Here is a 55,283-nt window from a genome sequence, read left to right on the forward strand (position 1 = left end):
CCTGCGAGGCAATGGGCAAGCCACACGGCAGCCGGGCCACGACATGACGGCAGTGTCCCAGTGCCTGCGGGTCAGGGAGCGTCGGGCCGGTAGGAGAACCCCTGGCGGTCCTATGAGGCTCCCGCCCTCCGGGGCAGGGTGACCCTCGAGCGTAGAGCAGGGTAGCTCCGCGACGAAGTGATGACAGGTCGGTACCCAACCCACGAATACCAGAGAGATCCACCGTCGCTGATAGCCCCTCGCTTCCTGACCCGTAGGCATTGAGGACAACCGCATGCACTGAAGAGACAACCGAGCCCTTGACAGGTCAATCCATACCAGGACCTCCTCTTCGGCTTGTCCCCAGCGCCCCCTTGATTCCAGCAACTGCGCGGATGGCCGCGTTGTGAGGCGCGCCGGCCATCCCGTATAGTGTTCGTACACGTTTTCAGGCCCACCCTTGTCCGATGCTACAACCCCGCGTTCAGATCCGTCCTCGCCGCCGCCCACCGCTGCATTTCCTGCCGCTGGGGGGCTGTGGCGAGATCGGCATGAATCTCAGCCTCTATGGCTTCGGTGAGAGGTCAGATGGCGAGAGGGGCGGCAAAAGAGGCGGCGAGGACGATTGGATCGCCGTGGACTGCGGCATGATGATCCGCCAGGACCTGCCGGACAATCCGCTTCAGGTCCCCGACCTCTCCACCCTCGAGCGGCTGTCGATCCGGCCCCGGGCGCTGATCATCACCCACGGCCACGAGGACCATATCGGCGCCGCCGCCTGGCTATGGCCGAAATGGGGCTGCCCGATCCACGCCACGCCGCTGGCGGCGGGCCTGCTGCGGGCCAAGTTCGTCGAGCGCGGGCTCGCCACCGACGCCATCCAGGTGATCGAACCCGGCGAGGCGCTGGAGACCGGTCCCTTCACCCTGCGTTTCCTGCCGCTGACTCACTCGATTCCGGAGAGCTGCGCGCTGCTGATCGCCGCGGGCGAACACCGGGTGCTGCACACCGGCGACTGGAAGCTCGACCCCGAGCCGTTGATCGGCCCGCCGATCTCGGCCGCCACCTTCCGCGCCATCGCCCCGGCGGACCTGGTGGTGGGCGACTCCACCAACGCCCCGCTGCCCGGCCATTCGCGAAGCGAAGGCGAGGTCGCCGAGGCCCTGACCCGAACCATTACTCGCTGCGAGGGCCGCGTGGTGGTCAGCTGTTTCGCCAGCAACCTGGCCCGGGTGCTGGCCATCGGCCGCGCGGCTCGGCGCTGCGGGCGTCGCGTCAGCCTGATGGGACGCTCCATGGAGCGCATGGTCGGGGTGGCCCGCCAACTGGGCTACATGGATGACCTGCCGCCACTGGTCCCGGTCGCCGATCTCGGCTACCTGCCCCCCGAGGAGGTGCTGGTGATCGCCACCGGCAGTCAGGGCGAGCCCCGGGCAGCGCTTTCCCGCCTCTCGCGGGGGCGCCATCCCCACTTCGAGCTGATGACCGGTGACACCGTGATCTTCTCGGCCAAGGCGATTCCCGGCAACGAGCGGCTGATCGAGCGACTGAAGGCCGGGCTCCGCCACTTCGGCGTCAGCCTCTTCGACGAGGAAAATCATCCCGAACTGCACGCCTCGGGCCACCCGGCTCAGGAGGAGCTACGCACCTTCTACGGCTGGATGAAGCCGCGCCACCTGCTGCCGGTACACGGCGAGGCTCGCCACCAGCAGGCCCACCAGTCACTGGCGGCCTCGCTCGGCATTCAGGCCCCGCTGATACCGACCAACGGCGACCTGATTCGCCTGGATGCCAACGGCCTCTCCCTCACGGCGCGCCATCCGCAGCAGCCGCATATCATCAGCCAGGATGCGGTCGCCGCCCTGCCGGGCCTCGGCGGCGGCGACGGGGGGCATCGCTCGCGCCATGGCAGCCTGTATCTCGCCCTCTCGGTGGCCGCCACCGACTCGGGCTGGACGCGGATCGGCCGTCTGATGCTCGACTCGAGCCAGGCAAGCCCCATGGACGAGACCGATTTCGCCGACTGGCTGGACGACTGCCTGGACGGAATCGAGGTGGATTCCCTGGCGGAATTGCGTCTGGCGCTGCAGCCCCGCCTGCTCGGCTGGCTGGCCGATCATCTGCATCGCGTCCCCGAGGTCCACCTGCAGATCCTCGCCGTGGAGGCGGAGATGCCGGGAGAGTAAGGCCGGTTTATTGTGGGAGCGGTCGGTTGGAAACGCGTAGAAAGTCACCACCGCGCCTGGAGAAAAAGGCGCGGCGTAACAGGGCTTACGACTTGCTGCCGTTCTTCGGCGGACGACCGCGCTTGCGGGTGGGCTGTTCGGTCACCAGATCATCCAGGGAAAGGCCGGCCTCGTTGATCTGCTCGCGAATCTCGGCGAGCTTCCTGGCCTTTTCGGCTTCCTCTTCCTGGCGCTGAACTTCCTCGTCCTTCTTCTGCTCGATGACCTCTCCGATGACCTCGGCCAGCTTGTGCAGCTGCTCCATGCTGAGCTGGCGTGCCGCGGCACGAGCCACGTTCTTGTTGCGGGCGATACGCTCCAGGGTTTCGCTGGACATTGGCGGTCTCCATGCCGAATGTTGGAAAATGGCAACCATTAATGACACGTCAAAAGTATATGCACTGATACCACATTGGCAAGAAGTGTTGGAGCAAAGGCGAGGATCTAGCGGCGCGAAATGATCGTCAAACGACTCCCTCGGACGACCGAAAATCCCGAGGACGCACGGCCATTAACGGACGCAAAAAGCAGCGGGCGACACCGAAGTGTCGCCCGAAAATTCCCGTAGGCATCGCCCGACTGCACCCCAGGGCGCGTCAGCCGCCGGTCATGTTCATGAAGCGCACCACCTGAACGTCACCATCGGTGGTGAAGTGATGACGCTCGGGCTTCAATGGCATGGCCGCGACGATCGCCGACTTCACGGCCTCGATATCCCCCGGATAGCGACGCAGGACGGCGCGCAAATCCACGGAGTGTTCGTTGCCGAGGCACAGCAGCAGACGCCCCTCCACCGTGACGCGCACCCGATTGCAGGTATCGCAGAAGTTGTGGCTGTGGGGCGAGATGAAGCCGACCCGCGATTCGCTGTCGGGCATCATGAAGTAGCGGGACGGCCCGAGCGTCGATTCGGTAGTGGGAATCAGCTCATGGCGCGTCTGGATACGTTCCTGGACCTCATCGCTCGAGCAGAAGGTTTCTGCCCGGGAGTGGTCGGAAACATCGCCCAGCGGCATTTCCTCGATGAAGCTGATATCGAGCCCCTCGGCACGCGCGAAGTCGACCAGGTCGATCACTTCGTCGTCGTTGCGTCCCTTGAGGATCACCGCGTTGAGCTTGATACGCTCGAAACCGGCCTCTCGGGCGGCACGAATACCCGCGATGACCTTGTGCAGATCGCCGGTACGGGTCAGCCGACGGAAGCGCTCGGGGTCGAGCGAATCGAGGCTGATATTGAGTCGCTTCAGCCCCCCGTCGCGCAGGCGTCCGGCGAATTTCGGCAGGCTCGCGCCATTGGTGGTCATGGCGAAATCCTTGAGGCCGGGCAGCGCGCCGATATCATCGACCAGACGATCGATGTCGCGACGCACCAGGGGCTCGCCCCCGGTCAGGCGGATCTTCTCCACGCCCATCTCGGTGAAGGCGCGTGCCACCGTCGCCAACTCCTCGAGGGTCAGCACCTGAGCCCGGGGGAGAAAGGTCATTTCCTCGCTCATGCAGTAGACGCAGCGAAAGTCACAGCGATCGGTGACCGAGATGCGCACGTAGCTCACCCGCCTGCCGAAATCGTCGATCAGCTCATCGGTCATTAAGAGTACTCCCAGCGACGGGCATCGTCATGATCACCGTCGCGTTCTGACACCCAGTAGTCCCCGCTGGCCGTGTGCTCCTTCTTCCAGAAGGGAGCGCGGGTCTTGAGATAGTCCATGATGAAGTCGCAGGCCTCGAAGGCGGCGCGTCGATGGGCGCTGGCGACCACTACCAACACGATAGGGTCCGCGGGGGCCAGGCGTCCAATCCGGTGAATCACGCTCACCCCATGAAGCGACCAGCGACCCTCGGCTTCCTGCACGATCGCCTCGAGGGCGGCCTCGGTCATCCCCGGATAGTGTTCCAGGGTCAGCGCCTGCACCTCGGGGCGCTCGTTGAAGTCGCGCACCAGCCCCGTGAAGCTGACTACCGCTCCGATGTCGCTGCGACCGTCGAGGATGGCACGCTGCTCGGCGCCGACATCGAAGCTCTCCTGCTGCACGCGTATCATCGCTCAGCCTCCGGTGACCGGGGGAAAGAAGGCGACCTCGTCGTTCTCGGTCAACGGCGTGGCATCGCCGGCCATCACCTGATTGACGGCGCACAGCACGCGCCCCTGATCGAGTCCCTCGAAGCACGGATCCTGCGACTTGAGCGCCGCCTTGAGACCCGCCACATCGGCACTTGGCAGGTCATGGAAGGGCACCGAGACGTCGCCGACCCCGAGGCGCTCGCGCAGCTCGGCCAGGCACTTGACCCGAATGCAGGGGGTGGCGATATCGCAGCGCACGCCCACCGAAACCTCGCCGGCGGCGCCCTCTCCGGTGACGATGGGCGCCGTGGCGGCCTCGATGACGGAGGCCGCGGTCGCCGGGGCCTCATCGCGCCGATAGTCGCCGGACTTGCCGCCGGTCTTGGCCTCCAGGTGGATGGCGCCGATCTCCATGTCCTTGTCCACGGCCTTGCACATGTCGTAGAGCGTCAGGCAGGCCACGGAGACCGCGGTCAGGGCCTCCATCTCCACGCCGGTGCGGCCATTGAGGCGGCAGGTCGCGGTGACGTGGACGCAGGCGTTCGGCTCATCGAGCTCGAAATCGATGGCGACCTTGGACAGCGCCAGGGAGTGACAGAGGGGAATCAGCTCGTGGGTGCGCTTGGCGGCCTGGATGCCGGCGATGCGCGCCGTGGCCAGCACGTCGCCCTTGGGCAGCCCGCCCTCGGCGAGCAGCGCCAGGGTCGCGGGCCGCATGCGGATGAGTCCGGAGGCCGAGGCTTCCCGGCGACTCTCCGGCTTGTCGGCGACATCGACCATGTGGGCCTCGCCGCGGGCGTTGAGATGAGTCAGGGACGGGTTGGTCATGGGCTGGTCGGTCATGGACATGGGGAGTCGGCGCCTCAAGGCAATCGGTGAAGGGGTTGGATGCTCACCGCCTCGCCGGGGGCCGCGCCCTCCCGGTCGTCGGCGAGCTCGATCAGGCAGTTGGCCGCCACCATCGAGGAGAGGATGCCGGAGCCCTGGGCGCCGGTACTGCGCACGTGCAGGCGACCATCGTCGGCGGTGTGAAAGATGCCACGCAGGAAGTCGGTGCGGCCGAGGCGGCTCTTCAGGGCCTCGTCGGCAACGGCGGTGAGCCTAAGGGGGCCAACGGCCCCTCGCCCCTGCATCCGGGCCAGCAGCGGGGCCACGAACTGCAGGAAGGTGACCATCACCGCCACGGGATTGCCCGGCAGCCCCAGGAAGGGCACGCCGCGCTCGCCCAGCAGACCGCAGGCCATGGGCCGCCCGGGGCGGATGGCGATACGCCAGAACGCCAGGCGCCCGACCGTCTCCAGCGCCGCCCGGGTGAAGTCGGCATGACCCACCGAGACGCCGCCGCTGGTGATCACCATGTCGGCGTTTTCGGCGGCCTCGCCAAGCGCGGCCTCCATGGCCTCACGATCGTCGGGCAGGATGCCGAGGTCTACCGGCTCGGCGCCCTGCTCAAGCAGCAGCCCCGCCAGGGTATGGCGATTGGCATCATAGATACCGGCGGGCGGCAGCGTCGCACCCGGGGCGGTGACCTCGTCACCGGTGGAGAATACGGCAACCCGCGGCCGACGCTGGACCCAGGCCTCGGCCAGGCCCAGCGAGGCCAGCAGCCCCAGCTCGGCGGCGCCCAGCCGCGTGCCGGCGGCAAGCGCCCGCTGGCCAGAGGATATATCCTCCCCGGCCTGTCGCACGTGTTGGCCACGGCGGACGCGCTCGGGACGGTCGATTTCCACCCGCTCGTTTTGCTCTTCGTTGAACGGCTGAACATCGAGCGCCTCAATGAGCTGCTCACGCATGATCACGGTATCGGCCCCCGGCGGCAGCGGGGCGCCGGTGGTGATGCGCACGCACTCGCCGGCCGCCAGCGACTCGCCGCGCTGCCCGCCGGCGAGCACCTCGCCGACCAGGCGCCACTCGCCGGGCCACGCGGGCTCACTGGGCCAGGCCAGGGCGATGCCGTCCATGGCGGCGTTGGTATTCTGCGGCACGTCGATGGGCGAGACGGCGTCCTCGGCCAGCACACGGCCGTGAAGATCGGATAGCTCGACCCGCTCGGCGGGCAGCGGCGCCTCGATCAGGGTCGCCAGGCGCTCGCCCGCCTCCGCCACCGTCAGCATCCGCTCGCCGAGATCGAAACAGGAGAGCGTCATGACAGCACCTCCTCGCGCGGACACTGGCAGGCCGGCCAGCGGGCGGGCCAGGCGGCGATCCAGTCGGCGAGCGCCTCGAGGTCGTTGAGGTCCAGCGCCTCGACGCCCTCGGGCAGCGCGAGCGCCGCATCGCTCGCCACGGCCCGCACCCAAGGATCCTCGGCGACCCGCAGCGGCTTGCCCACCTCGGGCCGATAGAGTTCCAACTTGGGCAGCGGCCAGGCCTTGAAGCCCTCCACCAGCACCAGATCGGGACGCTGGGGGCGCACCATCTCGATGAGCGCGGCCAGGTCGGCCTCCTCGCGATCCGGGGTCTCCATCATCAGCGCCACCCGCGCCCGGGAGGCGACGACCATGGGCGAGGCACCGGCCTGGCGCAGGCGATGGCTATCCTTGCCGGGCTGGTCGACGTCGAAGGCGTGATGGGCATGCTTGATCACCGCCACGCCGAGACCGCGGCGCCGCAAGGCGGGCAGCAGCTGCTCCAGCAGGGTGGTCTTGCCGGTGCCGCTCCAGGCGGCAATGCCGAGCACCGGGAGATCGTCGTTAAAGGGCAGGCGTTCCGGCACGCGCTCGCTCATGGGTTCACTCTCGTCAACGGTCGCATCGCCCGGGCCGCGTCGCCGAGGGCGCGCTCCAGGCGCTGTTTCTCGTCATCGGTATTGAGGTTGGCGAAGGCATCGGGGCAGTCGCTGACGTCCACCCGACACCAGGCGTGGCGCGCGTACCAGCGGTCGATCTTGCGCTCGCCGTCGGCCAGGGCCGCGGCCAGATCATCGGCCAGCGAGGTGCGCATCAGCGCCACCACCGGGTGCAGGCGCTCGCCATCGAAGGCCACGGCGATATCGTGCTCGCCCTCGTTCTCACCAATGCCGGCGACCAGGCGCGCGACCAGATCACCGGGCAGCGCCGGGGTGTCACAGGGCACCACCACCAGCCAGGGGGTGGTCGCGGCACGCAGGCCCGTGTAGATGCCCATCAGCGGGCCCTGATAGCCACCCTCGGCGTCGGTCACCACGCGATCGGCCAGCGGCCGATAGCGCTCGACATTGCGGTTGGCGTTGATCAGCACCTCGGCGACGTGCCCTGCCAGTCGCTCGTGGACATGGGCCACCAGCGGCCGCTCGGCGAAGGGCTCGAGCCCCTTGTCACGACCGCCCATTCGGCGACCCTGGCCGCCGGCCAGGATCATGCCGGTGAGCGCTTCTCGGGTGATCATGGGCTCTCCTGGCGAATCGATGGTATCAGTCTCCATGATGCCTTAGCCCGCTCACGGGTGCCATGCCGGGCAAGTCAGCAGGGCCGGTACCCTGATACGGGTCAAGTGCCCTCATCCGGGCCCCGACGGGGCGGCATGCCGTGTTGAAACGTTTCCTCGAACGCGGCGGCAAGCGCCCTGATGATCACGCCATGGGCCTATCTCAGAGAGATCACTCCTCCTCGGCGCGGGGCAGCACCCAGTTCAGCACGATGCCGACCAGCGCGGCGAGGCTGACGCCCTGCAGGGTGAACTGGCCGTTGCCGAACTGCATGCCGCCGATGCCGAAGACCAGCACCAGGGACACCACCACCAGATTACGCGGCGCGGTGAGCGGCTTGCCGGCCCGTACCAGGGTGTTCATGCCCACCACGGCGATGGAGCCGAACAGCAGCGTCATGATGCCGCCCATCACCGGCCCCGGGATGGTCTGCAGCAGCGCGCCAAGCTTGCCGACGAAGGCCAGCACGATGGCGATGCAGGCGGTGGTCACCATGATCCAGGGGTTGAAGGCACGGGTCAGGGTCACCGCACCGGTGACCTCGGAATAGGTGGTGTTGGGCGGCCCGCCGAAGATCGCCGCGGCGGCGGTGGCCAGGCCATCGCCCAGCAGGGTGCGATGCAGGCCGGGCTTCTCCAGGTAGTTCTTGCGGGTCACCGAGCCGATGGCGACCATGTCGCCGATGTGCTCCACCGCCGGGGCGATGGCCACCGGAATCATGAACAGGATCGCCGCCCAGTGAAAGCTCGGCGCGGTAAACGACGGCAGCGCCAGCCAGGCCGCCTCATGCACCGGCGTGAAGTCCACCACGCCCATCAGCGTCGCCAGCGCGTAGCCGGTGAGGATGCCGCCCATGATCGGGATCAGCCGAATCAGGCCGCGCCCGAACACCGCCAGCACCAGCGTGACCAGAAGGCTCGCCATGGAGAGGAAGATGGCGGTGCCGTAACCGATGGCCTCACTGGTCTCGCCGGTGGCCATGTTCACCGCCACCGGCGCCAGCGCCAGGCCGATCACCATGATCACCGGCCCCACCACCACCGGCGGCAGCAGGCGATGCAGCCAGGCGGTGCCCTTGAGGCGCACGAACTGGGAGATCACCACGTAGACCAGGCCCGCGACCATCAGCCCGCCGAGGGTGGCGGGAATGCCGTAGTTGGCCACCGAACTCTGGATGGGCGCGATGAAGGCGAACGACGAGGCCAAAAAGACTGGCACGCTGACCCGCGTGACACCGTGGAAGATCAGGGTGCCGATGCCCGCGGTGAACAGCGCCACGTTGGGATCGAGGCCGGTGAGCAGCGGCACCAGCACCAGGGCGCCGAAGGCGACGAAGAGCATCTGCGCCCCGGTCAGCAGGGTGCGAAGCGGGCTTTCGGTCGGCAGGGGCGAGGCCGCCGTCTGGTCATTCATGGTCGTGGACTCCATCAAATCCGGGGAGGGGCAGTCGAGCTGCGCGGCATTTTACCAGCCTCTCCACGGCTTGGGACCCCGCCTACCCTTGCCCCTGACCCTACTCCCGCCCCTCACGCTCGAGCCCCGCGGACTCCGGCGAGGCGGTCGCCAGATACTCCTGGAGTCGCGCCTCGGCCTGATCGTCGAAGAGGATATCGCAGGCCTCGCGCAGGCCCGGGGAGCGCCGGATGGTGTGTTCCGGGACGACCAGCGAGATCTTCGAGCGGCGCCTCAGGAAGTCTTCGAGCCTGGTCACCATCTCGCGGCGCCTGGCCAGCTTGAGCTCGCAGCGCAGGTACTCGGTGTGCTCGATGAGCACCTCGGCCTGGCGGGGGTCCTGGCGGATGTCTTCCAGCAGCTCGAGCGCCTGGGCGCCGTAGCGGCGCCACAGGCGGGTGCTCAGCGGCTCCGAAGCGCCCTCCCCGGTCATGGCATCCAGGTCCATCAGCCGCGCCTGGTGCATGAAGGCCTCGCGCACCGAGGCATCCGGCTCGCCGTACCAGCGAACGTCCGGATAGGGGATCTCGACGCCGAGGCGTTGAACCTCCGCCACGACCTCCTCGCCGACGTTGAGACAGTCGGTGAGCTTGCCGCCGAAGATGCTCAGGTGACCCATCTCGGCATCGATATCGATGGCGTGCTTGCGTGACAGGTTGAGGAAGTCCCGGTCGTCGCCGCCGCTGGGCTTCACCGCCAGCGGCCGCACGCCGCAGCGGGTGGCGATGATGTCCGCCTTGCGGAGCGGCTTGTCCAGGGCGAGGCGGGTGTTGATGTTGTCGAGCACGAAGCGAATATCGTCCTCGGTGGCCCCGACCTCGGGCTTCTCGACCCGGGTATCGGTGGTGCCGATGCAGGTGCGCGGCCCCATGGGGATCACGAAGAACAGCCGGCCATCGTCGGCGAAGAAGGCCAGCACCCGCTTGCTGTCGGTCAGCCGCGGCACGATCAGATGGATGCCCTTGGAGAAGACATGCCGATGGTCGGTCTGCTGCCCCGAGAGGCTGTTGTGCTGATCGACCCAGGGCCCGGCGGCATTGATCAGCACCTTCGAGCGCACCTCGAAGGTGTGGCCGTCCATGCGATCACGCATCTGGGTGACCCATAGATCGCCCTCGCGCCGTGCGCCCATCGACTCGACGTAGTTGGCCGCCACGGTGCCGAAATCCAGCGCCCCGCGCACAAAGTTGAAGACGAAGCGGGCATCGTTGTCGTGCAGGTAGGCATCGGAATATTCGAAGCCGCCCTGCGCCTGCTTGGTGTCGATGATCGGCTCCCGCGCCTTGATGCCGCCGGGTCGCAGGAAGTTCGGCCGCCGGGTGAAGGCGCTGCCCATCAGCCAGTAGAGCCAGGTGCCGGCCCAGGGGTAGAGGGGATGATGGCGAAAGCCCTTGTTGATCGTGGTCAGGAAGCGAATCTCCTGCACCGTGGAGGGGTAGCTCTCGATCAGGTGGTTGCGGCTCTTGCAGAGCTTGCGCACCAGCGCGAAGTCGCCGCTCTCCATGTACTTGATGCCCCCCCATACCAGGTTGGAGGAGTGCATGCTGGTGCTGCCGGCGAAGTCGCCGCGGTCGATCAGCGCCACCCGAGCGCCCTTGCCGCTAAGCGCGGCGGCGGCGGCGGCGCCGTTGATGCCGGCGCCGACGATCAGCGCATCGAAGACCCGCTCGGGAAGCTGGCGAAGGTTGTTCTCTCTGAGTTGCATGTCTGGCCCTTTTTTCGAAGCACCGGGTGTCGAAACACCTCGTATCGAAGCGAAAGGCCCCGCTCGGCGCGCACCGAGCGGGGCCTCAGGTCCCGTTCAGGCAACCGGTCACACGTTCTGACTCGGCGCCGGGTGAGCCCGGCGCCAGGCTGAGCGGGTCAGGCGACCCGCATGCCGATCATTCGCGCGAGCCGGCGGCCATCCACTCCTCCATCATCTGGTCGTAGGGCACGGTGGTGCCTTGGGGCATCTCGTTGTCCAGCTCGGCCTTGGGCGATCCGGGCTGGGAGAGCCAGTACTCGGGATCGCGCTCCTCGTTGAGGTTGGGGGAATAGGTCGCGAAGACCTTGGCCCGCGCCAGGCGCGCCATGATGCTGTCGAGGTCCGCGGCCAGGTTGTCGAGGCCCTCCTGGGGCGAGATGTCGCCGCTGACCGCCGGCGCCAGGTTCTGCCACCACAGCGGCGCCATGCGCGGATAGTCCGGCACGTTGGTGGAGGACGGCGTCCAGTTCGACTCGTTGGGGCTGCGATAGAACTCGACCAGGCCACCGAGTTTGGGTGCCATCTCGGTCATCTGCTCGGAGAAGATGTCGGATTCGCGGATCGGCGTGAGGCCCGCCATCAGCTTCTCGAGCGACACCGTCTTGGCGGTGGTGAACTGGGCGAACAGCCAGGCCGCGGTGCGGCGATCCTCGGGGGTGGAGTCGAAGAAGGTCCAGGAGCCCACGTCCTGATAGCCGACCTTCGAGCCCTCCTCCCAATAGGGGCCGGTGGGTGACGGCGCCATGCGCCACTTGGGATTGCCCTCCTCGTCGGTGACCGGCAGGGCAGGATCGGTCATGTCCGCAGTGAAGGCGGTGTACCAGAACATCTGCTGGGCGATCTGGCCCTGGGCCGGCACCGGCCCCGCCTCGCCGAAGGTCATGCCGCTGGCCTCGGGCGGCGCGTACTGCTCGAGCCAGTCGACCATCTTGGTCACGGCAAAGACCGAGGCCGGGGAGTTGGTGGCCCCGCCGCGGCTGACGCTCGCCCCCACCGGCTCGCTCTGCTCATTGACGCGGATGCCCCAGTCGTCGACCGGGTTGCCGAACGGCACGCCGGTACTTCCCATGCCGGCCATGGAGAGCCAGGAGTCGTGGAAGCGCCAGCCCAGCGACGGATCGCGGCGACCGTAATCCATGTGGCCATAGACCTTGGTGCCGTCGATCTCGCCGACGTGCTCGGTGAAGAACTCGGCGATGTCCTGGTAGGCCGTCCAGTTGGTCGGCACGCCCAGGTCGTAGCCATAAAGCTCGCGGAACTGGTCCTGCAGGTCCTCGCGCTGGAACCAGTCATAGCGGAACCAGTAGAGGTTGGCGAACTGCTGGTCGGGCAGCTGGTAAAGGCTGCCATCGGGCCCGGTGCCGTACTGCAGGCCGATGAAGTCGTCGAGATCCAGGGTCGGCAACGTATAGTCGGCCCACTCGTTCTCCATGGCGTTGGAGAGGTTGACGGTGGTGCCGTAACGGATATGGGTACCGATGGCGTCGGAGTCGTTGACGTAGCCATCGTAGATGTTGCGACCCGACTGCATCTGGGTCTGCATGTTGTTGACCACATCCCCCTCACCGATGATGTTGTGGGTCACCTCGATGCCGGTGAGCTCGCTGAAGGCCTCGGCCAGCACATCACGCTCGTAGATGTGCGTGGTCAGGCCCTCCGCCACGGTGTTGATCTCCATGCCGCGGAAGGGCTCGGCCGCCTTGGCGAACCACAGGAGTTCCTCGATCTGCTGATCGCGAGACAGCGTCGAATCCTGAAAATGCTCATCGATCAGCCGTTCGGCGATCGCCCGGGCATCGTGGTTGTCGGCGTGCAGGGAGGCGCTGGCCAGCATGATGCTGGCCGCCACCAGTGAGCGTCGTATTGTTATTGCTGTCATGTTGACCTCGTCGGTTATATACAGGGTGTTACAGCGTACCGAGGGCTTTTCCGTCGACAGGCCTTCGAGGGGGCGCTGTGAACCCCTCCCTGGGCGCTACCGACGCCATCCATGGCGTAGGACCCCCTCTTCGCCCTGTCCCCGGCGCCCATCGACCAGCGATTGCACTGCCCCGGGTAGTGACGGTCGTTCATCCGTGAACATTCTCCTCCTTGCGAGTCATCAGCCCCAGCGCATCAGGATCAGTAGCCAGATCACCGACGCCCCCAGGGCCAGCCAGATGCTGAGCGGGGTGAAGCCCACGACCAGCAGATGGATGTAGGCGGCAGTGAGCAGCCCGATGAAGAGGCGATCGCCGCGGGTGGTGGCGATCGGCAGGAAGCCCTTGCGCTCGACCGTCGGCGAGGCCACTTCCCAGGCCGTCATGCCGACCAGCATGGCGGCGATGACCGCGAAGAAGACGGTGGTAGGCGTGGTCCAGACCATCCATTCCATGTCGCGCCCTCCTCAGGTCCGGCCCAGGGCGAAGCCCTTGGCGATGTGATTGCGCACGAAGTAGACCACCACGATGCCGGGCAGGATGGTCAGGGTGCCGGCCGCGGCCAGCGTGCCCCAGTCGATGCCCGAGGCCCCCTTGGTCTGGGTCATCACCGAGGCGATGGGCTGGGCGCCGGTGGAGGTCAGGGTGCTGGCGAGCAGCAGCTCGACCCAGGAGAACATGAACAGGAAGAACAGCGTCACGCCGATCCCCGAGCTGATCATCGGAATGAAGATCTTCACGAAGAAGCGCGGGAAGCTATAGCCGTCGATGAAGGCGGTCTCGTCGATCTCCTTGGGCACGCCGCTCATGAAGCCCTCGAGGATCCACACCGCCAGCGGGATATTGAACAGGCAGTGGGCCAGGGCCACGGCGATATGAGTATCGAAGAGCCCCACCGTGTAATAGAGCTGGAAGTACGGCAGCAGGAAGACCGCTGGCGGCGCCATCAGGTTGGTCAGCAGCCAGAAGAACAGGTGCTTGTCGCCGATGAACTGGTAGCGGCTGAAGGCGTAGGCCGCGGGCAGCGCCACCGCGATGCTGATCAGCATGTTCATCAGCACGTAGGTGATCGAGTTCACGTAGCCCATGTACCAGCTGGGCTCTGTGAAGATCTTGGCGTAGTGTTCCATGGTGAAGTCCTCGGGCCACAGGGTCAGCCCGCCGAGAATCTCGGTGTTGGACTGGAAGGACATGTTGAGCAGCCAGTAGATCGGCAGCAGCACGAAGACGATGTAGGCCGTCATCAGGCCCCGACGGCGCCATTGACGGGAGGCCGGGCGCGCCCGGCGGCGACGACGGTTGTCGGCCGCGGCGGCACGCTTGCGCACGGCATCCGGGGTCGTGGGCAAGGAATCACTCATCGCGGGCCTCCTGTTGGTGGCTGTCTTTCTGCATGTTCATGATCGCGGTGTAGAAGACCCAGGTGACCAGCAGGATGATCAGGAAGTAGATCAGCGAGAAGGCGGCCGAGGGCCCCAGGTCCTGCTGGCCGATCGCCATGGTGGTCAGCGACTGGCTCAGGAAGGTGGTGGAGCTGCCGGGCCCGCCGCCGGTGAGCACGAAGGGTTCGGCGTAGATCATGAAGGAGTGCATGAAGCGCAGCAGCACGCCGATCACCAGCACGTTGGTGAGCTTGGGCAGCTGGATGAAGCGGAACACCGCCCACTTCGAGGCGCGATCGATGCGCGCGGCCTGGTAGTAGGCATCGGGAATCGAGCGCAGGCCGCTATAGCAGAGCAGCGCGATCAGCGGCGTCCAGTGCCAGACGTCCATCAGCACGATGGTCGCCCAGGCATCCACCGGACTCGCCGTGATGTTGTAGCCGTAGCCCAGCTCGCGCAGGCTCCAGCCCATCAGGCCGATGTCGCCGCGGGTGAAGATCTGCCAGATGCTGCCCACCACGTTCCAGGGGATCAGCAGCGGCATGGTCACCAGTATAAGCACGGCGGAGGCCTGCCAGCCCTTCTTGGGCATGATCAGGGCGATGCCGATGCCCAGCGGCACCTCGATGGCCAGCACCGTCAGCGAGAAGGCGAACTGGCGCAGCACGGCCGCCTGCAGGGCCGGGTCGTTGAGCATCTCCTTGAACCACTCGGTGCCGGTGAAGAAGCGCGTGTTGGCATCGAAAACGTCCTGCACCGAGTAGTTCACCACGGTCATCAGCGGGATCACCGCCGAGAAGGCCACCAGCGCCAGCATGGGCAGGATCAGCCACCAGGCCCGGTTGTTGTAGACTTTATTCATGGTCGAACTCCACGCGGAACTCGTCGACGTACAGGCCGAGGCGATCGTCGGGGAAGCGCAGCCAGGCGCGGCCGCTCGGGGTCGTCTGGCCCTCCTCGATGCGCGCCTTGAGGGGCGTGCCGCCCAGCGTCAGGTAGACGATCGAGTAGGTGCCGAGATCCTGGGCGTGCTGCACCCGGGCCTCCATGGCGCCGACGACGGGCTGTTCGTGGACCTCGATGAATTCCGGGCGAATGCCGAGCTTGACGTTGTCCGAGCGCGCCCCGGCCACGGCATCATGGACCCCCTTACCCACCTCGAGCAGTGTCTCGCCAGCCATCACCCGCCCCTGGTGGGTCGTGACTGTCAGGAAATTCATGCCGGGGCTGCCGATGAAATAGCCGACGAAGGTGTGATTGGGAGTCTCGAAGAGCTCACGAGGCGTGCCGAACTGCACCACCTGGCCCTCGTACATCACGGCGATCTTGTCGGCGAAGGTGGAGGCCTCGAGCTGATCGTGGGTCACGTAGACCATGGTGATCTCGAAGCGCTGGTGGATCTCCTTGAGCTTGCGGCGCAGCTTCCACTTGAGCTGCGGGTCGATGACGGTCAGCGGCTCGTCGAAGAGGATGGCCGAGACGTCTTCGCGAACCAGCCCCCGACCCATGGAGACCTTCTGTTTCTCGTCGGCGGAGAGATTCTTCGCCTTGCGCTTGAGCTGACCGGTCAGCTCGAGCACCTCGGCGACCTCCATCACTCGCTCGTGGACCCTGGCCTCTGGCGTCTTCACGTTACGCAGCGGGAAGGCCAGGTTGTCGTAGACGGTCATGGTGTCGTAGATGACGGGAAACTGGAAAACCTGGGCGATATTGCGCGCCTCGGGCGGCAGGGCGTTGACCACCTCCCCATCGAAGAGCACCTCGCCGCTGGAGGGTTCCAGCAGGCCGGAGATGATGTTGAGCAGGGTCGACTTGCCGCAGCCGGAAGGCCCGAGCAGCGCGTAGGCGCCCCCCTGATGCCAGACGTGATCCATCTCGCGGATGGCATAGTCCTCGGGCGACGAAGGGTTCGGCAGATAGGTGTGGGCCAGCGACTTCAGGGTGATCTCGGCCATGTCACACGCCCCCCAGGTGCGTCGGGATATGCACCACGTCGCCGTGGCGATCGAAGGCATAGACCTTGTGGGTCGGGAAGTAGAGCGTCACGGGAGCATCGACGTCGAACTCGTGAACGCCCCCCAGGTGAACGGTCATGTGAAAGCGGTCGTTATGCACATGCAGGAAGGTCTCGGAGCCGCTGATCTCGGCCAGGTCGACGATCATCTGCACCTCGATGTCGTCCTTGGCCCGGGGCGCGAGCGAGATGTGCGAGGCACGCACGCCGAAGCGGTACTCCCCGGGGGGCAGCGAGCGCAGGTCGTCGTTGAGGGGGAAGTGCGTGCGCTCGTCGAAGGTCACCTCATCGCCGGAGATGAGGCCGTGCACGATGTTGATCGGCGGCTCGGAGAACATCTCGGCGGCGAGGATATCCCGCGGGCGGTGGTAAACGTCCTCGGTGCGCCCGTATTGCAGCAGGCGGCCCTCGTGGAGCACGGCGGTGTTTCCGCCGAGCGCCAGCGCCTCGGCGGGTTCGGTGGTCGCATAGACGGCGATGCAGTTGCGTTCGCTGAACACGCTGCGCAGCTCGTCGCGAAACTCCTCGCGAAGCTTGTAATCCAGGTTGACCAGCGGCTCGTCGAAGAGCACCACGTCGGCATCCTTGACCAGCGCCCGCCCCATGGCGGTGCGCTGCTGCTGGCCGCCGGAGAGTTCCAGCGGCAGGCGGTCGAGAAGATGTTCGATGTGCAGCATCTCGGCCACCTCGCGCACCCTGCGATCGATCTCGGCCCGCGGCACCCGGGCTAGCTTCAGGGGCGAGGCGATATTGTCGAAGACGGAGAGGGCCGGATAGTTGATGAACTGCTGATAGACCATGGAGACGTTGCGCTTGCGCACCGAGCGGCCAGTAACGTCTTCACCGTTCATCAGGATGCGGCCCTTGCTGGGCACGTCCAGCCCGGCCATCAGCCGCATCAGGGTGGTCTTGCCCGACAGGGTACGTCCCAGCAGGACGTTGAAGGAGCCGGGCCCGAGCTCCAGGTTCACGCCCGCGATATGTAAGGAGCCACCGACCACATGATCGATGTTGTCTAGGATCAGGGACATACGGATCTCGAGGTGTCGTTGTTATGTGGCGAGTGCGAGGACTCGTCCAGTCAACGTAGTCGAGATTCACTTTCAAACACAAATGTCGCCAAGCGAAAATATTGGCGCCCTGCCCCTCAGCGGCGAGCTTCCGCACGCAACCAACTGAAAGTTTTAGCCTTTATGCGATATTGAACTTTTGTCTAATAAACAGCCGGGATTACGGGTCACGAGTGCCGGCGGGAGCGCATGATCGAAAACGAACATAATGACAACAGACCACACCCATTCGACTCAGGAAAGTCGTTGGCAAACAGACACGACAACAGCAGATGGAGCAACCTGGCGAGACGATAGCGACGGGAAACGCGCGTCGTCAGGGCGTCGCGTGAAGGCGTCGCGTGAAGGGGTTGCGATGGAGATGTGGCGGGAAAGGAGATGTGGCGGGAAAGGAGATGTGTAGCGGGTATCTCCCCACCCGCAGGCAAGGCCCTGCGGGTGGGGGAGCATAATGCGGACGACTCACCGAGTGCCGAAGATCTTGTCGCCGGCGTCGCCCAGGCCCGGGACGATGTAGCCGTTCTCGTCGAGATGGTCGTCGACCGAGGCGGTGTAGAGCTCGATGTCCGGATAGCTCTCCTGGACGCGCTTGATGCCCTCCGGCGCCGCCACCAGCACGATCACCTTCATGTGCTTGCAGCCGCGCTCGCGCAGCATGTCCAGCGTCGCCACCATGGTGCCGCCGGTGGCCAGCATCGGATCGATGACGATCGCCATGCGCTCGTCCATGTCATTGGCGAACTTGGCGAAATACGGCACCGGCTCGAGGGTCTCCTCGTCGCGGTAGAGGCCGACCACGCTGATTCGCGCGCTGGGGATCAGGTCGGTGACGCCGTCGAGCATGCCTAGGCCCGCCCGCAGGATCGGCACGATGGTGACCTTCTTGCCCTTGAGCAGCTGCACCGGAATCGGCTCACCGCTCCAGCCGTCGATGTCCTGAGTCTCGAGCTCGAGGTCGCTGGTCGCCTCGTAGGTGAGCAGCTTGGCCAGCTCGCCGGCCAGTTCGCGGAAACTCTTGGTGCTGATGCCGGCTTCGCGCATCAGGCCAAGCTTGTGCTGGACCAGGGGATGCTGGATGGCGTGGACGCTCATGGGGATGACCTCTTCGACGGCGGCGGGAAGACGGCGACCATCGTCGGATGGACGACGGCAACAAATTGCGCGCCATTCTAAACGCATCCGCCGCCGAGGTTAAGGCTCCTCGGGCAACTGCCAGTCGATGGGCTCGCGGCCCTGCTCGACGAGGAAGGCGTTGGCCCGTGAGAAGTGGTGGTTGCCGAAGAAACCGCGATGCGCCGAGAGCGGCGAGGGATGCGGCGACTCCAGCACCAGGTGACGCCGGGTGTCGATCAGCGAGCGTTTCTGTCGGGCATGACCGCCCCACAGCAGGAACACCGACGGCGCGGCGTGCTCGCTGACCGTTTCGATGGCGCGATCGGTGAAGGTCTCCCACCCCTTTCCGCGGTGAGAGCCGGCACTGCCCTGCTCCACCGTCAGCGAGGTATTGAGCAGCAGCACCCCCTGGCGCGCCCAGGCCTCCAGGTTACCGTGGGCCACCGGCTGGGTGCCGAGGTCCGCCGCCAGCTCCTTGTAGACGTTGACGAGCGAGGGCGGCACGCGCACCCCGGGACGCACCGAGAAACACAGGCCGTGCGCCTGATCCGGCCCGTGGTAGGGGTCCTGGCCGAGGATCACCACCTTGACCTCATCGAGCGGGGTCAGCTCGAAGGCGCGAAACCAGTCGGATGAGTGCGGGTAGATCACCTTCTTGGCCGCCTTCTCGGCGGCCAGGAAATCGCGCAGCGACTGCATGTAGGGCGCATCGAACTCCTGGCCCAGCCACCGCCGCCAGCTGTCGGGAAGGGGGCATGTCATGGCTCAGCGCTTCTCCTGATCGACCAGCGGTTCGACATAGGCCACGCCCATGTCCCAGGGAAACTGTATCCAGCAGTCCTGGGCCACCTCGGTAAGGTACTGATCCACCAGCGGCTTGCCCTCGGGCTTGGCGTAGACGGTCACGAAGTGCGCCTTGGGCAGCATCTCGCGCACCGCCCGGGCGGTGCGACCTGTATCGACTAGGTCGTCGACCAGCAGCCAGCCTTCGCCGTCGTGGTCGACGCCCTTCAGCACCGCCAGGCCGCCCTGCTCCATGCGCTCGTAGCTCTTGATGCAGACGGTATCGATGAGGCGCACGTCGAGTTCGCGGGCGATCAGCGCGGCGGGAATCAGCCCGCCGCGGGTGATCGCGACGATGCCCTTGACATCGCGCCCGATCAACTCACGGCAGAGCTCGCGCACGTCGCGATGCAGCTGGTCCCAGGAGATGATCAGGCGCTGGTGATAGCGTGAGGCGCTCATGGCGTCATTCGTCCTCGGTGAAGGAGCAGACCGCGAACACGCTGAAGCCCGCCTCGCGGATGCGCTGCGCGCCGCCCAGGTCCGGTAGATCGACGATGGTAGCGGTCTCCACCACCTGCCCGCCGCTGCGAGTGATCAGCTTGGCGGCGGCCAGCATGGTGCCACCGGTGGCGATCAGGTCGTCGACCACAAGGATGCGATCCCCCTCGCGGAAGGCATCGGAGTGCAGCTCCACCTCGGCCTCGCCGTACTCCAGGGTGTAGGTCTCGCTGATGGTGCGAAACGGCAGCTTGCCCTTCTTGCGCACCGGCACGAAGCTGCAGCCGAGCTCGTAGGCCAGCGGCGCGCCGACGATGAAGCCTCGCGCATCGATGGCGGCGATGGCGTCGATCTCCATCTCCTGATAGCGATGCACGAAGCTGTCGATCAGCTTGCGGAAGGCGGCGCTGTTCTGCAGCAGCGGCGTGATATCACGGAAGTTGACTCCCGGCTGCGGCCAGTCGGGAACGGTGCGGATCACGGACTTGATGTAGTCGCCGTAGATGCTCATCGGATGCAGCCTCGGTCAGTGAATGCAATCAGCCAGGATCAGCTGAGAAACAGGAACTTGCCAGCGAACAGCAGCGCCAGCACGATCACCGCCGGATTCAGGTCCTTGAACCGCCCGGAGAGTGTCTTGATGGCGGCGAAGCTGATGAAGCCCAGCGCAATGCCCTCGGCGATGGAGAAGGTCAGCGGCATCGCCAGGGCGGCGATCAGTACAGGGGCGGCCTCGGTCGGATCGTCCCAGTTGGCGTGGGCCAGGCTACCGGCCATCAGCACCGCCACGTAGAGCAGCGCCCCGGCGGTAGCGTAGGACGGGATGGAACCCGCCAGGGGGGCGAAGAACAGGCTGATCAGAAACAGCGCCGCCACCACCACGGCGGTGAGGCCGGTGCGCCCGCCGGACACGATACCCGCCGTGGACTCGACGTAGCTGGTGGTGGTGGAGGTGCCGAGCACCGCGCCGGCCATGGAGGCGCCACTGTCGGCCATCATGGCGCGGCCGATGCGCGGCAGCTTGCCATTCTCGTCGAGCAGACCGCCCTTGTGCGCCACGCCCACCAGGGTGCCGGAGGTGTCGAACAGGTCGACGAACAGGAAGGCGAAGATCACGCTCAGCATCGCCACGTCGAACGCGCCGGCGAGGTCGAGCGCCATGAAGGTCGGCGCGACGGAGGGCGGCATCGACATCAGCCCACCGAACTCGTTGTGGCCCAGCACCATCGCCAGCGCGGTCACCCCGAGGATACCGATCATCACCGCCCCGGTGACCCGCAGATAGGCCATGGCCGTGATCACGAAGAAGCCCAGCAGCGCATAGAGGGCCGACGGCTCGGTAAGATCGCCAAGCGACACATAGGTCGCCTCGTTGGCCACCACGATGCCGGCGTTCTTGAGCGCGATCATCGCCAGGAAAAGGCCGATGCCCGCGGCAATGCCCAGGCGCAGGGACATCGGGATCGAATTGATGATCCACTCGCGGATCCGGAAGACGCTGAGCAGGAAGAAGATGAAGCCGGAGAAGAAGACCGCGCCGAGCGCCGCCTCCCAGGTATAGCCCATCCCCAGCACCACACCGTAGGTGAAGAAGGCGTTCAGGCCCATGCCGGGCGCCTGGGCGATGGGATAGTTGGCCCACAGCCCCATGATCAGACAGCCCACGGCCGCGGCCACGCAGGTAGCGACGAACACCGCCCCGTAATCCATCCCGGTCTGGGAGAGGATGCTCGGGTTGACGAAGATGATGTAGGCCATGGTCAGGAAGGTGGTGATCCCGGCGATGACCTCGGTCTTGACGTTGGTATGGTGCTCGGTGAGCTTGAAATGGTTCTCGATGAGGCGTTTCAACATGGGTGTCCTTCCTGCGCGCGGATGACGTCTGGGCGTCCGGATGTCATGAACCGTTTATGGTCCGGGACACCGGAGGGTGGCGAGAAAAGCGGCCTATGGTACCCAAAGCCTCTGCGCGTTGCGAGGCGTCCGGGCGGCACGCTCCCCCACAGTTAAGCAACCGCCGGGCCATTCGCCACCCCGCCTGCCAACGCAGGGACGCGCAGCGCCGGATCTACCCCGCTCGATCAGACCCCGCGCGACTCGAGCACCCGCTCCACCGTCTCGACGATGGCCTGTGTCTGGGGATCGATCTCGATATTGACGACATCGCCGGGCGCGCGATCGACCAGAATGGTCCTGGCCAGCGTCTCGGGAATCAGATCGACGCAGAAGCGCGGGCCGTGCTCGGCGCTGGCACGGCGCGTCGCCCCGATGGTCAGGCTGATGCCGTCGACGCCGATATAGCCTTTGTCGAAGAGAAAGCGTCCCAGCGCGGCGGGCACTTCGAACCACAGCCGGCGATTGTTGGGCGCCTCGTCGAGCTCGACCAGTTCCGCCATGCCCATGATGTGACCGGACATGGCGTGCCCGCCGATCTCGTCGCCAAAGCGGGCCGCGCGCTCGATATTGACGCGACCGCCTTCCTTCAGCGCACCGAGATTGGTCACGCGCAGGGTCTCGCGCATCAGATCGAAGCTGACCCTCTCACCGTCGATGGCCGTCACCGTGAGGCAGACGCCGTTGTGAGCCACCGAGGCGCCCAGCGACAGCCCCTCGTTCAGCGGGGCCGGCAGCGCCAGCACGTGAGTACGGAAGGCCTCGGCCTCCTGGATGGCTACCACCTCGGCGGTGCCCTGTACGATGCCTGTGAACATGGATGCTCCTCGTGCGCGTCGACCCCCGGCGGGCCGCCAAAGCGGCCAGTCTAGGAAACCGGGGAAAGCGCGTCCATCACGTCAACCTCATCACCGCAGGCCCTCGGCAATCGCCGTTGGCATTTCCGCTCGGGGCTGATCCGGCGAAAGGCCTGCGAGCGGGGCCGGCCCTCCGGGGGCGCTATGAACCCCTCCCTGGGCGCTACCGACGCCATCCATGGCGTAGGACCCCCTCTTCGGCCTGTCCCCGGCGCTCCTCGTCAGATCCAGCTGCGATTGCCCTACCTTGTAAACCAGGTCCGCCACCAACCGCCGCCACGCACAAGGATCACCAGTGCTGGCGGGCAACGCAGCAAATATCACCAACTCGAAGCCCTCTTAATGGCCGCATGGCCTGTACGGCTTGACGATCGGGCGTTTGAAACATAGACTTTCGCGCTACATTTTGAAGGCGCCGATTTGTACCCGGATTGCGGGCGCCGACGTCGCGGAGCGCCTCTCGGGGCAAACCGCGGCGTGAAGTGCAGCTAAAAGGGTGTGTCCAGCGTTGATGGCCACCCGTCAGGGTGGCCTTTTTTTATGCCTGACCCGACCGCTGCCACGCCCGCCCGGCCGGCGCCCCACCGGCGGCTGCGATGATTCGACTACACGACGTTTCCAAGACCTATTACCCCAAGGGGCGCAGCGACGGCACCAGCGCCGTGACGGCGCTCAAACACGCCAACTTGCACGTCCCCAAGGGCGAGATCCACGGCGTGATCGGCCTCTCCGGCGCGGGCAAATCCACGCTGATTCGCTGCGTCAACCTGCTCGAACGCCCGACCACGGGCAGCGTCACGGTGGACGACCAGGAACTCACCGCCCTCTCCGGGGCGGCGCTCAACCAGGCCCGCCACCGCATCGGCATGATCTTTCAGCACTTCAACCTGCTGACCTCGCGCACCGTCTTCGCCAACGTGGCCCTGCCGCTGGAGCTGATGGGCATGAAGCGCGCCGAGATCAGTGAGCGCGTCATGCCGCTGCTCGACCTGGTTGGCCTCACCGACAAGGCCCGCCAGTATCCGGCCCAGCTCTCCGGCGGCCAGAAGCAGCGCGTGGCCATCGCGCGGGCGCTGGCCAGCCGACCCAAGGTACTGCTGTGTGACGAGGCCACCTCGGCGCTGGACCCGCACACCACCGGCTCGATCCTGGAGCTGCTGCGCGACATCAATCGTCAGCTCGGCCTGACCATCCTGCTGATCACCCACGAGATGGAAGTGGTCAAGTCGATCTGCCACCGAGTCAGTCTGATCTCCGACGGCGAACTGGTCGAGGAGGCCGAGGTCGGCGATTTCTTCACCGCGCCCGGCACCCAGCTCGGCCGCGACTTCCTCAACGACTTCCTGGAGCTCGAGCCACCCCAGGCGCTCATCGAGCGACTCGAAAAGTCGCCCGGCCCCACCAGCCACCCGGTGGTGCGCCTGGCCTTCTCCGGCGATGCCGTCTCGACCCCGCTGATCTCACGCCTCGCCCGCGAGTGCGGCGTCGACGTCAGCATCCTCCAGGCCAAGGTGGAATCGATCCAGGAGCGCACCCTGGGCCTGATGATCGCCGAACTGATGGGGCCGGCGGAGAAGACCCGCGAAGCCCTGGACTATCTCGAATCCCACGACCTGCAGGTGGAGGTGCTCGGCCATGTCCAGCGCGATGATTGAACTGATTCTCGAGGCCACCCTCGATACCCTCTACATGGTGGCGGTGTCGGGCGTGATCTCGGCCCTCGTCGGCATCCCTCTGGGGGTGCTGCTCTACGTCACCCGGCCTCGGCAGATACTCGCCGAGCCGATACTCAACCGGGTGCTGGGCGCGATCACCAACATCGGTCGCTCCATCCCCTTCATCATCCTGATGGTCGCCATCATCCCCCTCACGCGGATGCTGGTGGGCTCGTCAATCGGCACCAACGCCGCCGCCGTGCCGCTGACCATCGCCGCGATTCCCTTCGTGGCGCGCCTGGTCGAGGGCACGCTCAACGAGATCCCGCCGGGGCTGGTCGAAGCCGCCCAGTCCATGGGCGCCACGCCCTGGCAGATCATCACCAAGGTGCTGGTGCCCGAGGCGCGCGGCGGTATCTTCACCGCCCTGACGGTGACCGCCGTCACCCTGGTCAGCTACTCGGCCATGGCCGGCGCCGTGGGCGGCGGCGGGCTCGGCGACCTGGGCATCCGCTACGGCTACAACCGCTTCAACCCGACCATCATGCTGATCACCGTGGTGATCCTGGTGGTGATGGTGCAGGGCTTCCAGAGCCTGGGGGATTATCTGGTGCGCAAGAGCGACCATAAGTGACGCGCCCTCTAAAATAACCAGAATGCATTATAATTTTCCTGCTTATTCCGTTAGTATCGAGTTCGACTCAACTTTCACAAGGAGCATCGCGACATGCGCAAGACACTGATCGGTACCCTGACCGCCTCTGCCCTGACTCTCGCCGCCGGCGCCGCCGTGGCCGACGAACACGCCATCAAGGTCGGCACCGTGGCCGGCCCCGAGACCGACGTCATGAAGGTCGCCGCCGAGATCGCCGAGCGCGAATATGGCCTCGAGGTCGAGATCATCGAGTTCACCGACTACGTGACGCCCAATGCCGCCCTGGCCGACGGCAGCCTCGACGCCAACGCCTACCAGCACGAGCCCTACATGCGCTCCATGGTCGAGGACCGCGGCTACGACTTCGCCATCGCCGGCTACACCTTCGTCTACCCGATCGGCGCCTACTCCGCGAAGTACGACAGCATCGATGAGCTGCCGGAGGGTGCCACCATCGCCCTGCCCAACGACCCCTCCAATGAGGGCCGGTCACTGATCCTGATGCACAACGGAGGGCTGCTCACGCTACAGGACCCGACCTTCCTGGAAGCCACGCCGCTGGACATCGCCGAGAACCCGCACGATTTCGACTTCCGCGAGATCGAGGCCGCCCAGCTGCCCCGCGTGCTGCCCGACGTGGACATGGCCTTCATCAACAACACCTTCGCCCAGCCGGCCGGCCTGAGCCTGGATGACGCCCTGATCAAGGAGGGCGCCGAGTCCCCCTACGTCAACCTGATCGCGGTACGCGGCGGCGACGAGGAGCGCGAGGCCATCCAGCAGCTGGTCGAGGCCTACCAGACCGAGGAAGTCGAGGCCAAGGCGAGCGAGCTGTTCGGGCCGCAGGCAGTTCCCGGCTGGAAGTAAGAGTCTCCCGCCAGACAACGGTTACGACGAAGCAACAAGGCCGGCCGCTGCGCCGGCCTTTCCTGTTCAAGGAGCCGACATGACACCGGATCACCCCCAACCCGACTATCCCCTGCTCGCCCGCCAGCTCGGCGCGCTGCTCGACACCCGCGACTGGCTGACCAACAGCGCCCAGACCTGCGCCTTCATCATGCAGGAGATCCCCGAATTGAACTGGGCCGGCTTCTACCTGCAGCGCGAGCCCGAGCTGCTCTGCCTGGGCCCCTTCCAGGGCAAGCCTGCCTGCCATCCCATACCCTTCACCAAGGGCGTGTGCGGCGCGGCGGCGCGCAGCCGCGAGACCCAGCGCGTCGACGACGTGCACGCCGTCGCCGACCACATCGCCTGCGACGCGGACTCCCGCGCCGAGCTGGTGGTCCCGATCGTGGTGGCGGATCGCCTGTGGGGCGTACTGGATCTCGACAGCCCGATCCAGGGCCGCTTCAGCGACGCCGACCGCGCGGGCATCGAGGCGCTGGTCGAGGTCTTCGTCGCACAGAGCGACCTGGTGTGACGCCTGCCCGGCGGGGCGATCGACCTCGCCGGGCATCCCGTCATACAGTGCATCTCTCGAGACGACGCGCTCGCACCAAAAGCCGCGCAGCATGAAAAACGCCCCGCAGCCGATGGCTGCGGGGCGTTCTCGAATCTGGTAGGACCAGGCGGATTTGAACCGCCGACCTCCACGATGTCAACGTGGCGCTCTAACCAACTGAGCTATGGTCCTGCAAGGCGTGCCAGAAAGCGTTTGGTAGGACCAGGCGGATTTGAACCGCCGACCTCCACGATGTCAACGTGGCGCTCTAACCAACTGAGCTATGGTCCTGCATGCTGTGTTCGGCATGAACTTCGCCGTGGCAACGGATGCATATTCTACGCATCCGCGCGGGGAATGCAAGCCCGAATCGCACCTTCTCGCCCGGCGAATCAGCGGGTTGGCCTCTCCACGGCGCTGTCGGCTACTGGGTGCGGACGCGCTCGACGGCTTCCTTCCAGCCAGTGTAGAGGCGCTCGCGTTCGGCCTGGTCCATCAGGGGAGTAAAGCTTCGCTCGCAGCGCCACATCGTCGCGATCTCGTCGAGATCGCGATACCAGCCGAGACGCAGCCCCGCCAGGTAGGCGGCCCCCAGAGCCGTGGTCTCCAGCACCGTGGGGCGATCCACCTGCACGCCGAGCATGTCGGCCAAAAACTGCATCACCCAGTTGTTGGCCACCATGCCGCCATCGACCCGCAGGATGCCCGGCGACGCCGCCATATCGTCGTCCATGCAGACCTGCAGGTCGCGGGTCTGGTAGCAGACCGCCTGCAGGCCGGCGGCGACGATCTCGGCGATCCCCGTATCCCGGGTCAGCCCGAGGATGGCCCCGCGAGCCTTGGGGTCCCAGTGGGGCGCGCCCAGGCCGGTGAAGGCCGGCACCAGGTAGACGCTGTGCCCGCTGCGGGTCTGGCAGGCCAGCGCTTCCGTTTCAGCGGCATCGGCGAACAGCTGCAGGCCGTCGCGCAGCCACTGTACCGTAGCCCCGGCGACGAAGATGCTGCCCTCCATCGCATAGGTCGGTTTACCGTTGAGGCGATAGGCCACCGTGGTCAGCAGCCGGTTGCGCGATACCTCGGCCACCTCCCCGGTGTTCACGATCATGAAGCAGCCGGTGCCGTAGGTGCTCTTGCCCATGCCGGGGGCGAAGCAGGCCTGCCCCACCAGGGCCGCCTGCTGGTCGCCGGCCACCCCGGCGATGGGCAGCTCGCCGCCCAGCCACTGGGCATCGACGAGACCGAAATCGTCGCTGGAGTCCTTGACCTCGGGCAGCAGGCTCGCCGGAATATCGAACAGCTCGAGCAGCGCCTCGTCCCAGCGCTGCTCATGGATGTTGAAGAGCGCGGTGCGCGAGGCGTTGGTCGCGTCGGTAGCATGAACCCGCCCCCCGGTGAGCCGCCAGATCAGGAAGCTGTCCACCGTGCCGAAGGCCAGTTCGCCGCGCTCGGCCCGCGCCCGGGCGCCGGGCACCTCGTCGAGCAGCCAGGCGAGCTTGGTCGCCGAGAAGTAGGGATCGATCAACAGGCCGGTGCGCGCCTGGACATCCTCCAGGTGGCCTGCCTCGCGCAGCCGCCGGCAGGTCTCGTCGGTGCGGCGGTCCTGCCAGACGATGGCATGGTGCAGCGCCTCACCGGACTCGCGATCCCACAGCACGGTGGTCTCGCGCTGATTGGTGATGCCGACGCCGGCGATCTCGGCAAGCCCGACCTTGGTGCTCTCGATCACCTCGCGACAGGTGGCGAGCACGGTGTCCCAGATATCCTCGGGGTCATGCTCGATCCAGCCATCCTTGGGAAAGTGCTGGGGAAACTCTCGTTGAGCCGTGGCGACGCTGCGCCCCTCGCGGTCGAACAGAATCGCGCGGGAGCTGGTGGTGCCCTGGTCGATGGCCAGAAGATAAGAAGCCATAGCAAGCATCCTGTTGTGGTTGTCGTGGCGTGCCAATTTCGCTTTTTAACGCTAATGTTCGCTTATGATCATAAAGCCTACTCCAGCCCGACGCCGCGCTCAAATGGGGCCAAACGACGCCTCAGGCCGGCACAGGGACGACACGAGCCGCCTGGCCTGCTGAATGGCCGACCGGGCGCCTGCATCCGCGTTCACGATGGCATAGAATCGGGGCAGCCAAGGAGACACCATGAACCAGCAGCAACGCCAGGACGCCATCATCGAGCTGGTCCGCCGCCAGGGCTATGCCAGTATCGAGCAGCTCACAGAGCACTTCACGGTTACCCCGCAGACCATTCGCCGCGACCTCAACACGCTCTCCACCGAGGGTCGCATCCGACGCGTGCACGGCGGCGCCGGCCTGGAATCGAGCACCGTCAACACGGCCTATTCGACCCGCAAGACCCTCAACCTGGAAGCCAAGCAGCGCATCGCGACCCTGCTCGCTCGTCACGTGCCCGATCACTCGTCACTGTTCATCAACATCGGCACCAGCAACGAGGTGATCGCCGAGGCGCTGCTCGACCACCAGGGGCTCGAGGTCATCACCAACAACCTCAACGTGGCGGCGATCCTCCAGCATAAGGAGGACTTCAACGTGATCATCGCCGGCGGCCAGGTGCGTTCGCGGGACGGCGGCATCATCGGCGAGGCCACCATCGACTTCATCAACCAGTTCAAGGTCGACTACGGCATCATCGGCATCAGCGGCATCGACGAGGACGGCTCGCTGCTGGAGTTTGACTATCAGGAGGTGCGGGTGGCCCAGGCCATCCTGCGCAACTCCCGGCAGGTGTTCCTGGCCACCGACCACTCCAAGTTCCGGCGCAACCCGGTGGTCCGCCAGGGCAACCTGGCCCAGCTCGATGCCCTGTTCACCGATCGCGAGCCCCCCGAGGCGATCATGCGCCTGCTGAAGCAGCACGACGTCGCCCTGCATCTGGCCTGAGGACCGCCCGGCTCTCCCGAACAAGTTCCGCCCGGCCCTTTCGCCCCTCACTCCTGCTGCCAGGCCCCATTCAAGCCCACCCTCCTTGCGTTTATCTCCTTTCCTCCTCCCTCACGTCAGGGGCGAGCACGGCTCGCGCCTTGATGTTCGCTTTGAATTCATCTATTTTCGATTTCGAACATCACTGCATTTCATCGCCAGATGTCCGAGTCCGGACGGGAGACCCCATGAGCGACAGGCCAGACGAGGTACTCGACCTCTTCGTGATCGGCGGCGGCATTAACGGCGCCGGCATCGCCAACGATGCCGCCGGCCGGGGGCTCTCCGTGGGACTCTGCGAGCAGGGGGATCTGGCCGGCGCCACCTCCTCCGCCAGCAGCAAGCTGATCCACGGCGGCCTGCGCTATCTGGAGCATCACGAATACCGGCTGGTGCGCGAGGCCCTGCGAGAACGCGAGGTATTGATGGCCAAGGCGCCCCACATCATCTGGCCGCTGCGCTTCATCCTGCCTCACCGCCCCCACCTGCGCCCGGCCTGGATGCTGCGCGCCGGGCTGTTCCTCTACGACCACCTGGGCAAGCGCAAGCGGCTGCCGGGCTCCCGAAGCATCCGGCTGGATCACCGGCAGGGCCTCGCCCCCGACATCACTCACGGTTTCGAGTACTCGGACTGCTGGGTAGACGACGCCCGCCTGGTGACCCTCAACGCCATCCAGGCCCGAAACCACGGCGCCGAGATCCTGGTGCGAACCCGCTGCATCGATGCTCAAGAACGCGACGGGCTCTGGGAGCTCACCCTGGAGGAGACCGAGGGCGGAGCGCGCCTGACGCGCCGCTGCAAAACGCTGGTCAATGCCGCCGGTCCCTGGGTGGAGAGCGTCGTGCGCGGCCAGGCCCATCGCCACTCCCGCTACGGCGTGCGCCTGATCCAGGGCAGCCACCTGATCGTGCCGCGCCTGAATCACGACGAGCGGGCCTATATTCTCCAGAACACCGACAAACGCATCGTCTTCGTATTGCCCTATGAGGAGGACTTCAGCCTGATCGGCACCACCGATCGGCGCTATGAGGGAGATCCCTCAGGGATCGAGGCCTCCCAGGAGGAGATCGACTATCTGCTCACGGCGGTCAATGCGCACTTTCGCACTCAGCTGTCACGCGAATCCGTGATCCGCACCTTCTCCGGCGTCAGGCCGCTGTGCGATGACGAGTCGGCCGATCCTTCCGCCATGACCCGCGACTACACACTCGACCTGGACACCCACGGCGCGCCGCTGCTGTCGGTCTTCGGCGGCAAGATCACTACCTATCGCAAGCTGGCCGAGGCGGCACTCGAGGCGCTCTCGCCGCATCTGCCCAAGATGCGGCCTGACTGGACCGCCGAGGCGCTGCTGCCGGGGGGAGAGATCGGCGACCAGGCCGCCTTCGAGACCAGACTGCTCGCCGACTATCCCTACCTGGACACCGGCCAGGCACGGCGATTCGCCCGGACCTACGGCACCCTGTGCCGGGAGTTCCTCGACGGCCGGGACTCCCAGGCGGCGCTGGGCGAGGCCTTCGGGGCCGGCCTGACCGCCGCCGAGGTCGACTACCTGGTCGAGCGGGAGTGGGCGCGCAGCGCCGAGGACATCCTGTGGCGGCGCACCAAGCTGGCTCTGCGCCTCACCGCCAGTGAACAACAGCGGCTGGCCGACTATCTCGAAGCCGCGACGGCAAACGGAACGACTCGCCCTTCGCCGACGGGAGCGAGCCCTCGCCGCACACCGCCTGAACGGGCGGCGAGCGGCTCATCGCGAGGCTCATAGCGGGACTTATAGCGAGGTGATACTGGCCGGCGCCAGGGGTTCACGCTCCCGGTGAAGGCTCAGTTCGCGCCCCTCCAGGGCAGTCAGCAGGATCTGCAGCGGGTCGCCATGGCTGACCAGCATAATCGTCTCGTCGTGATAATGACGCTCCAGCTCGTCGATCACCGCGCGCATGCGTGCCGCGACCTCGGAGACGGCCTCGACACCGCCCTGGCGATGGGTCGGGTCCTTTGCATCGCGTGCCCAGACCTTGGCATAGCGATCATCACTCTGCCCCTCGAACTCGCCGAAATGGCGCTCCCTCAGGCGCGGTTCGAGAGTGCGCGTCAGGTCGAAATGCGCGGCGACGCGCTCGGCGGTCTCGGCGGTGCGCAGGAAGTCTGAATGCAGGATGCGCTGGGGCCTTGCCCAGCGCCAGTCGGCCAGCAGGGTGTCGAGCTGGGCGCACCCTCGGGGGGAGAGGCCGAAGCCCGTCAGACCGAGCGCCGGCGAGCTGATGATCCGCCCCTCCTGGTTGGCTTGACTGTGGCCGTGGCGCATCAGGAGGTAGTGATTGCGCCAGGTGCCGTCGACGGGGGGGAAAGTGTTTGACATGGTTTTGTGACAAACCCTAGATTGAAGGAGGTTATTCGGAATCAATCATCGTAAGCTCATAGATGTCGATATCCGAACATGCAGTACAACACATGCTTTAGAACAATAATCGTGAGGCACGCCATGATCTACCCCTCCGCTCGACCCGGAAAACTCCCGCTCGTCCCCCTCGCCCTCTCCACGCTGCTGCCGCTGGCCATGCTGGCGAGCCAGGCGCAGGCCCAGGAGGCGTGCGAGCGCGGTGCCCTGGCCGACATCTACTGCGACGAGAACGGTGATATGGTCGCCGATCGGCCCGCAGACGAGTCCGAATGGGCCAACCCCGACACGCTGATCTTCGCCTACACCCCGGTCGAGGATCCGGCCATTTACTCCGATATCTGGCAGCCGTTCATCGAGCACCTCGAAGAGGTCACCGATCGCGACGTGCGCTTCTTCGCCGTGCAGTCCAACTCGGCTCAGGTCGAGGCCATGCGCAGCGGCCGCCTGCACATCGCCGGCTTCTCCACCGGCCCTACGCCCTTCGCCGTCAACCTGGCGGGCGCCGTGCCCTTCGCGCTGATGGGCTCGGACGACGGACGCTTCGGCTACACCCTGCAGCTCTATACCCACGTCGATTCCGGCATCGACGAGATGGAGGACCTCGAGGGCAAACGCGTCGCCCACACCTCGCCGACCTCCAACTCCGGCAACCAGGCCCCCAGGGCGCTCTTCCCGGAGATGGGCATCGTGCCCGGCGAGGACTACGAGGTGGTCTACTCCGGCAGCCACGACCAGTCCATGCTCGGCGTGGTGGCCCAGGACTACGACGCCGCTCCGGTGGCCTCGGAGGTGGTCGATCGCATGGCCGCCCGCGGCCTCTATGACCCGGAAGACGTCAAGATCATCTACGAGTCCGACAGCTTCCCGACCACCTCCTACAACTACGCCTACAACCTGCATCCGGACCTGGTCGAGAAGATCGAGGAGGCCTTCTTCAGCTTCGACTTCGCGGGCACCGAGCTCGGTGAGGAGTTCGAGGGCGTCGAGAAATTCATCCCCATCAACTACCAGGACAACTGGAAGGTCATCCGCACCATCCAGAGTGCCAACGGCGTCGAGTACACGCCCGACAACCTCCAGTAACCTTCGCGAGTCAGCGGCGCCGGCCTTCTCGGAAGGCCGGCGCCGTCGTCTTGGTGACCCTTTCTCGACGGACCCCCCATGCTAGAGATATCCAACCTGATCAAGCGCTACGGTCGTGACGAACCGGTACTCAAGGGGCTCGACCTGACCGTCGACGGCAATAGCGTCGTCTCCATCGTGGGCGCCTCAGGCGCCGGCAAGAGCACCATGCTGCGCTGCATAAACCGCTTGGTGGAACCCACCTCGGGCTCGATCAAGCTCAACGGTACCGAACTGGTCACGCTGCGCCATGGCGAGCTGCGGCGCGCTCGACGCAAGATCGGCATGGTCTTCCAGGGCTTCAACCTGATCGACCGCCTCACCGTGATGGAGAACGTGCTGGCCGGACGGCTCGGCTACGTCAACCTGTTCCAGGCCATCACACGCCGCTACCCGGCGTCTGACATCGAGCGCGCCTTCGTGCTGATGGAGCGCGTGGGCATCGCCCACTATGCCAACAAGCGCGCCGACGAGCTCTCCGGCGGCGAGCGCCAGCGCGTCGGCGTGGTGCGGGCGCTGATGCAGGAGCCCGAGGTGCTGCTCGCCGACGAGCCGACCGCCTCGCTGGATCCGCGCACCTCCGAGCAGATCATGGTGCTGCTGCAGAGCCTGGCGAGCGAGCTGTCGCTGCCGGTGCTGATCAACATCCACAACGTGGCGCAGGCCAGGACCTACACCGACCGCATCGTCGGGCTGCGCCACGGCACGATGATCTTCGACGGGGCCCCTTCTGACTTCGACAAGGACGCCCTGGAAGCCATCTACGGCGGCATCGAGGCGCCCGAGGACGAGGCGGCTCCACCGCCCGAGGAGGTGCGCGATGGCCAGGCCTGATAACGAGGAGATCCCCGGCACGCCGCGCACCTGGCGCAAGCCGCCCTTCATCGCCAACCCGCTGGTGCGCTATGGGCTACTGGTGGTACTGGCGGCCTACCTGGTCTGGGCCTTCGGCAGCCTGCCGTTCAACTGGGAGCGGATCAGCGAGGGGTTGCCGCGGGCGGCGCGCATCTTCGGCGGCGGCTTCCCCCCCACCCTGTCGCGCTTCGACCTGCTGCTCACCGGCTTCACCGAGAGCCTGCAGATCGCCATCCTGGCCACCCTGCTCGGCGTACTGCTGTCGGTGCCCTTCGCGGTGATGGCGGCGCGCAACATCGCGCCGCTGCCGATCTACCTGCTGGGGCGCGCGGTGATCATCATCTCGCGCAGCTTCCACCCGGTGATCGTCGCCATCCTGTTCGTGGCGGCGGTCGGCTTCGGCCCGCTGGCGGGGATCCTGACGCTGACCCTCTACTCCATCGGCTTCGTCGGCAAGCTGCTCGCCGAGGAGATCGAGGAGATCGACTGGGGGCAGGTGGAGGCCATGCGCTCCACCGGGGCCGGCTATCTGGCGACGCTGTACTACGCCGTCTTTCCGCAGATCCTGCCCCGCCAGGTGGGGCTCTCCATGTATCAGCTCGACAGCAACCTGCGGGCCTCCGCGGTAGTGGGCATCGTGGGGGCCGGCGGCATCGGCAGCACCCTGATGAATGCCTTCGGGCGCTACGACTATGACTTTGCCTTCGCCATCCTGCTGGTGATCATCGCGGTGATCCTGGCCAGCGAGGGCGTGAGCGGCTGGGTGAGGAAGAAGATATGGTAGATGATGCCGACCTGTTGGCCGATCGCATCTGGCGACGGCACAACCCGAAAGAGCAGCTGATCCGCTATGGCGTGATGCTGCTGACCCTGATGGTGGTCGTCTGGGCGGTGCGCGACATCGACATCTTCTGGCCCTGGGTGTGGGACGCGCCCAACCAGATCTCGAGCCTGGGGGCACGCATGTGGCCGCCCGACCCGAGCCGGCTCGGCGAGATCGTCGATGCCATGATCGAGACGGTGCATATCGCCACCCTGGCGACGATGCTGACCATCTTCATCGCCCTGCCGGTCTCCTACATCGCCGCCCAGAACACCACCCCTAACCGCGCCTGCCTGTGGCTGGGGCGCTTCATCCTGGTCTCCAGCCGCTCGGTGAACACCATCATCTGGGCGCTGCTGTTCGTGGCGATCTTCGGCCCCGGCGTGCTGGCGGGCATACTCGCCATCATGTTTCGCTCGGTGGGCTTCATCGGCAAGCTGATGGGCGAGGCGATTGAGGAGATCGACCGTCGCCCGGTGGAGGCCATGGAGGCCACCGGTGCGTCCAAGGCCAAGGTGATCGCCTACGCGGTGGTGCCCCAGGTGATGCCGGCGTTCTTCGCCATCGTCATCCTGCGCTGGGACATCAACATCCGCGAGTCCACGGTGCTGGGGCTGGTGGGCGCCGGCGGCATCGGGGTGATCCTGCAGGGCTCCATCGACACCTTCGCCTGGCCCACCGTGGCGACGATCCTGATCGCCATCATCGCGCTGGTACTGGTCGGCGAGGCGGTGACCGGCCTCTTGCGCCGCAAGGCGCTCTAGAAATTCATCACCAGCCATTCACGGCCGCTGACCTCCGGCGTAGGCTCGTCTCAGGACGTTACCGAGACCACAAGGAGGTCATGCCGTGCTCTCGATTCTGCTTGCCGTGGTCGCCATCGCGTTGTTGGCGACTACCCTCCTGCCCCGCCTGCCGCTGACCTGGTGGGTCGTGCGCATCTGCGAGTTCCCGCGACTGCAGTTCGCCGCGCTGGCGACCCTGGTCGCGGGCCTCGCTCCGCTGACCGCGCCGCCGTGGTCATGGTGGAGTCTCGGTGCGAGCCTCGCCACCCTCGGCCTTCAGGCGAGTCGCATCCTGCCCTGGACGCCGCTCTGGCCCCGCCAGGTGAAGCGTACCGAGCCCGGTCAGGAGCCACGCTGCCTGACGCTGCTGATCGCCAACGTGCTCACCAGCAACCGCCACGCCGAGACGCTCATCGGCCTAATCCATGAACATCGGCCCGACCTGGTGCTCACCCTGGAGTCCGACGCCTGGTGGCAGGCGCAGCTAGACGAGGCCTTGAATGAGGACTGGCCCCATGCGGTGCGGGTGCCGCTGGACAATCTCTACGGCATGCACCTCTATTCGAGGCGACGGCTGGTCGACCCCGACGTCCAGTGGTTGATCCAGCCCGATATCCCCTCGATCCATACCGGCGTCACGCTTGAGAGCGGGGATGTCATCCGCCTGCATGCCCTGCACCCTCGCCCGCCGGCGCCCGGTGAGAGCGAGGAGTCGCTATGGCGCGATGCGGAGCTGCTGCTGGTGGGCAAGGCGATTCACGAACATCCCGAACCTACCCTGGTGGCCGGCGACCTCAACGACGTGGCCTGGTCACGCACCACGCGACTCTTCTGCCGGGTCAGCGGCATGCTCGACCCGCGGCGCGGGCGCGGCATGTTCAGCACCTTCCATGCCCGCTATCCGCTGCTGCGCTGGCCGCTGGACCATGTCTTCGTGAGCGAACATTTCACCCTGAAGGCCATGCGCCGCCTTCCCCACATCGGCTCCGACCACTTCCCGATGCTGGCGACCCTCTGCTATCGCCCCGCTCGCGCCGACGAACACGAGACTCCCGAGGCCGATGGTAAAGAGCATCAGGACGCCCGGGAAACCATTCACGAAGGCAGAGAAAGAGAGCAGAAGCCGTAAGCCAATACACGACCACCGGCCACGCCAATGGCAGCGGTCTTTCTTGTAGCTTACGGCTTCGTGCGCGGTCCGGGCCTATTCGGGTATTCCGCCCCGCGTCAGCGCGGCGGGGTCGAGCAGGCGCTCGAGCTCCCCTCGCGACAGCTCGGTCTGCTCTTCGGCCACCTCGATGATCGGACGCCCCGCCTGATAGGCCTGCTTGGCGATGGCCGCCGCCGCGTCGTAGCCGATCACCGCATTGAGCGCCGTCACCAGGATGGGGTTGCGCGCCAGGGGCCCCTCGAGGTGATCGTGACGCACCGTGAAGGTGGCGATGGCCCGGTCGGCGAGCAGTCGGCTGGTGTGGGTCATCAGGGTGATCGAGGTCAGCAGGTTGCTGGCCACCAGCGGCAGCATGACGTTGAGCTGGAAGTTGCCGCTCTGGCCGGCCACCGTGATTGCCGTGTCGAGCCCGATCACCTGGGCGGCCGCCTGGGCGGCGGACTCGGGAATCACCGGGTTGACCTTGCCCGGCATGATCGAGCTGCCAGGCTGCAGGGCCTCGAGCTCGATCTCGCCGAGCCCGGCCAGCGGGCCGGAGTTCATCCAGCGCAGGTCGTTGGCAATCTTCATGATCACGCAGGCCAGCCCCTTGAGCTGCCCCGAGAGCTCCACGGCGGCGTCCTGGGAGCCAAGACTCGCGAAGAAACTGTCGTTGGGCGAGAAGGCAAGCCCCGTCTGCTCGCTCAGCTCACGTGCCATGCGCGGGGCGAACTCCGCATGGGCGTTGATGCCGGTACCCACCGCCGTGCCTCCCTGGGCGAGGCGACAGAGCCGGATCAGGGCGCTGTCGAGGCGCTCGATGGCCTGGCCTACCTGGCTCGACCAGCCCCCCAGCTCCTGACTCATGCGCAGCGGCATGGCGTCCATCAGGTGCGTACGGCCGGTCTTGACCACATCGTCGAGCTCGGCGGACCGCGTATCGATGGTCGCGCGCAGGTGCTCGAGGGCCGGGCGCAGCTCGCCGGTCACCGCCAGCGCCGCCGAGAGGTGAATCGCCGTAGGAATCACGTCGTTGCTCGACTGTCCCATGTTGACGTGGTCGTTGGCACCGACCTCCGTCCCGTCGCGACTGGCGTACCGAGCGATCACCTCATTGACGTTCATGTTGCTCGAGGTGCCAGAACCGGTCTGGAAGACGTCCACCGGGAAATGGTCGTCGAGGTGCCCGGCGAGCACCGCCTCGGCGGCGGCGACGATCTGGCGTGACCGAGCATCGTCCAGCTGTCCCAGCTCGCGGTTGACCCGCGCCGCCGCCAGCTTGATGCGGGCGATGGCATGGATGAAGGCCGTCGGCATGGGCTGGCCGGAGACGGGGAAGTTGTTGATCGCCCGCTGGGTCTGGGCCCCGTAGAGAGCCTCCCTGGGCACCTCCAGCTCGCCCATGCTATCGCGCTCGATACGATGATCGTTCATGTCCGGTTCCTCCTCTGTCGGGCTCGCGGCCCTGCGCTGAACGGCCTTTTTCATCTGTCCTCTCACCATGGTGGCGCTATCGGCAGGGTGCAAGGTCCCTGCCTCCCCTGGCCGCACCTGATAGACGCGCGGATCACGGCACCCGGCATGGAGCGTCGACGATTCGGCACAGGCAAGTAAGTTGACGTCTCGCATGTTGCAGCGCACAAACCTCTCTGCTATTGTGCGTTGCAACAGAGATGGTAATTGCCAAAGCGAGAAGGCATCGGCACCCCGCCACGGCCTTCGAAAATATCCGAAATCCCTGGGAGGGAATCACGATGCAAAACTTCGACACCAAGCAGTTCACCGAACAGTTCGAATCCATGTTCTTCGGCCCGGCCCGCGCCTACGCCGCCCTGTCCGTGGACTACACCGAGAAGCTGGTCAACGCCCAGCTCGACGCCGGCAAGGCCTACACCGATACCGGCGTGGCCCAGCTGCGCAGCCTAATGAACGTCAAGGATGCCGAGGGCCTGAAGTCCTACATGGAAGGCCAGCAGAAGGTCGCCAAGGACCTGACCGAGCGCCTGAAAGGCGACGCCGAGAAGGTGGTGTCCCTGCAGCAGGACTTCGTCCAGCAGAGCCAGAAGCTGACCGAAGAGAACGTCAAGCAGGCAACCGACACGGCGACCAAGGCCGCCAAGTAAGCCTGACGGCGTCGGCCCAGCCGACGCCTGCTTGACTCGCCCTGCGGGTCAACGAGAACGGGCCGCCGATCGATGATCGGCGGCCCGTTTGCGTTATGCTCTCTCCTCACGGCATCCCATCCACCGCTTGCGGAGAGTGAACATGACACGCTGGATCCTTCTCATCCTGGTGGGGCTTGCGCTTTCCGGGTGTCAGATCATCGAGCCACGCTATCCCGGCGGGCCCAGCGGGCAGAGCGAGCGCGTCGAGGTGATCGAGCGTGGCACGAGGGCCCCGGACGAGCGCGCCGCTCGTCCCTCAGCCGACGGGCGCGTCGCCCGCCAGGTGGCCTTCCCGGCCGACGAGTACGCCACCCTCTCGAAGCGCGGCAGTGCCGCGATCAGCGGCCGCCTGACGATCGGCGGCCGCCCGATGGCCGACCGCTCGGTGTCGGTGGCACCCATCACCACCTACTCCGCCGAGGCCGCAGAACAGGCGCTGGCCGGCCGCGCCGTAGAGCCCGCCGACCCTCGGGCGAGGGCCTACACCCACACCACGCGAACCGACGCCGATGGCCGCTTCCGACTGAACGGCCTGCCGGCCGGCGAGTTCTACGTCTCGAGCAGCGCCCGGGATCCCGTCAGCGGCCAGACGCGGGTGATCATCCAGCAGGTCAGCCTGGGCAACGGGCAGAGTCGACGCATCGAACTCAGCCGCTAGTCGAGGCGGGCCGGCTACCAGCCAAGCGACTGCTTGACGAAGGGAATGGTCAGCTTGCGCTGGGCGGAGAGCGAGGCGCGATCCAGCACCGCCAGGGTCTCGAACAGGGCATCCAGGCGCCGTGGACCGCGGTGCAGGATATAGCGGGCCACCTCATCGGGCAGCTGCATGCCACGCCCCTTGGCCCTCAGCTGCAATGCGGCCAGGCGGCCAGGGTCGTCGAGCCCCTGCAGGTGGAAGGTCATGCCCCAGGTAAGGCGCGAGGCGAGGTCCGGTAGCTTCACCGGCAGCTGCCGGGGCGGCGCCTCGGCGGCGATCACCAGTCGCTTGCCGGCGTCACGCAGGCGGTTGAAGGCGTGGAACAGCGCCTCTTCCCAACGCTTGCGCCCGACGACTCGCTCGAGGTCATCGATCGCCACCAGGTCCAGCCGCTCGATCTCCTCGAGCATCAGTGGCGGGAAGTGGCCGAGCTCCGCCAGCGGCAGATAGAGCGCCCGACCGTCGCGATCGGAGGCGGCATGGCAGGCGGCCTGCAGCAGGTGGCTGCGCCCCGTGCCCGCCGCACCCCACACGTAGAGGAAGGGCTCACCGTCATCGTCGAGCTGGTGCACGAGCCGGTCGACCAGGGTCGCGTTGGGCCCGGGGTGGAAGTTGGCGAAGGTGGCGTCGTCGCGAAGCCCCACGCCCAGTGGCAACTGCGCGGGTGCTCGACTCATGGCGACTCCTCGTCGTGGATTCGTGAACGACCGGCATCATACAAGGTGCTGTTTTTATAGTGATCGTGGAGATAACGCAACACCACCATCAGCATGGCGGCCACCGGCAGCGCCAACAGCACGCCGGTGAAGCCGAACAGCTGGCCGCCCGCCAGCACGGCGAAGATCACCGCCACCGGGTGCAGGCCGATCTTGTCGCCCAAGAGCTTGGGCTGTAGTACCACGCTCTCGACCAGCTGGCCGAAGCCGAATACCGCGCCCACGCCGAGCAGGATCAGGAGGTCGCCAAACTGGAAGAAGGCCACCACCCCGGCCACCGAGATGCCGACGATCACGCCGAGATAGGGCACGATGCTGGCCAGTCCGGCGAGCAGCCCGATCAGCAGGCCGAAGCGCACGCCGAGCAGCGTCAGCCCCACCGCATAGATCACCCCCAGGCAGAGCATGACGATCAGCTGACCGCGCAGGAAGGCGGAGAGCACCTCGTCACACTCGCCGGCCAGGCGCACCGCGGCAGGCTCCCAGCGCCGCGGCAGCGAGGCCCGCACCTTGCCGACCAGGACGTCCCAGTCGAGCAGCAGGTAGAAGGTCACCACCGGGATCAGCGCCAGGTTGGCGATCCAGGCCGCCACCGCGAGGCCCGAGCGCGACACCTGGGCCAGCAGGCTGGCGGCGAAGGTGCCGGTCTCCTTCCAGTTGTCGACGAAGGCCTGGCGCATCTGGTCGATGTCGGTGGAGAGATCCAGGCCGGTCAACGCCTGCACGCGCGGCACCACGCTCTGCTGCACCCAGTTGAGCACCGCCGGCAGGGAGTCGATGACCTGACCGAGCTGCCGCCCGAAGATCGGCACCACCACCAGCAGGACGAGCACGATGACAAGGCTCAACAGCAGGAACACCAGCGAGACCGCCAGCCGCCGGGAAAGCCCCCAGGTTTCCAACCGGTCGGTCAGAGGGTCGCCCAGGTAGGCCAGGATCATGCTGACGAAGAACGGCATCAGCACCGGCTCGATACTGATCAAGAACCATAGCGCCAGCGCTGTACACGCCGCCACCACCCACCACTGTCTGCGCATCGTCTCCTCCCTGTATCGACACGGCCGTCAGGCTGCCAGCCGCGCGTCGTGATGCTACAATTCCTTCCCCGAACCCGACCGTCGCGCCGCGCCCGGCGACAGGCCTCGCGACCGCCATTCTCATACAGGAAGCGTCATGACCGATTCCACCAACCGCCCGACCGGGACCTCGCTCAGCTACAAGGACGCCGGCGTCGATATCGATGCCGGTAACGCCCTGGTCGATCGCATCAAGGGCGTCGCCAAACGCACCACCCGCCCCGAGGTGATGGGCGGACTGGGCGGTTTCGGCGCCCTGTGCGAGCTGCCCAAGGGCTACCAGGAGCCGGTGCTGGTGACCGGCACCGACGGCGTGGGCACCAAGCTGCGCCTGGCCATGGACATCGGCCGCCATGACACTATCGGTATCGACCTGGTGGCCATGTGCGTCAATGACCTGGTCGTGGCCGGCGCCGAGCCGCTACTCTTCCTCGACTACTATGCCACGGGCAAGCTCGACGTGGATATCGCCGCCGACGTGGTGACCGGCATCGGCGAGGGCTGCGAGCAGGCGGGGTGCGCCCTGGTCGGCGGCGAGACCGCCGAGATGCCCGGCATGTACGAGGGCAACGACTACGACCTCGCCGGCTTCTGCGTGGGCGTGGTGGAGAAATCCGAGATCCTCGACGGCAAGAAGGTCGGCGAAGGCGACGTGCTGCTGGGCCTGGCGTCCTCCGGCCCTCACTCCAACGGCTACTCGCTGATCCGCAAGATCCTCGAAGTCTCCGGCGCCGCCCTGGACACCGCCGTCGATGGCAAGCCCCTGGGCGAGGCCCTGCTCGCGCCCACCAAGATATACGTCAAGCCGCTGCTGTCGCTGCTCAAGGAGACCGACGTTCCGGTGCACGCGCTCTCACACATCACCGGTGGCGGCCTGACCGAGAACATTCCCCGCGTGCTGCCCGAGACCCTGGGCGCGCGCATCGACGTCGCCAGCTGGACTCGCCCGGCGATCTTTGACTGGCTGCAGGAGCAGGGCAACGTCGACGAGCACGAGATGCATCGGGTGCTCAACTGCGGCATTGGCATGGTGATCGTGGTGCCGGCCGAGAAGGCCGACCAGGCACGCGCTCATCTGCAGGCCCAGGGCGAGACGGTCCACCGCATCGGGGTAATCACCGCCCGGGACGAGGGCGACGAGCCGGTCCAGATGGAGAACCTCGAGGCATGAGCGGGACCGACTACCAGAGCGACACCCTGAACGCCTTCACCCCCGAGCCGAGCGAGGCTCGGCGAGTGGTGGTGCTGATCTCCGGCAGCGGCAGCAACCTCCAGGCGCTGATCGAAGCCCAGGCGCATGACGAGCTGGGCGGCGAGATCGTCGCGGTGATCTCCAACCAGCCGGACGCCTACGGCCTGAAGCGCGCCCGGGATGCCGGCATCGACGCCGTGGCCCTGCCCCATCGCGAGTACGACAGCCGCGAGGCCTACGACGGCGCGCTGATCAAGGTGATCGAGCGGCACGAGCCCGACCTGATCGTGCTGGCGGGCTTCATGCGCATCCTCACGCCGCGCTTCGTCAACCGCTTCCTGGGCCGGATGCTCAACATCCACCCCTCGCTGCTGCCTGCCTATACCGGGCTGCACACCCATGCCCGGGCACTCGCCGACGGCGTGACCGAGCACGGCTGCAGCATCCACTTCGTCACCGAGGAACTCGATGGTGGCCCGGTGGCCCTGCAGGCCGAGGTGGCCGTGGTGCCGGACGAGACCGAGGAGAGCCTCCAGGCCAAGGTGCAGGCCCGCGAGCACCTGATCTATCCGATCGCCGTGCGCTGGTTCCTGGAGGGGCGCCTGCAGCTCAAGGGCGACGCGGCCGCCATGGACGGCGTCGCGCTGCCGCCCACCGGCATGCGCCTCTCCCACGCCGACGCCGCGGAAGAGCTTGACGAGGACGTCGAGGAGTAGCTCCGTCTTCGAGTCTGCTAGCAACGAGACAGCCCCGCCGGCATCCGGCGGGGCTGTCTCGTTTACGAGGCTCTATCGCAAACTCAAGAAAGCCGGCGATTTGCGCAGCGAGCGATGGCAGGCTGGGCGACGCCGGAGCGCAGAGCCGAGCGAAGCGACAAACATCCGGAGGATGGCCCCGAAGGGGCGAGGAACCGAAGGTTCCGAGTCAACCGGAGTGTAGCCTGCTACATGATGATACGACCGGGCCGTCGCACCGGCACCGCCGGCGTCCAGGATGGCAAGCGCAGCAGCAAATCGGCGCTTTCTCAGGTGCGCGGCAGGGTCACACCCCTCTGCCCCATGTACTTGCCGCCGCGGTCCTTGTAGGAGGTCTCGCAGACCTCGTCGGACTCCAGGAACAGCATCTGTGCCACGCCCTCGTTGGCGTAGATGCGCGCCGGCAGGTTGGTGGTGTTGGAGAATTCCAGGGTCACGTGCCCTTCCCACTCGGGCTCCAGCGGCGTCACGTTGACGATGATGCCGCAGCGAGCATAGGTGGACTTGCCCAGGCAGATGGTCAGCACGCTGCGCGGGATGCGGAAGTACTCCACGGTGCGCGCCAGGGCGAAGGAGTTGGGCGGAATCACGCAGGCGTCGCCCTTGACGTCGACGAAGCTCTTCTCGTCGAAGCTCTTGGGGTCCACCACCGCGGAGTGGATGTTGGTGAAGACCTTGAACTCGTCGGCGCAGCGCACATCGTAGCCGTAGCTGGACGTCCCGTAGGAGATCACTCGCCGCTCGTTCACGTAGCGCACCTGATCGGGCTCGAAGGGCTCGATCATCCCTTCCTGCTCGGCCATGCGGCGGATCCACTTGTCGGATTTGATGCTCATCGACACGTCCTGAAGCTATCTGATGGAAAAAGCGCGCCGGTGGAAAAAACGCGGTAGGTAACAACGGCGCAAGAAAAACCGGGGCCACATCATAGCGGCCCCGGGCGGGAAGGTCACGGCAACTCGCCCTTGGCGGGCGGTGCCGGGCGAGCGTATCGTCACTCGCTGAAGGAGATCTCCGGCCCGTCGGGCGCCTGGCCGCGAATCTGCTCGGCCACCTGGCGGGCCATCTCGCGGAAACTCGCGGTCACCTCGCTCTCGGGCTCGGCCACCACGGTGGGCCGGCCGCCATCGGCTTGCTCACGGATCGCCAGGGTCAGCGGCAGCCGTCCGAGCACGCGGGTCTCGTACTCGTCGGCGATGCGCTCACCGCCGCCCTCGCCGAAGATCGGCTCGCTGTGACCACACTGGGAACAGGTGTGCAGGCTCATGTTCTCCACCACGCCGAGCACCGGTACGTTGACCTTACGGAACATCTCGATGCCCTTGCGGGCGTCGAGCAGCGCGATGTCCTGGGGCGTAGTCACGATCACCGCGCCGTCCACCGGCACCTTCTGGGCCAGGGTCAGCTGGATGTCGCCGGTGCCCGGCGGCATGTCGATGAACAGGTAGTCCAGGTCATCCCACACCGTCTGAGTGAGCATCTGCTGGAAGGCCCCGGCCACCATCGGCCCACGCCACACCATCGGCTCGCGGACGTCGGCCAGGAAGGCCATGGACATGGCCTGGATGCCGTGGGCCTCGAGCGGCCGAAAGCGATTCTCGCCGGCGGACTGGGGACGCACGCCCTCGCCCACCCCGAGCATCTGTGCCTGGCTGGGACCGTAGATATCGGCATCCAGGATCCCGACCCGGTAGCCCTCGGCGGCCATGGCCAGCGCCAGGTTGACGGTCACGGTGGACTTGCCCACCCCGCCCTTGCCGGATGCCACGGCGACAATATGCTTGACCCCTTCGATCACGGATCGCTCCTTCTGCAGTTGGGGGTTGCCACGCGAGCGGCATGAGCGGCCAGTATACCCGCCGGGTCGCCCCGCCATGCAATGCCTGGCTTTCGAAGCCCGAAACGAGAACGGCGAGCCGGTGGCTCGCCGTTCGGAGGGTTGGGACGATCCCTCGGGATGGCTCAGTCGGGATTGGTCTCCTGGGAGGCCTCGGCTTGCGGCTCGGATTCACCCTCAGAGTTGGCCTCGGCTTCCGGCTTGGCTTCGGCTTGCGGCTTGGCCTCGGCGGTTTCACTGTCGCTGGACTGAACGCTCTGATCCAGTTCAGCCAGCTCGCTGCGCCAGGTCTCGAGCTGGGTGTCCAGGCGCTCGAGCTGGGACTGGCGCGACTCGACCTGAGACTCGATCTTGGCCACCTCTTCACGGCCCAGCTTGATGGCGAGCTCGAGGTCCTCGAACATCTCGCGAGACTGGGCGACGTTTGAGCGGGCCTGCTCCAGCTCGCCTTGGGTCGCCTCGAGGGTCTCGGCGGCCTCGTTGCGGCTCGCCTCGAGCTCACTGATCTCCTGCTGGAGCGCCTCACGCGCCTCCTGCTTGGCGGCGATCTCCTCGTTAAGACCGGCCAGCGTCTCCTCGGCGGAGGCGCTCTCCTGCTGGAGCTCATCGAGCCGAGCCATGGCCTCGTCACGGGCAGCGACTGCCTCACTGCGTTCCTGCTCGGCCTGCTGACGGGCTGCTTCGGCTTCCTGGCGAGCCTGTTCGGCGGCCTGGCGTGCCTCTTCGGCCTGCTGGCGAGAGGTCTGGGCCTCATCGCGGGCCTGGGCGGCCTGCTGACGCTCCTCCTTCGTGGTCGCGAGCTCCTCCTCGGCGTTGGCAAGCGCTGCCTGGCGCTCCTCCAGGTCGGACTGTGCGGAGTTCACGGAGGCCTGTACCGCCTCGAGCTCGGTCTGCGCGGCGGCTATCTCGGCCCGAGTCCCCTCCAGCTCGGCCTCGGCGGCCTGCAGCTCTTCGCCAAGCACGGTGCGACGCGACTCGAGGTCATCGATGTTGCCGGCCGCGCTCTGCAACTCCTCGACGCGATCGGACAGCGACGCATTCTCGGCCTGCACGGTATCGAGGCGCTCGCGGAGCGACTCCAGTGCCTCGTTGCTGGAACTGGAGCTCGACTGCGCCATCAGCGCCCAGATCAATGCGACCGCCGCAACGGCCGTCAGGCCCTTGACGCGGTTGTCCTTGAACAGCTCACTCATCGACGAATCTGCCATCGGCGAGTCCCCCTGAATAATTGGGTGTCGGTCGCCGGCCAAACTCGGCCGGCCATCATGGTGTCGTCTTCCAGCATACACGCCCAACCGGCGACCGCCACCCGAGCGACGATGACGCCGTCAACGTCAGGACTCGACCTTGCCTCGCAGGGCCTTGTGCCGGCCGCGCTTCTTCTTGCTGTCGAGCCGACGCTGCTTGGCCCCCTTACTGGGGCGGGTGGCGATGCGCTTCTTGGGCGCATACATCACGCTCTTGATCAGCGCCTTGAGCCGCGCCAGGGCCTCGGTGCGATTGCGCTCCTGGGTGCGGTGACTCTGGGCCTTGATGATTACCACGCCGTCGCGGGTAATGCGTTGATCGCCCAGCGCCAGCAGCTTTTCCTTGAAGCCTTCGGGAAGGCTGGACGCGCGGATATCGAAGCGCAGATGAATGGCGGTGGCGACCTTGTTGACGTTCTGGCCGCCGGCGCCCTGGGCGCGTACCGCCTGCATCTCGATCTCGTGGTCGGGTATGGTCACCTGGCGAGAGAGTTCCAGCATGCTACCTGCCTTATCGTGGAAAGTGGGCCCGGCGCGGACACCGCCCGGGCATGAAGCCGATCAGCTGGCCAGCCAGATTCGGTGCTTCGCACCCTTGCCGGGGCGATGAGCGCGCACGATGACCTCCTCGACCAGCAGGCCGACGCGACGCAGCCGCTCGGTGAAGGCCGGATCCTGACCCGCCGACCAGACCGCCAGCACCCCGTCGGGGCGCAGCGCTTCCTGGGCCGCGGAGAGCCCCTGGGGCGAATAGAGCCAGTCGTTCTCGCGACGCGTCAGTCCCTCGGGCCCGTTATCCACGTCGAGCATGATGGCGTCGAAACCGCCGGGTTCGCCGCGCAGCAGCTCGCCCACGTCGCCCAGGGCGACGCGAGTTCGCGGATCATCCAGCGGGTAGCCGGCGGCCGCCCCGAGGGGACCGCGATTCCACTCCACCACGCCCGGCACCAGCTCGGCGACCACCACCTCGGCATCCTCGCCAAGCGCCGCCAGGGCCGCCGCCAGGGTGAAGCCCATGCCCAGGCCGCCGACCAGCACGCGAGCGCCGGGGCGATCGGCGATCCGTTCGCAGGCCAGATCCGCCAGGGCATCCTCGGAGCCATGCAGGCGGGTGTTCATCAGATCGCCCGGCGCGCCGGCGATACGAATGGAGAACTCGTCATTACGCTGCAGCAAGCGCAGCAGGGTGCCCTGGCCGGGAATGCTCGCGGTGCCGATCTCTTCGAATTTGGCCATGCTGTCTCGCTGTCACGGGAGTGGAACGGCCACCGGAATGGCGCCGAAAGCGCGCATTATGCGCGGGCCGGCAGCGTCTTGCCATGCATCCGCCCGGGAAACGCGCTACGAGGGGGAACGCGCTCGGGTAGCCGCACCTGGGCCGGCGTCACTCCTGCTTATGCGCCAGCGCCATCAGATAGAGCGCCAGCGACAGCGCCAGCACCGAGAGCGCCAGATAGATGGCATCCAGCGGGGTGTCGAAGCTGATCCCCACCACCGCACGGAAGAACTCGATGATCACCGCCAGGATCACCACCCGCGCGATCTTGTCCTTGAGCTGATCAAGAGAGCTGACGTTGAAGGGGTGGTGGGGATCGCGCCCCTCGGCGGGCTCGATGCGCGAGACGAAGAGCTTGTAGACGCCCAGGGAGAAGATCATCAGCACCAGGGCGATCAGGTAGATGTCCACGGCCACGATGATGTCGGTGACCACGGTCTTGTGGATGTCGACGCCGCCGTTGAGGTAGTGGCGCCAGGTATCGGCGAGGATCGAGAGCACGTCCAGGCTGGCGATGATGAACAGCACCAGTGCCCCCAGCAGCGCCGGAATCACGGCCATCAACACCATCAAGCGCGAGTGCCACAAAAAGGCCTCGAAGCGTCGCTCGAGTTGACCGCGATGCCGCGGGGGCCGGGTGTCGGGGCGTTGTTCTGGTTCCATGAAGTGCGTCTCCTCGATGACGGGGCGTCGGCCGGCACGAACGCCGCCGAACATTTGACCCAGGCGCGCAGGATACCCCTATGATGACGCAGGTACACTGGCACGGCAGCCCCGATGACGTCACTCCCCAAAACACCCCGACAGTCGCTCCTCACCCTGCTGCCGCTGACATTGCAGTTCCTGTGGCGGGTGGTATGCGCCTTCCTGCGCAATCGCGGCATCCTGCTGGCCGGCGGGGTCGGCTACAACATCCTGCTCTCCATCGTGCCGCTGTTCGCGCTAATGGTCGTGCTGCTGGCCGGCGTGGTCGACCAGCAGCATCTGCTCGAGGTACTCTCCATCCAGGCGCGCCATCTGGCCCCCGCCCACGCGGAAGTGCTGCTCGACGCCGTGCGCACCCTGCTCGACTCCCGCGACGTCATCGGCATCCTGGGCTTTCCCGTGCTGCTGCTGTTCAGCTCCTTCGCCTTTCGCATGCTCGAGGATGCGCTGGCGATCATCTTCCATGCGCCCGACACCCACCATCCCCATCGCCGCCTCTGGGTCTCGGTGGCGCTTCCCTACGCCTTCATGCTGGTGCTCGGAGCGGGCCTTCTCGCCCTGACCCTGCTGGTCAGCCTGGCCAGCTCGATGAATGCGCTGTGGCTGTCGCTATTCGAACGCAACCTTCCCCTTGCCGGCCTCTCCGAGCCGATGCTCAACCTGACCAGCTTCCTCGGCGTCTTCCTGCTGTTCAGCGCCATCTACAAGGTGCTGCCGGTGGTCACCATCGCCCTGCGTCGCGCCGTGGTGGGGGGCTTCGTCGCCGCCCTGCTCTGGGAGGGCGTGCGCCTTTTGCTGGTGTTCTATTTCGCCAACATCTCCCTGGTCAACGCGGTCTATGGCTCGCTGGCGACCCTGGTCGTGGTGCTGCTGAGCCTGGAGGTGGGCGCCATCATCCTGCTGCTCGGTGCCCAGGTCATCGCCGAGCTGGAGCGCAACGCCCGCCTCGGCCTGGCCTGGTACATCGACCCTCGTCGCCAGGCGGTAACCCACGTGGATTGACGCCCTCGGTGGCGATGGCCGCTCAGCACGGCGCGTGGCGCAGCAGGCGGCATGGCTCAGTGACGGACCGGCTCGGAAAGTGGCTCAGGAGATGGATCGAAAGGCAGATCAGAAGGTAGAGAGCCCGGTGGCCTCCATGAGCCGATAGCGCAGCCACTGCCCGGTCGAGGCATCGCCATGGGCCGCGAAGGGCTCGCTGGTGATGCGAGGCGGGGTCGAGTGCCAGCGACGCTCGAAGAAGGCCGCCGCGTCGATGAGGGCCTGGGTCGCGGCGGGCCCCACCAGGCGCACGCTGGTCTCCAGGTTCAGGTCGTCCAGGTTGCGCCGGGTGAAGTTGGCGGAGCCGAGGATCATCTCGACCTCGCCACCGGCATCGGCGGGTCGACGCAGCAGCAGCTTGCTGTGGCACTGCTCGCCCTGGGTGACGCACCAGCGTATCGGCACCCCGGCGGCATGGAGTTCGCGTGCCACCGGCCGGTTGGGAATGCCGCCCTTCTCGATCCCGAAGGCGTCACGATTGGGGTCGAGCAGCACTCGCAGAACCACGCCGCGTCGCCGGGCCGCCACCAGCGCCTCGATCAGCTCGCGATGCGAGAGGTAGAAGACGGCGACATCCAGCCGGTCGCCTGAATCGCTTGCCTCGATGGCCGCGAGCAGCGCCCGGCGGATGGCCCCCTCGGTGAGCACCTGCAGCCTCGCGCCCGCCACCGGGGCCTGCGGGGCGTCCAAGGCCCCGGGACCCGGCAGGCGCACGCCCGACCAGCCGGCCACCGGGCGCTCCGAGGCCAGAAGGTCCCGCGCTGCCGCCCCCTCGAAGCGCAGCGCCACGTTGCCGTGCCGGCTGCTGGCATCATGGGGATTGGCCGAGGTGACCAGTGCCGACCAGCCATCCCCCCGGTCGACGACCAGGGTCTTGCGATGGTTGGCGTTGAAGTTGAGCAGGCTCAGGTAGCTTCGCAACGGCACCTTCCCCGGCCCCAGGGGATTGGGCAGCCAGCCACCGTCATGGTGGTTGCCGAGCCAGCGCGGCCCCAGATGCCAGGCCCCCGACCAGAGCGGATTTGAAGCCCGCAGCCGCGTCAGATCCGTGATCACCACCGTGACGCCCGCCTCGCGTAACCGCTTGAGGTGGGCAGGCGCGAGACCGCCATAGAGGGTATTGAGCGGGTCGGTGATCACCACGGCCTCGAGCGCCGGACGCTGCGACCTGCGCTTGACCAGGGCATCGGTAAGCTGCGCCGACAGCGGCCGAAAGTCCTGGCCATCGGCGGCGCCGGCGAAATCGTTGAACAGGAACATGTCCAGCACCACCAGGCGCTCGGCCTGGCCGATCAGCGCCATGGCCTCGTCGAAGATCCGGCGCCGGGCGTGTCGCTCACCAGAGGGGGCGTACCAGGTCTCGTCGGCGAGAAAGCGCACACCCTCGGCGGTGCGTTCGGGAAAGGCCTGGCCGAGCCCTTCCGGCAGCGGCTTGTAGCGCTGCCAGGCGCCCATGGCGAGCCAGGCCACGAGCAGTGCCGTCACGATCCAGGGCCACATTCGGCGCCTCCCTTTGCTTCGGCCTTCCACGCCATCCGTCCCTCGGCCCTTCATGCCGTCTTTCCTCCGACCTCTTCCCAGGCGCTGCCCGACCAGCATGGCTCCCTCGCGTTCCCTGTCGCCGAGGCGGGCGACGTTCCTGCCAGCATAGCGACCGGCCGCCGCAAAAGCAGTACGCCCGGCCGAGGCCGGGCGCAGCAGATCGTGACCGTATCCGATTCAGCCCTGGCGGTACCGCCGGCGGCGACGCCACACCAGGCGCGCCAGGGGCACCAGCGCCGCCAGCCCCAGCGCGCCGATCGCCAGCACCGCGAGCATCGCCGGGCTGCCGGTATGGGCGTGGACGGTGGGGGCCGCATGGCCCGAGTGCGCCAGCACCAAGGGGCTCAATAGCAGGCTGGCCGGCAGCAGAGTGGCGCCGAGGGTAACGGAGCGGAGCATCTTGGAAGGACGCAGGGTCATGGGGTGATCTCCTGGGAGTAATGAAAAGGGTCGGGAAAACGCTGGATCGGCCACGCAGCCGTGCTCGGCGCCTGCGGCTCAGGCAGGGGCGGCATCGCGGCCGGGAGTGGTCGACGACATCGGACGACGCTCGGCCAACATGCCGCGCTCGAGGATGAAGGCGATGATCTCTTCCAGGCCAACGCCGTCGTAGAGGTTGGCGAAGACGAAGGGGCGCTCCCCGCGCATCTTCCGCGAGTCGCGCTCCATGACCTCGAGCGAGGCGTGGACCTGCTCGGCGATATCGATCTTGTTGATGATCAGCAGGTCCGACTTGGTGATGCCCGGCCCCCCCTTGCGCGGGATCTTGTCGCCGGCCGAGACATCGATCACGTAGAGGGTCAGGTCGGAAAGCTCCGGGCTGAAGGTCGCCGAGAGGTTATCGCCACCGGACTCCACCAGCACCAGCTCGAGCCCCGGATGGCGCGCCTGCAGGTCATCGATGGCAGCGAGGTTCATCGAGGCATCCTCGCGGATCGCCGTGTGCGGGCAGCCCCCGGTCTCCACGCCGAGGATCCGATCCGCCTGCAGAGCCTCGTGCTTGAGCAGGAAGTCGGCATCCTCGCGGGTGTAGATGTCGTTGGTGACCACGGCGATGTCGTAGTGGTCCCGAAGGGCGCGGCAGAGCTGCTTGAGCAGGGCCGTCTTGCCGGAGCCCACCGGGCCGCCGACGCCGATTCGCAGACAATGAGTCATGGTGCTTCTCCTGGCTTTTCCAGCCTTAGCTTCTGAACAGTCGTGAGTACTGGGTCTCGTGCAGGGCACTGGCCAGGGCCAGGCCCGGCAGCGCCGGCCCCAGGGCGTCTTCCTCTAGCGACAGGGCCGCGTCTACCGCGGATACCAGCGCCGGGCGCATTCGCTCAACCAGGCGCTGGGCCGCCGTATGCCCGAGGGGCAGGGCCTTGCAGGCCACGGCCAACTGGTTCTCCAGCCAGGCCCAGGCGAAGCCCAGCATCGCCTGGCGCGGTGGCACGCCGCGCACGTGCGCCGTCCAGGCGAAGACCGTCACATAGCCGGCGTTGGCCGGCAGCGCCGGTGCCTCGCTCGAGGGGCCACCCGGCAACAGCGCGAGACTCCCCAGCAGACGCACCAGGGCGGCGCCCAGGCGGCTATCTTCGGCGGCAAGCTCCGCGGTCTCGCGGTTGGCGGCGAGCCAGTCGTCCCACCCGGCGATGGCCTCGCCATCCGCCTCGTCCCAGGCCTGGGTCAGGCGGGCCAGGGCCGGCAGCTCGCAGCGAGTCAGGCCGTCCTCCAGCACGCCCTCGAGCCACTCGCCGAGACTCGCTTCATCAGACACCCAACCCAGTTCGAAGGCGCTCTCTAGCCCCTGGGAGAAGGCGAAGGCGCCGATGGGCAGCGCCGGGCTGACCAGCTGCAGCAATCCCAGCAGCGCCAGGTCATCGCCCCGCGCCGCCGTTGCCGGCCCCTCAGTGGGCATGGTCATGATCGTGGCCGTGGTGATGCGGGTGATGCCCATCACCCTCCCCGGCCGTGGCCGGAGAGGGTGTATGGAATTGGGCGTGAGAATAGGCACCCGGCTCGGGGTCGAAGGGTGCCCGGTGGTGCTCGAGGCGCGCCCCCAGCCGCTCGGCCAGCGCCTCCAGCACATGATCCGGCGGGAAGCGCACGAAGCCGCCCTGACCCGGTGAAGCGTCTTCATCCTCGCCCAGCGCCAGCTGAACGTGACGGTTGCCCAGGTGATAGGCGAGACGCGCCATCGGCAGGCCCGCCGCGATGCGGGCGGTGACCACCGGCTCCACGGCGGCGCGGATGCGCACCACCTCGCCCCCCTCGGCGCGCAGCCCCTCGCCGTCGCGCAGCACCGGGCCACGATCGAGGAACAGGCCTATGGTGCGCCCGGCATCGCTTACGGCCTTTAGCCGGCCCAACACGCGCTGCTCGAAGGGAAGTGTCAGGGTATCGGTGGCCTGGTCGGCCGCGATGGGCCCGAGGCGTTCGATCAGTTTCAGCATTGAACAACCGCTCCTATGGTGTCTCGAGATGAGCCAGTCCTGCCTTCGCTCAACGCCACGTGTCCGAAACCCTGGCGCCCCGTACGGACTCCCGCGGTCGGAAAGACGGCACCTCCCTGTGCCGGCTTTCCTCGATCTTCATCCCTGAAGATCGCCCGCGTCGCTTCGTCCGGGTCACCAGCGGCCACGCGAGGTTTCGCGTCGACAGGCTGGCTCTCATACATGGGCATCCTCATCACCATGGTCATCAGAACAAGTGGTAGCGCTGGGCGAGCGGCAGCTCGGTGGCGGGCTCGCAGGTCAGAAGCTCCCCATCGCAGCGCACCTCGTAGGTCTGCGGGTCGACGCTGAGCTCGGGGCAGGCGTCGTTGAGCTTCATGTCGGCCTTGCACACGCCCCGCACGTCCCGGCAGGCGCTGAGCGGGCTCTTCAGGCCGAGACTGTCCTTGATGCCGGCCGCGAGCGCCGCCTGACTGACGAAGGTCAGGCGGGTCTGGCTCACCGCCCCCCCGAATGAGCCGAACATCGGGCGGTAGTGCACCGGCTGGGGGGTGGGGATCGAGGCATTGGGGTCGCCCATGGGAGCCATGGCGATCATGCCGCCCTTGAGGATCAGCGCCGGCTTGGTGCCGAAGAAGGCCGGTTTCCAGAGCACCAGGTCCGCAAGCTTGCCCACCTCGATGGAGCCCACCTCATGGCTCAGGCCGTGGGTAATGGCGGGATTGATGGTGTACTTGGCGATGTAGCGCCGGGCGCGCACGTTATCGGCACCGCGCCCTTCATCTTCCGGCAGCAGCCCACGCTGCTGCTTCATCTTGTGGGCGGTCTGCCAGGTCCGGCAGATCACCTCGCCGACTCGCCCCATGGCCTGGGAGTCCGAGGCGATCATCGAGATCACCCCCAGGTCCTGGAGGATGTCCTCGGCGGCGATAGTCTCACGACGGATGCGCGAGTCGGCGAACGCCACGTCCTCGGGAATATTGGGGTCCAGGTGGTGGCACACCATCAACATGTCGAGGTGCTCGTCGATGGTGTTAACGGTATAAGGCCGCGTCGGGTTGGTCGAGGACGGCAGCACATAAGGCTTCGAGCAGGCGGTGAGGATGTCCGGCGCATGGCCGCCCCCGGCCCCCTCGGTGTGATAGGTGTGGATGCCGCGTTCCTTGAAGGCGGCCAGGGTGTCTTCCACGAAGCCCGACTCGTTGAGCGTGTCGGTATGGATCGCCACCTGGACGTCATAGCGCTCGGCAACACTCAGGCAGTTGTCGATGGACGCCGGGGTAGTCCCCCAATCCTCGTGCAGCTTGAGGCCCATGGCGCCGGCCTCGAGCTGGGCCTCCAGCGCCTCGGGAAGGCTAGCGTTGCCCTTGCCGAGCAGGCCGATGTTCATGGGCAGGTCATCCACCGCCTGGAGCATCTTGCCGAGGTGCCAGGCCCCTGGCGTGCAGGTGGTGGCGTTGGAGCCGGTGGCCGGACCCGTGCCGCCGCCGAGCATGGTGGTGATGCCGCTCACCAGCGCCTCCTCCACCTGTTGGGGGCAGATGAAGTGGATATGGGCATCGATGCCGCCGGCGGTGAGGATCTTGCCCTCCCCGGCGATCACCTCGGTGCCGGGGCCGATGACGATCTCCACGTCCGGCTGGGTATCCGGGTTGCCGGCCTTGCCGATGGCCTTGATGCGCCCCGCCTGGAGGCCGACGTCGGCCTTGACGATGCCCCACCAGTCGAGGATCAGCGCGTTGGTGATCACGGTGTCCATGACCGAATCGTCGTGACGCTGGCTCTGCCCCATGCCGTCGCGGATCACTTTGCCGCCGCCGAACTTCACCTCCTCACCGTAGTGGGTGGCATCGCGCTCGACCTCGATCCACAGCTCGGTGTCGCCCAGGCGTACCCGATCACCTGTCGTGGGACCGTACATGTCGGCATAGGCCTGACGGCTGATCTTCATGACGGTTCTCCCTGATCCGTGTCATCGGGTTGCGAGGATCGCGCGCCTTGCGCAGCGTCGGGCGCATTGGAAGGCGACGCGGAGGTTCGCGCAGCGTCGGGCGCATTGGAAGGCGACGCGGAGGTTCGCGCAGCGTCGGGCGAATTGGAAGGCGACGCGGAGGTTCGCGCAGCGTCGGGCGCGATAAGAAGCCGGCCCATGACGTCGCCACGGAAGCCGAAGATGCGGCGCGCCCCGACATAGGGAATCAGCGTCACCTCGCGCACCTGGCCCGGCTCGAAGCGGATCGCCGTGCCGGCGGCCACATCCAGCCGGTAGCCCCGCGTGCGCTCGCGATCGAAGGTCAGGGCCGGATTGGTCTCGGCGAAGTGATAATGGGAACCGACCTGGATCGGCCGGTCGCCGGTATTGGCCACCTCGACGG

Annotated in this window: 55 protein-coding genes, 2 tRNA genes and 1 pseudogene (1 of these 58 running past the window's edge); 17 read left to right on the forward strand and 41 right to left on the reverse strand. The window is 66.6% G+C overall.

Annotated elements, in window-relative coordinates:
- Positions 1-530: 530 nt before the first annotated feature.
- Complete coding sequence (locus tag BM388_RS12175) at positions 531-2,165, forward strand: ribonuclease J (RefSeq protein WP_425431930.1); 1,635 nt, start codon at positions 531-533, stop codon at positions 2,163-2,165.
- A gap of 85 nt (positions 2,166-2,250) precedes the next feature.
- Here BM388_RS12175 and BM388_RS12180 read toward each other — a convergent pair whose 3' ends face one another.
- The 21 genes from BM388_RS12180 to BM388_RS12280 form a co-directional block, all read right to left on the reverse strand.
- A complete protein-coding gene (locus tag BM388_RS12180) occupies positions 2,251-2,541 on the reverse strand; it encodes an H-NS family histone-like protein (RefSeq protein WP_089850534.1) in 291 nt (96 codons plus the stop codon).
- Positions 2,542-2,800: 259 nt separating this feature from the next.
- Positions 2,801-3,793, reverse strand: a complete 993-nt coding sequence (gene moaA / locus BM388_RS12185; RefSeq protein ID WP_089850536.1) for a GTP 3',8-cyclase MoaA — start codon at positions 3,791-3,793, stop codon at positions 2,801-2,803.
- Positions 3,793-4,245, reverse strand: a complete 453-nt coding sequence (moaE, locus tag BM388_RS12190) for a molybdopterin synthase catalytic subunit MoaE (RefSeq protein ID WP_089850539.1) — start codon at positions 4,243-4,245, stop codon at positions 3,793-3,795. Before moaE ends, moaA begins: the two co-directional genes overlap by 1 nt.
- Positions 4,246-4,248: 3 nt before the next feature.
- Positions 4,249-5,115, reverse strand: a complete 867-nt coding sequence (moaC, locus tag BM388_RS12195) for a cyclic pyranopterin monophosphate synthase MoaC (RefSeq protein WP_245781537.1) — start codon at positions 5,113-5,115, stop codon at positions 4,249-4,251.
- Between the two features lie 14 nt (positions 5,116-5,129).
- The gene (gene moeA, locus BM388_RS12200) at positions 5,130-6,413 is read right to left on the reverse strand and encodes a molybdopterin molybdotransferase MoeA (RefSeq protein WP_089850541.1); all 1,284 of its coding nucleotides are present in this window, start codon (positions 6,411-6,413) and stop codon (positions 5,130-5,132) included.
- The gene (gene mobB / locus BM388_RS12205) at positions 6,410-6,994 is read right to left on the reverse strand and encodes a molybdopterin-guanine dinucleotide biosynthesis protein B (protein ID WP_089850542.1); all 585 of its coding nucleotides are present in this window, start codon (positions 6,992-6,994) and stop codon (positions 6,410-6,412) included. Before mobB ends, moeA begins: the two co-directional genes overlap by 4 nt.
- Positions 6,991-7,632, reverse strand: coding sequence for a molybdenum cofactor guanylyltransferase MobA (gene mobA / locus BM388_RS12210; RefSeq protein WP_089850544.1), 642 nt, complete (start codon positions 7,630-7,632; stop codon positions 6,991-6,993). Before mobA ends, mobB begins: the two co-directional genes overlap by 4 nt.
- A gap of 211 nt (positions 7,633-7,843) precedes the next feature.
- On the reverse strand, positions 7,844-9,085 hold the full coding sequence (locus BM388_RS12215) for a uracil-xanthine permease family protein (RefSeq protein ID WP_089850546.1): 1,242 nt from the start codon (positions 9,083-9,085) through the stop codon (positions 7,844-7,846).
- 100 nt (positions 9,086-9,185) lie between these two features.
- Entirely contained in the window at positions 9,186-10,829 is a 1,644-nt protein-coding gene (locus BM388_RS12220) for a glycerol-3-phosphate dehydrogenase/oxidase (RefSeq protein ID WP_089850548.1), read from the reverse strand.
- Positions 10,830-11,007: 178 nt separating this feature from the next.
- Positions 11,008-12,750, reverse strand: coding sequence for an ABC transporter substrate-binding protein (locus tag BM388_RS12225; RefSeq protein WP_089850550.1), 1,743 nt, complete (start codon positions 12,748-12,750; stop codon positions 11,008-11,010).
- A gap of 222 nt (positions 12,751-12,972) precedes the next feature.
- A complete protein-coding gene (locus BM388_RS12230) occupies positions 12,973-13,245 on the reverse strand; it encodes a DUF2160 domain-containing protein (RefSeq protein ID WP_089850552.1) in 273 nt (90 codons plus the stop codon).
- Positions 13,246-13,257: 12 nt separating this feature from the next.
- Positions 13,258-14,151 (reverse strand): carbohydrate ABC transporter permease, encoded by an 894-nt coding sequence (locus tag BM388_RS12235; RefSeq protein WP_089850553.1) that lies wholly within the window; start codon positions 14,149-14,151, stop codon positions 13,258-13,260.
- Positions 14,144-15,034, reverse strand: coding sequence for a carbohydrate ABC transporter permease (locus tag BM388_RS12240; RefSeq protein ID WP_089850555.1), 891 nt, complete (start codon positions 15,032-15,034; stop codon positions 14,144-14,146). The genes BM388_RS12235 and BM388_RS12240 overlap by 8 nt, the downstream gene beginning before the upstream one ends.
- The gene (locus BM388_RS12245; protein ID WP_089850557.1) at positions 15,027-16,127 is read right to left on the reverse strand and encodes an ABC transporter ATP-binding protein; all 1,101 of its coding nucleotides are present in this window, start codon (positions 16,125-16,127) and stop codon (positions 15,027-15,029) included. The genes BM388_RS12240 and BM388_RS12245 overlap by 8 nt, the downstream gene beginning before the upstream one ends.
- Position 16,128: 1 nt before the next feature.
- Positions 16,129-17,217 carry an ABC transporter ATP-binding protein gene (locus tag BM388_RS12250; protein WP_089850559.1) on the reverse strand — a complete coding sequence of 363 codons (1,089 nt, stop codon included), beginning with the start codon at positions 17,215-17,217 and terminating at the stop codon, positions 16,129-16,131.
- Between the two features lie 501 nt (positions 17,218-17,718).
- Complete coding sequence (upp, locus tag BM388_RS12255; RefSeq protein ID WP_089850561.1) at positions 17,719-18,348, reverse strand: uracil phosphoribosyltransferase; 630 nt, start codon at positions 18,346-18,348, stop codon at positions 17,719-17,721.
- Between the two features lie 99 nt (positions 18,349-18,447).
- On the reverse strand, positions 18,448-19,131 hold the full coding sequence (gene ung / locus BM388_RS12260) for a uracil-DNA glycosylase (protein ID WP_089850563.1): 684 nt from the start codon (positions 19,129-19,131) through the stop codon (positions 18,448-18,450).
- 3 nt (positions 19,132-19,134) lie between these two features.
- On the reverse strand, positions 19,135-19,614 hold the full coding sequence (gene gpt, locus BM388_RS12265) for a xanthine phosphoribosyltransferase (protein ID WP_089850566.1): 480 nt from the start codon (positions 19,612-19,614) through the stop codon (positions 19,135-19,137).
- Between the two features lie 4 nt (positions 19,615-19,618).
- Positions 19,619-20,164 (reverse strand): adenine phosphoribosyltransferase, encoded by a 546-nt coding sequence (locus BM388_RS12270; RefSeq protein ID WP_089850568.1) that lies wholly within the window; start codon positions 20,162-20,164, stop codon positions 19,619-19,621.
- 38 nt (positions 20,165-20,202) lie between these two features.
- Complete coding sequence (locus tag BM388_RS12275; protein WP_089850571.1) at positions 20,203-21,507, reverse strand: NCS2 family permease; 1,305 nt, start codon at positions 21,505-21,507, stop codon at positions 20,203-20,205.
- A gap of 227 nt (positions 21,508-21,734) precedes the next feature.
- Positions 21,735-22,364 carry a riboflavin synthase subunit alpha gene (locus BM388_RS12280; protein WP_089850573.1) on the reverse strand — a complete coding sequence of 210 codons (630 nt, stop codon included), beginning with the start codon at positions 22,362-22,364 and terminating at the stop codon, positions 21,735-21,737.
- Between the two features lie 635 nt (positions 22,365-22,999).
- Between BM388_RS12280 and BM388_RS12285 the strand changes: the two genes are divergently transcribed.
- The 4 genes from BM388_RS12285 to BM388_RS12300 all read left to right on the forward strand — a co-directional run bounded on the left by BM388_RS12285 (position 23,000) and on the right by BM388_RS12300 (position 26,133).
- Positions 23,000-24,058 carry a methionine ABC transporter ATP-binding protein gene (locus BM388_RS12285; RefSeq protein WP_089850575.1) on the forward strand — a complete coding sequence of 353 codons (1,059 nt, stop codon included), beginning with the start codon at positions 23,000-23,002 and terminating at the stop codon, positions 24,056-24,058.
- On the forward strand, positions 24,039-24,692 hold the full coding sequence (locus tag BM388_RS12290) for a methionine ABC transporter permease (RefSeq protein ID WP_089850647.1): 654 nt from the start codon (positions 24,039-24,041) through the stop codon (positions 24,690-24,692). Before BM388_RS12285 ends, BM388_RS12290 begins: the two co-directional genes overlap by 20 nt.
- Positions 24,693-24,785: 93 nt before the next feature.
- On the forward strand, positions 24,786-25,580 hold the full coding sequence (locus BM388_RS12295) for a MetQ/NlpA family ABC transporter substrate-binding protein (RefSeq protein WP_089850576.1): 795 nt from the start codon (positions 24,786-24,788) through the stop codon (positions 25,578-25,580).
- Between the two features lie 79 nt (positions 25,581-25,659).
- Positions 25,660-26,133 (forward strand): GAF domain-containing protein, encoded by a 474-nt coding sequence (locus BM388_RS12300; protein WP_089850578.1) that lies wholly within the window; start codon positions 25,660-25,662, stop codon positions 26,131-26,133.
- A gap of 136 nt (positions 26,134-26,269) precedes the next feature.
- Here BM388_RS12300 and BM388_RS12305 read toward each other — a convergent pair.
- The 3 genes from BM388_RS12305 to glpK all read right to left on the reverse strand — a co-directional run bounded on the left by BM388_RS12305 (position 26,270) and on the right by glpK (position 28,063).
- Positions 26,270-26,346: transfer RNA gene (locus BM388_RS12305), tRNA-Val, on the reverse strand.
- A 22-nt stretch (positions 26,347-26,368) separates the two neighbouring features.
- A tRNA-Val gene (locus BM388_RS12310) sits at positions 26,369-26,445 on the reverse strand.
- Positions 26,446-26,578: 133 nt separating this feature from the next.
- Positions 26,579-28,063 carry a glycerol kinase GlpK gene (gene glpK, locus BM388_RS12315; protein ID WP_089850580.1) on the reverse strand — a complete coding sequence of 495 codons (1,485 nt, stop codon included), beginning with the start codon at positions 28,061-28,063 and terminating at the stop codon, positions 26,579-26,581.
- 229 nt (positions 28,064-28,292) lie between these two features.
- On the opposite strand from glpK, the gene BM388_RS12320 reads away from it, so the two are divergent.
- Positions 28,293-29,051 carry a DeoR/GlpR family transcriptional regulator gene (locus BM388_RS12320; RefSeq protein ID WP_089850582.1) on the forward strand — a complete coding sequence of 253 codons (759 nt, stop codon included), beginning with the start codon at positions 28,293-28,295 and terminating at the stop codon, positions 29,049-29,051.
- 227 nt (positions 29,052-29,278) lie between these two features.
- Positions 29,279-30,856, forward strand: coding sequence for a glycerol-3-phosphate dehydrogenase (glpD, locus tag BM388_RS12325; RefSeq protein WP_089850584.1), 1,578 nt, complete (start codon positions 29,279-29,281; stop codon positions 30,854-30,856).
- Positions 30,857-30,862: 6 nt separating this feature from the next.
- On the opposite strand, the gene BM388_RS12330 is transcribed toward glpD, so the two are convergent.
- A complete protein-coding gene (locus BM388_RS12330) occupies positions 30,863-31,450 on the reverse strand; it encodes a histidine phosphatase family protein (protein ID WP_089850586.1) in 588 nt (195 codons plus the stop codon).
- 123 nt (positions 31,451-31,573) lie between these two features.
- Here BM388_RS12330 and phnD point away from each other — a divergent pair, with 123 nt between their 5' ends.
- The 5 genes from phnD (at position 31,574) to BM388_RS12355 (ending at position 36,206) form a co-directional block, all read left to right on the forward strand.
- The gene (gene phnD / locus BM388_RS12335) at positions 31,574-32,575 is read left to right on the forward strand and encodes a phosphate/phosphite/phosphonate ABC transporter substrate-binding protein (RefSeq protein ID WP_089850588.1); all 1,002 of its coding nucleotides are present in this window, start codon (positions 31,574-31,576) and stop codon (positions 32,573-32,575) included.
- A gap of 78 nt (positions 32,576-32,653) precedes the next feature.
- The gene (phnC, locus tag BM388_RS12340; protein ID WP_089850590.1) at positions 32,654-33,448 is read left to right on the forward strand and encodes a phosphonate ABC transporter ATP-binding protein; all 795 of its coding nucleotides are present in this window, start codon (positions 32,654-32,656) and stop codon (positions 33,446-33,448) included.
- The gene (phnE, locus tag BM388_RS12345; protein ID WP_089850593.1) at positions 33,435-34,253 is read left to right on the forward strand and encodes a phosphonate ABC transporter, permease protein PhnE; all 819 of its coding nucleotides are present in this window, start codon (positions 33,435-33,437) and stop codon (positions 34,251-34,253) included. Before phnC ends, phnE (BM388_RS12345) begins: the two co-directional genes overlap by 14 nt.
- A complete protein-coding gene (gene phnE / locus BM388_RS12350) occupies positions 34,247-35,056 on the forward strand; it encodes a phosphonate ABC transporter, permease protein PhnE (protein ID WP_089850595.1) in 810 nt (269 codons plus the stop codon). The genes phnE (BM388_RS12345) and phnE (BM388_RS12350) overlap by 7 nt, the downstream gene beginning before the upstream one ends.
- 85 nt (positions 35,057-35,141) lie before the next feature.
- Complete coding sequence (locus BM388_RS12355; protein WP_089850597.1) at positions 35,142-36,206, forward strand: endonuclease/exonuclease/phosphatase family protein; 1,065 nt, start codon at positions 35,142-35,144, stop codon at positions 36,204-36,206.
- Between the two features lie 75 nt (positions 36,207-36,281).
- Here BM388_RS12355 and BM388_RS12360 read toward each other — a convergent pair whose 3' ends face one another.
- Complete coding sequence (locus BM388_RS12360) at positions 36,282-37,661, reverse strand: class II fumarate hydratase (protein ID WP_089850599.1); 1,380 nt, start codon at positions 37,659-37,661, stop codon at positions 36,282-36,284.
- A 320-nt stretch (positions 37,662-37,981) separates the two neighbouring features.
- Here BM388_RS12360 and BM388_RS12365 point away from each other — a divergent pair, with 320 nt between their 5' ends.
- Both BM388_RS12365 and BM388_RS12370 read left to right on the forward strand, forming a co-directional pair.
- Positions 37,982-38,350: a phasin family protein gene (locus tag BM388_RS12365; RefSeq protein ID WP_089850602.1), complete on the forward strand. Its 369-nt coding sequence runs from the start codon at positions 37,982-37,984 to the stop codon at positions 38,348-38,350.
- Positions 38,351-38,492: 142 nt separating this feature from the next.
- On the forward strand, positions 38,493-39,050 hold the full coding sequence (locus BM388_RS12370) for a carboxypeptidase-like regulatory domain-containing protein (protein ID WP_089850604.1): 558 nt from the start codon (positions 38,493-38,495) through the stop codon (positions 39,048-39,050).
- Positions 39,051-39,064: 14 nt separating this feature from the next.
- Here the strand turns inward: BM388_RS12370 and hda are convergent, their stop codons facing one another.
- The gene (hda, locus tag BM388_RS12375) at positions 39,065-39,766 is read right to left on the reverse strand and encodes a DnaA regulatory inactivator Hda (protein WP_089850606.1); all 702 of its coding nucleotides are present in this window, start codon (positions 39,764-39,766) and stop codon (positions 39,065-39,067) included.
- Complete coding sequence (locus BM388_RS12380; protein ID WP_089850608.1) at positions 39,763-40,842, reverse strand: AI-2E family transporter; 1,080 nt, start codon at positions 40,840-40,842, stop codon at positions 39,763-39,765. Before BM388_RS12380 ends, hda begins: the two co-directional genes overlap by 4 nt.
- A gap of 136 nt (positions 40,843-40,978) precedes the next feature.
- Between BM388_RS12380 and purM the strand changes: the two genes are divergently transcribed.
- Positions 40,979-42,052, forward strand: a complete 1,074-nt coding sequence (gene purM, locus BM388_RS12385; protein ID WP_089850610.1) for a phosphoribosylformylglycinamidine cyclo-ligase — start codon at positions 40,979-40,981, stop codon at positions 42,050-42,052.
- Positions 42,049-42,789 carry a phosphoribosylglycinamide formyltransferase gene (gene purN / locus BM388_RS12390; RefSeq protein ID WP_089850612.1) on the forward strand — a complete coding sequence of 247 codons (741 nt, stop codon included), beginning with the start codon at positions 42,049-42,051 and terminating at the stop codon, positions 42,787-42,789. The genes purM and purN overlap by 4 nt, the downstream gene beginning before the upstream one ends.
- Positions 42,790-43,097: 308 nt before the next feature.
- Here purN and dcd read toward each other — a convergent pair whose 3' ends face one another.
- The 6 genes from dcd to BM388_RS12420 all read right to left on the reverse strand — a co-directional run bounded on the left by dcd (position 43,098) and on the right by BM388_RS12420 (position 47,851).
- Positions 43,098-43,664: a dCTP deaminase gene (dcd, locus tag BM388_RS12395; protein ID WP_089850614.1), complete on the reverse strand. Its 567-nt coding sequence runs from the start codon at positions 43,662-43,664 to the stop codon at positions 43,098-43,100.
- 158 nt (positions 43,665-43,822) lie between these two features.
- Complete coding sequence (gene apbC, locus BM388_RS12400) at positions 43,823-44,626, reverse strand: iron-sulfur cluster carrier protein ApbC (protein ID WP_089850616.1); 804 nt, start codon at positions 44,624-44,626, stop codon at positions 43,823-43,825.
- Between the two features lie 164 nt (positions 44,627-44,790).
- Positions 44,791-45,873 carry a coiled-coil domain-containing protein gene (locus BM388_RS12405; RefSeq protein ID WP_139233942.1) on the reverse strand — a complete coding sequence of 361 codons (1,083 nt, stop codon included), beginning with the start codon at positions 45,871-45,873 and terminating at the stop codon, positions 44,791-44,793.
- Positions 45,874-45,999: 126 nt separating this feature from the next.
- A complete protein-coding gene (arfB, locus tag BM388_RS12410; RefSeq protein ID WP_089850620.1) occupies positions 46,000-46,413 on the reverse strand; it encodes an alternative ribosome rescue aminoacyl-tRNA hydrolase ArfB in 414 nt (137 codons plus the stop codon).
- Between the two features lie 60 nt (positions 46,414-46,473).
- Positions 46,474-47,148: a polyamine aminopropyltransferase gene (locus tag BM388_RS12415; RefSeq protein ID WP_089850622.1), complete on the reverse strand. Its 675-nt coding sequence runs from the start codon at positions 47,146-47,148 to the stop codon at positions 46,474-46,476.
- Between the two features lie 148 nt (positions 47,149-47,296).
- The gene (locus BM388_RS12420) at positions 47,297-47,851 is read right to left on the reverse strand and encodes a YqhA family protein (protein ID WP_089850624.1); all 555 of its coding nucleotides are present in this window, start codon (positions 47,849-47,851) and stop codon (positions 47,297-47,299) included.
- 114 nt (positions 47,852-47,965) lie between these two features.
- Here BM388_RS12420 and BM388_RS12425 point away from each other — a divergent pair, with 114 nt between their 5' ends.
- Entirely contained in the window at positions 47,966-48,895 is a 930-nt protein-coding gene (locus BM388_RS12425) for a YihY/virulence factor BrkB family protein (RefSeq protein ID WP_089850626.1), read from the forward strand.
- A gap of 108 nt (positions 48,896-49,003) precedes the next feature.
- Here BM388_RS12425 and BM388_RS12430 read toward each other — a convergent pair whose 3' ends face one another.
- The 7 genes and pseudogenes from BM388_RS12430 to BM388_RS18105 form a co-directional block, all read right to left on the reverse strand.
- Positions 49,004-50,434 carry a phospholipase D family protein gene (locus tag BM388_RS12430; protein WP_089850628.1) on the reverse strand — a complete coding sequence of 477 codons (1,431 nt, stop codon included), beginning with the start codon at positions 50,432-50,434 and terminating at the stop codon, positions 49,004-49,006.
- A 219-nt stretch (positions 50,435-50,653) separates the two neighbouring features.
- A complete protein-coding gene (locus tag BM388_RS12435; RefSeq protein WP_089850630.1) occupies positions 50,654-50,896 on the reverse strand; it encodes a hypothetical protein in 243 nt (80 codons plus the stop codon).
- 78 nt (positions 50,897-50,974) lie between these two features.
- Positions 50,975-51,631, reverse strand: coding sequence for an urease accessory protein UreG (gene ureG / locus BM388_RS12440; RefSeq protein ID WP_089850632.1), 657 nt, complete (start codon positions 51,629-51,631; stop codon positions 50,975-50,977).
- 25 nt (positions 51,632-51,656) lie between these two features.
- Entirely contained in the window at positions 51,657-52,373 is a 717-nt protein-coding gene (locus tag BM388_RS12445) for an urease accessory protein UreF (protein WP_089850649.1), read from the reverse strand.
- On the reverse strand, positions 52,363-52,908 hold the full coding sequence (locus tag BM388_RS12450) for an urease accessory protein UreE (protein ID WP_089850635.1): 546 nt from the start codon (positions 52,906-52,908) through the stop codon (positions 52,363-52,365). The genes BM388_RS12445 and BM388_RS12450 overlap by 11 nt, the downstream gene beginning before the upstream one ends.
- Before the next feature lie 247 nt (positions 52,909-53,155).
- Entirely contained in the window at positions 53,156-54,859 is a 1,704-nt protein-coding gene (gene ureC / locus BM388_RS12455; protein WP_089850638.1) for an urease subunit alpha, read from the reverse strand.
- A 188-nt stretch (positions 54,860-55,047) separates the two neighbouring features.
- Positions 55,048-55,283: pseudogene (locus BM388_RS18105) on the reverse strand (urease subunit beta); its annotated part runs 67 nt beyond the window's last position; the annotation flags it as partial.

This window comes from Halomonas saccharevitans (assembly GCF_900116405.1).
Lineage (GTDB): Bacteria > Pseudomonadota > Gammaproteobacteria > Pseudomonadales > Halomonadaceae > Halomonas > Halomonas saccharevitans.

Excerpts from the sequence above, each read along its gene's own strand:
- BM388_RS12175 (WP_425431930.1), top strand. The coding sequence starts at position 531 with ATGAATCTCAGCCTCTATGGCTTCGGTGAGAGGTCAGATGGCGAGAGG.
- BM388_RS12180 (WP_089850534.1), bottom strand. The coding sequence starts at position 2,541 with ATGTCCAGCGAAACCCTGGAGCGTATCGCCCGCAACAAGAACGTGGCT.
- moaA (WP_089850536.1), bottom strand. The coding sequence starts at position 3,793 with ATGACCGATGAGCTGATCGACGATTTCGGCAGGCGGGTGAGCTACGTG.
- moaE (WP_089850539.1), bottom strand. The coding sequence starts at position 4,245 with ATGATACGCGTGCAGCAGGAGAGCTTCGATGTCGGCGCCGAGCAGCGT.
- moaC (WP_245781537.1), bottom strand. The coding sequence starts at position 5,115 with ATGTCCATGACCGACCAGCCCATGACCAACCCGTCCCTGACTCATCTC.
- moeA (WP_089850541.1), bottom strand. The coding sequence starts at position 6,413 with ATGACGCTCTCCTGTTTCGATCTCGGCGAGCGGATGCTGACGGTGGCG.
- mobB (WP_089850542.1), bottom strand. The coding sequence starts at position 6,994 with ATGAGCGAGCGCGTGCCGGAACGCCTGCCCTTTAACGACGATCTCCCG.
- mobA (WP_089850544.1), bottom strand. The coding sequence starts at position 7,632 with ATGATCACCCGAGAAGCGCTCACCGGCATGATCCTGGCCGGCGGCCAG.
- BM388_RS12215 (WP_089850546.1), bottom strand. The coding sequence starts at position 9,085 with ATGAATGACCAGACGGCGGCCTCGCCCCTGCCGACCGAAAGCCCGCTT.
- BM388_RS12220 (WP_089850548.1), bottom strand. The coding sequence starts at position 10,829 with ATGCAACTCAGAGAGAACAACCTTCGCCAGCTTCCCGAGCGGGTCTTC.
- BM388_RS12225 (WP_089850550.1), bottom strand. The coding sequence starts at position 12,750 with ATGACAGCAATAACAATACGACGCTCACTGGTGGCGGCCAGCATCATG.
- BM388_RS12230 (WP_089850552.1), bottom strand. The coding sequence starts at position 13,245 with ATGGAATGGATGGTCTGGACCACGCCTACCACCGTCTTCTTCGCGGTC.
- BM388_RS12235 (WP_089850553.1), bottom strand. The coding sequence starts at position 14,151 with ATGAGTGATTCCTTGCCCACGACCCCGGATGCCGTGCGCAAGCGTGCC.
- BM388_RS12240 (WP_089850555.1), bottom strand. The coding sequence starts at position 15,034 with ATGAATAAAGTCTACAACAACCGGGCCTGGTGGCTGATCCTGCCCATG.
- BM388_RS12245 (WP_089850557.1), bottom strand. The coding sequence starts at position 16,127 with ATGGCCGAGATCACCCTGAAGTCGCTGGCCCACACCTATCTGCCGAAC.
- BM388_RS12250 (WP_089850559.1), bottom strand. The coding sequence starts at position 17,217 with ATGTCCCTGATCCTAGACAACATCGATCATGTGGTCGGTGGCTCCTTA.
- upp (WP_089850561.1), bottom strand. The coding sequence starts at position 18,348 with ATGAGCGTCCACGCCATCCAGCATCCCCTGGTCCAGCACAAGCTTGGC.
- ung (WP_089850563.1), bottom strand. The coding sequence starts at position 19,131 with ATGACATGCCCCCTTCCCGACAGCTGGCGGCGGTGGCTGGGCCAGGAG.
- gpt (WP_089850566.1), bottom strand. The coding sequence starts at position 19,614 with ATGAGCGCCTCACGCTATCACCAGCGCCTGATCATCTCCTGGGACCAG.
- BM388_RS12270 (WP_089850568.1), bottom strand. The coding sequence starts at position 20,164 with ATGAGCATCTACGGCGACTACATCAAGTCCGTGATCCGCACCGTTCCC.
- BM388_RS12275 (WP_089850571.1), bottom strand. The coding sequence starts at position 21,507 with ATGTTGAAACGCCTCATCGAGAACCATTTCAAGCTCACCGAGCACCAT.
- BM388_RS12280 (WP_089850573.1), bottom strand. The coding sequence starts at position 22,364 with ATGTTCACAGGCATCGTACAGGGCACCGCCGAGGTGGTAGCCATCCAG.
- BM388_RS12285 (WP_089850575.1), top strand. The coding sequence starts at position 23,000 with ATGATTCGACTACACGACGTTTCCAAGACCTATTACCCCAAGGGGCGC.
- BM388_RS12290 (WP_089850647.1), top strand. The coding sequence starts at position 24,039 with ATGTCCAGCGCGATGATTGAACTGATTCTCGAGGCCACCCTCGATACC.
- BM388_RS12295 (WP_089850576.1), top strand. The coding sequence starts at position 24,786 with ATGCGCAAGACACTGATCGGTACCCTGACCGCCTCTGCCCTGACTCTC.
- BM388_RS12300 (WP_089850578.1), top strand. The coding sequence starts at position 25,660 with ATGACACCGGATCACCCCCAACCCGACTATCCCCTGCTCGCCCGCCAG.
- glpK (WP_089850580.1), bottom strand. The coding sequence starts at position 28,063 with ATGGCTTCTTATCTTCTGGCCATCGACCAGGGCACCACCAGCTCCCGC.
- BM388_RS12320 (WP_089850582.1), top strand. The coding sequence starts at position 28,293 with ATGAACCAGCAGCAACGCCAGGACGCCATCATCGAGCTGGTCCGCCGC.
- glpD (WP_089850584.1), top strand. The coding sequence starts at position 29,279 with ATGAGCGACAGGCCAGACGAGGTACTCGACCTCTTCGTGATCGGCGGC.
- BM388_RS12330 (WP_089850586.1), bottom strand. The coding sequence starts at position 31,450 with ATGTCAAACACTTTCCCCCCCGTCGACGGCACCTGGCGCAATCACTAC.
- phnD (WP_089850588.1), top strand. The coding sequence starts at position 31,574 with ATGATCTACCCCTCCGCTCGACCCGGAAAACTCCCGCTCGTCCCCCTC.
- phnC (WP_089850590.1), top strand. The coding sequence starts at position 32,654 with ATGCTAGAGATATCCAACCTGATCAAGCGCTACGGTCGTGACGAACCG.
- phnE (WP_089850593.1), top strand. The coding sequence starts at position 33,435 with ATGGCCAGGCCTGATAACGAGGAGATCCCCGGCACGCCGCGCACCTGG.
- phnE (WP_089850595.1), top strand. The coding sequence starts at position 34,247 with ATGGTAGATGATGCCGACCTGTTGGCCGATCGCATCTGGCGACGGCAC.
- BM388_RS12360 (WP_089850599.1), bottom strand. The coding sequence starts at position 37,661 with ATGAACGATCATCGTATCGAGCGCGATAGCATGGGCGAGCTGGAGGTG.
- BM388_RS12365 (WP_089850602.1), top strand. The coding sequence starts at position 37,982 with ATGCAAAACTTCGACACCAAGCAGTTCACCGAACAGTTCGAATCCATG.
- BM388_RS12370 (WP_089850604.1), top strand. The coding sequence starts at position 38,493 with ATGACACGCTGGATCCTTCTCATCCTGGTGGGGCTTGCGCTTTCCGGG.
- hda (WP_089850606.1), bottom strand. The coding sequence starts at position 39,766 with ATGAGTCGAGCACCCGCGCAGTTGCCACTGGGCGTGGGGCTTCGCGAC.
- BM388_RS12380 (WP_089850608.1), bottom strand. The coding sequence starts at position 40,842 with ATGCGCAGACAGTGGTGGGTGGTGGCGGCGTGTACAGCGCTGGCGCTA.
- purM (WP_089850610.1), top strand. The coding sequence starts at position 40,979 with ATGACCGATTCCACCAACCGCCCGACCGGGACCTCGCTCAGCTACAAG.
- purN (WP_089850612.1), top strand. The coding sequence starts at position 42,049 with ATGAGCGGGACCGACTACCAGAGCGACACCCTGAACGCCTTCACCCCC.
- dcd (WP_089850614.1), bottom strand. The coding sequence starts at position 43,664 with ATGAGCATCAAATCCGACAAGTGGATCCGCCGCATGGCCGAGCAGGAA.
- BM388_RS12405 (WP_139233942.1), bottom strand. The coding sequence starts at position 45,873 with ATGGCAGATTCGTCGATGAGTGAGCTGTTCAAGGACAACCGCGTCAAG.
- arfB (WP_089850620.1), bottom strand. The coding sequence starts at position 46,413 with ATGCTGGAACTCTCTCGCCAGGTGACCATACCCGACCACGAGATCGAG.
- BM388_RS12415 (WP_089850622.1), bottom strand. The coding sequence starts at position 47,148 with ATGGCCAAATTCGAAGAGATCGGCACCGCGAGCATTCCCGGCCAGGGC.
- BM388_RS12420 (WP_089850624.1), bottom strand. The coding sequence starts at position 47,851 with ATGGAACCAGAACAACGCCCCGACACCCGGCCCCCGCGGCATCGCGGT.
- BM388_RS12425 (WP_089850626.1), top strand. The coding sequence starts at position 47,966 with ATGACGTCACTCCCCAAAACACCCCGACAGTCGCTCCTCACCCTGCTG.
- BM388_RS12430 (WP_089850628.1), bottom strand. The coding sequence starts at position 50,434 with ATGTGGCCCTGGATCGTGACGGCACTGCTCGTGGCCTGGCTCGCCATG.
- BM388_RS12435 (WP_089850630.1), bottom strand. The coding sequence starts at position 50,896 with ATGACCCTGCGTCCTTCCAAGATGCTCCGCTCCGTTACCCTCGGCGCC.
- ureG (WP_089850632.1), bottom strand. The coding sequence starts at position 51,631 with ATGACTCATTGTCTGCGAATCGGCGTCGGCGGCCCGGTGGGCTCCGGC.
- BM388_RS12445 (WP_089850649.1), bottom strand. The coding sequence starts at position 52,373 with ATGCCCACTGAGGGGCCGGCAACGGCGGCGCGGGGCGATGACCTGGCG.
- BM388_RS12450 (WP_089850635.1), bottom strand. The coding sequence starts at position 52,908 with ATGCTGAAACTGATCGAACGCCTCGGGCCCATCGCGGCCGACCAGGCC.
- ureC (WP_089850638.1), bottom strand. The coding sequence starts at position 54,859 with ATGAAGATCAGCCGTCAGGCCTATGCCGACATGTACGGTCCCACGACA.